The 53,018-nt window shown below is 74.3% G+C and carries 60 protein-coding genes (2 of these 60 running past the window's edge); 22 read left to right on the top strand and 38 right to left on the bottom strand.

What is annotated here, in order from left to right; all coding sequences use genetic code 11:
- The 3 genes in view from Ae331Ps2_RS09000 to Ae331Ps2_RS08990 are tightly spaced (at most 20 nt apart) and all read right to left on the bottom strand, a layout consistent with a single transcriptional unit that may run on beyond the window.
- Positions 1-497 carry the 5' portion of a S9 family peptidase gene (locus tag Ae331Ps2_RS09000; protein ID WP_075309533.1) on the bottom strand. Its footprint begins 217 nt before the window's first position, so 497 of the gene's 714 nt are visible here — the first part of the coding sequence; the start codon lies at positions 495-497; the stop codon falls past the left edge of the window.
- Between the two features lie 20 nt (positions 498-517).
- Positions 518-3,046: a cation-transporting P-type ATPase gene (locus tag Ae331Ps2_RS08995; protein ID WP_083695375.1), complete on the bottom strand. Its 2,529-nt coding sequence runs from the start codon at positions 3,044-3,046 to the stop codon at positions 518-520.
- Between the two features lie 15 nt (positions 3,047-3,061).
- The gene (locus tag Ae331Ps2_RS08990; RefSeq protein WP_075309535.1) at positions 3,062-3,628 is read right to left on the bottom strand and encodes a Chromate resistance protein ChrB; all 567 of its coding nucleotides are present in this window, start codon (positions 3,626-3,628) and stop codon (positions 3,062-3,064) included.
- Between the two features lie 87 nt (positions 3,629-3,715).
- On the opposite strand from Ae331Ps2_RS08990, the gene Ae331Ps2_RS08985 reads away from it, so the two are divergent.
- Complete coding sequence (locus tag Ae331Ps2_RS08985; RefSeq protein WP_075309537.1) at positions 3,716-4,690, top strand: aldo/keto reductase; 975 nt, start codon at positions 3,716-3,718, stop codon at positions 4,688-4,690.
- Positions 4,691-4,797: 107 nt separating this feature from the next.
- Positions 4,798-5,688, top strand: a complete 891-nt coding sequence (locus Ae331Ps2_RS08980) for a hypothetical protein (protein ID WP_020627436.1) — start codon at positions 4,798-4,800, stop codon at positions 5,686-5,688.
- A 65-nt stretch (positions 5,689-5,753) separates the two neighbouring features.
- Here Ae331Ps2_RS08980 and Ae331Ps2_RS08975 read toward each other — a convergent pair whose 3' ends face one another.
- The 11 genes from Ae331Ps2_RS08975 to Ae331Ps2_RS08925 form a co-directional block, all read right to left on the bottom strand.
- The gene (locus Ae331Ps2_RS08975; RefSeq protein WP_075309539.1) at positions 5,754-6,353 is read right to left on the bottom strand and encodes a hypothetical protein; all 600 of its coding nucleotides are present in this window, start codon (positions 6,351-6,353) and stop codon (positions 5,754-5,756) included.
- Positions 6,353-6,898: a DUF6286 domain-containing protein gene (locus Ae331Ps2_RS08970; RefSeq protein ID WP_075309541.1), complete on the bottom strand. Its 546-nt coding sequence runs from the start codon at positions 6,896-6,898 to the stop codon at positions 6,353-6,355. Before Ae331Ps2_RS08970 ends, Ae331Ps2_RS08975 begins: the two co-directional genes overlap by 1 nt.
- Positions 6,895-7,404 carry an Asp23/Gls24 family envelope stress response protein gene (locus Ae331Ps2_RS08965; protein WP_233147679.1) on the bottom strand — a complete coding sequence of 170 codons (510 nt, stop codon included), beginning with the start codon at positions 7,402-7,404 and terminating at the stop codon, positions 6,895-6,897. The genes Ae331Ps2_RS08970 and Ae331Ps2_RS08965 overlap by 4 nt, the downstream gene beginning before the upstream one ends.
- Positions 7,405-7,409: 5 nt before the next feature.
- A complete protein-coding gene (locus Ae331Ps2_RS08960) occupies positions 7,410-7,622 on the bottom strand; it encodes a hypothetical protein (RefSeq protein WP_020627432.1) in 213 nt (70 codons plus the stop codon).
- A 67-nt stretch (positions 7,623-7,689) separates the two neighbouring features.
- Positions 7,690-8,091 (bottom strand): hypothetical protein, encoded by a 402-nt coding sequence (locus tag Ae331Ps2_RS08955; protein ID WP_075309543.1) that lies wholly within the window; start codon positions 8,089-8,091, stop codon positions 7,690-7,692.
- A complete protein-coding gene (locus Ae331Ps2_RS08950) occupies positions 8,088-8,561 on the bottom strand; it encodes an Asp23/Gls24 family envelope stress response protein (protein ID WP_020627430.1) in 474 nt (157 codons plus the stop codon). Before Ae331Ps2_RS08950 ends, Ae331Ps2_RS08955 begins: the two co-directional genes overlap by 4 nt.
- Positions 8,562-8,839: 278 nt before the next feature.
- The gene (locus Ae331Ps2_RS08945) at positions 8,840-9,313 is read right to left on the bottom strand and encodes a hypothetical protein (protein WP_075309545.1); all 474 of its coding nucleotides are present in this window, start codon (positions 9,311-9,313) and stop codon (positions 8,840-8,842) included.
- Between the two features lie 109 nt (positions 9,314-9,422).
- Complete coding sequence (locus tag Ae331Ps2_RS08940; RefSeq protein ID WP_075309547.1) at positions 9,423-10,238, bottom strand: trans-aconitate 2-methyltransferase; 816 nt, start codon at positions 10,236-10,238, stop codon at positions 9,423-9,425.
- Positions 10,239-10,347: 109 nt separating this feature from the next.
- On the bottom strand, positions 10,348-10,890 hold the full coding sequence (locus Ae331Ps2_RS08935) for a L,D-transpeptidase (RefSeq protein WP_020627427.1): 543 nt from the start codon (positions 10,888-10,890) through the stop codon (positions 10,348-10,350).
- 314 nt (positions 10,891-11,204) lie between these two features.
- The gene (locus tag Ae331Ps2_RS08930) at positions 11,205-11,531 is read right to left on the bottom strand and encodes a putative quinol monooxygenase (protein WP_075309549.1); all 327 of its coding nucleotides are present in this window, start codon (positions 11,529-11,531) and stop codon (positions 11,205-11,207) included.
- Positions 11,532-11,633: 102 nt separating this feature from the next.
- Entirely contained in the window at positions 11,634-12,659 is a 1,026-nt protein-coding gene (locus tag Ae331Ps2_RS08925; protein WP_075312663.1) for an NAD(P)-dependent alcohol dehydrogenase, read from the bottom strand.
- Between the two features lie 260 nt (positions 12,660-12,919).
- On the opposite strand from Ae331Ps2_RS08925, the gene Ae331Ps2_RS08920 reads away from it, so the two are divergent.
- The 7 genes from Ae331Ps2_RS08920 (at position 12,920) to Ae331Ps2_RS08890 (ending at position 17,319) form a co-directional block, all read left to right on the top strand.
- On the top strand, positions 12,920-14,032 hold the full coding sequence (locus Ae331Ps2_RS08920) for a hypothetical protein (RefSeq protein WP_139318896.1): 1,113 nt from the start codon (positions 12,920-12,922) through the stop codon (positions 14,030-14,032).
- A 17-nt stretch (positions 14,033-14,049) separates the two neighbouring features.
- Positions 14,050-14,577 carry a PadR family transcriptional regulator gene (locus Ae331Ps2_RS08915; RefSeq protein WP_075309553.1) on the top strand — a complete coding sequence of 176 codons (528 nt, stop codon included), beginning with the start codon at positions 14,050-14,052 and terminating at the stop codon, positions 14,575-14,577.
- A 59-nt stretch (positions 14,578-14,636) separates the two neighbouring features.
- Positions 14,637-15,083 (top strand): DUF1707 domain-containing protein, encoded by a 447-nt coding sequence (locus Ae331Ps2_RS08910; RefSeq protein ID WP_083696225.1) that lies wholly within the window; start codon positions 14,637-14,639, stop codon positions 15,081-15,083.
- Positions 15,070-15,477, top strand: coding sequence for a hypothetical protein (locus Ae331Ps2_RS08905; RefSeq protein ID WP_020627421.1), 408 nt, complete (start codon positions 15,070-15,072; stop codon positions 15,475-15,477). Before Ae331Ps2_RS08910 ends, Ae331Ps2_RS08905 begins: the two co-directional genes overlap by 14 nt.
- A 31-nt stretch (positions 15,478-15,508) precedes the next feature.
- Positions 15,509-16,141: a class I SAM-dependent methyltransferase gene (locus Ae331Ps2_RS08900; protein WP_020627420.1), complete on the top strand. Its 633-nt coding sequence runs from the start codon at positions 15,509-15,511 to the stop codon at positions 16,139-16,141.
- Positions 16,142-16,155: 14 nt separating this feature from the next.
- Positions 16,156-16,539 carry a hypothetical protein gene (locus Ae331Ps2_RS08895; protein ID WP_020627419.1) on the top strand — a complete coding sequence of 128 codons (384 nt, stop codon included), beginning with the start codon at positions 16,156-16,158 and terminating at the stop codon, positions 16,537-16,539.
- Positions 16,540-16,914: 375 nt separating this feature from the next.
- A complete protein-coding gene (locus Ae331Ps2_RS08890) occupies positions 16,915-17,319 on the top strand; it encodes a transglycosylase family protein (RefSeq protein ID WP_283160294.1) in 405 nt (134 codons plus the stop codon).
- Positions 17,320-17,378: 59 nt separating this feature from the next.
- Here the strand turns inward: Ae331Ps2_RS08890 and Ae331Ps2_RS08885 are convergent, their stop codons facing one another.
- From Ae331Ps2_RS08885 to Ae331Ps2_RS08875, 3 genes are all read right to left on the bottom strand, one after another.
- Positions 17,379-18,389: a TIGR03617 family F420-dependent LLM class oxidoreductase gene (locus Ae331Ps2_RS08885; RefSeq protein ID WP_075309557.1), complete on the bottom strand. Its 1,011-nt coding sequence runs from the start codon at positions 18,387-18,389 to the stop codon at positions 17,379-17,381.
- 1 nt (position 18,390) lies between these two features.
- Positions 18,391-19,278, bottom strand: coding sequence for an alpha/beta fold hydrolase (locus Ae331Ps2_RS08880; protein ID WP_075309559.1), 888 nt, complete (start codon positions 19,276-19,278; stop codon positions 18,391-18,393).
- Between the two features lie 65 nt (positions 19,279-19,343).
- A complete protein-coding gene (locus Ae331Ps2_RS08875; protein ID WP_075309561.1) occupies positions 19,344-19,808 on the bottom strand; it encodes a MarR family winged helix-turn-helix transcriptional regulator in 465 nt (154 codons plus the stop codon).
- A 57-nt stretch (positions 19,809-19,865) separates the two neighbouring features.
- Here Ae331Ps2_RS08875 and Ae331Ps2_RS08870 point away from each other — a divergent pair, with 57 nt between their 5' ends.
- On the top strand, positions 19,866-20,714 hold the full coding sequence (locus tag Ae331Ps2_RS08870; protein WP_075309563.1) for an alpha/beta fold hydrolase: 849 nt from the start codon (positions 19,866-19,868) through the stop codon (positions 20,712-20,714).
- A 63-nt stretch (positions 20,715-20,777) separates the two neighbouring features.
- Here the strand turns inward: Ae331Ps2_RS08870 and Ae331Ps2_RS08865 are convergent, their stop codons facing one another.
- The 3 genes from Ae331Ps2_RS08865 to Ae331Ps2_RS08855 form a co-directional block, all read right to left on the bottom strand.
- Complete coding sequence (locus tag Ae331Ps2_RS08865; RefSeq protein WP_075312665.1) at positions 20,778-21,695, bottom strand: alpha/beta hydrolase; 918 nt, start codon at positions 21,693-21,695, stop codon at positions 20,778-20,780.
- Between the two features lie 105 nt (positions 21,696-21,800).
- A complete protein-coding gene (locus tag Ae331Ps2_RS08860; protein ID WP_083695373.1) occupies positions 21,801-23,963 on the bottom strand; it encodes a chorismate-binding protein in 2,163 nt (720 codons plus the stop codon).
- Positions 23,964-24,021: 58 nt separating this feature from the next.
- A complete protein-coding gene (locus Ae331Ps2_RS08855) occupies positions 24,022-24,678 on the bottom strand; it encodes a nuclease-related domain-containing protein (protein WP_075309565.1) in 657 nt (218 codons plus the stop codon).
- A 73-nt stretch (positions 24,679-24,751) separates the two neighbouring features.
- Here Ae331Ps2_RS08855 and Ae331Ps2_RS08850 point away from each other — a divergent pair, with 73 nt between their 5' ends.
- The gene (locus tag Ae331Ps2_RS08850) at positions 24,752-25,252 is read left to right on the top strand and encodes a DUF1992 domain-containing protein (RefSeq protein ID WP_075309567.1); all 501 of its coding nucleotides are present in this window, start codon (positions 24,752-24,754) and stop codon (positions 25,250-25,252) included.
- 96 nt (positions 25,253-25,348) lie between these two features.
- On the opposite strand, the gene Ae331Ps2_RS34185 is transcribed toward Ae331Ps2_RS08850, so the two are convergent.
- From Ae331Ps2_RS34185 to Ae331Ps2_RS08835, 3 genes are all read right to left on the bottom strand, one after another.
- Entirely contained in the window at positions 25,349-25,834 is a 486-nt protein-coding gene (locus Ae331Ps2_RS34185) for an SRPBCC family protein (protein WP_075309569.1), read from the bottom strand.
- Positions 25,827-26,150, bottom strand: a complete 324-nt coding sequence (locus tag Ae331Ps2_RS34180) for a helix-turn-helix transcriptional regulator (RefSeq protein ID WP_075309571.1) — start codon at positions 26,148-26,150, stop codon at positions 25,827-25,829. The genes Ae331Ps2_RS34185 and Ae331Ps2_RS34180 overlap by 8 nt, the downstream gene beginning before the upstream one ends.
- A gap of 102 nt (positions 26,151-26,252) precedes the next feature.
- The gene (locus tag Ae331Ps2_RS08835) at positions 26,253-26,765 is read right to left on the bottom strand and encodes a DUF1707 domain-containing protein (RefSeq protein ID WP_083695370.1); all 513 of its coding nucleotides are present in this window, start codon (positions 26,763-26,765) and stop codon (positions 26,253-26,255) included.
- Between the two features lie 167 nt (positions 26,766-26,932).
- Here Ae331Ps2_RS08835 and Ae331Ps2_RS08830 point away from each other — a divergent pair, with 167 nt between their 5' ends.
- The 3 genes from Ae331Ps2_RS08830 to aroQ are packed head-to-tail and all read left to right on the top strand — an operon-like array spanning position 26,933 to position 29,278.
- Positions 26,933-28,135 carry a sensor histidine kinase gene (locus Ae331Ps2_RS08830; protein WP_170918306.1) on the top strand — a complete coding sequence of 401 codons (1,203 nt, stop codon included), beginning with the start codon at positions 26,933-26,935 and terminating at the stop codon, positions 28,133-28,135.
- Positions 28,132-28,800: a response regulator transcription factor gene (locus Ae331Ps2_RS08825; protein WP_075309575.1), complete on the top strand. Its 669-nt coding sequence runs from the start codon at positions 28,132-28,134 to the stop codon at positions 28,798-28,800. The genes Ae331Ps2_RS08830 and Ae331Ps2_RS08825 overlap by 4 nt, the downstream gene beginning before the upstream one ends.
- A 4-nt stretch (positions 28,801-28,804) precedes the next feature.
- Positions 28,805-29,278, top strand: a complete 474-nt coding sequence (gene aroQ / locus Ae331Ps2_RS08820) for a type II 3-dehydroquinate dehydratase (RefSeq protein ID WP_198932352.1) — start codon at positions 28,805-28,807, stop codon at positions 29,276-29,278.
- 55 nt (positions 29,279-29,333) lie between these two features.
- Here the strand turns inward: aroQ and Ae331Ps2_RS08815 are convergent, their stop codons facing one another.
- Positions 29,334-29,744, bottom strand: coding sequence for a VOC family protein (locus tag Ae331Ps2_RS08815; RefSeq protein ID WP_020622320.1), 411 nt, complete (start codon positions 29,742-29,744; stop codon positions 29,334-29,336).
- Between the two features lie 128 nt (positions 29,745-29,872).
- Between Ae331Ps2_RS08815 and Ae331Ps2_RS08810 the strand changes: the two genes are divergently transcribed.
- Both Ae331Ps2_RS08810 and Ae331Ps2_RS08805 read left to right on the top strand, forming a co-directional pair.
- Positions 29,873-30,862, top strand: a complete 990-nt coding sequence (locus Ae331Ps2_RS08810) for a Gfo/Idh/MocA family protein (RefSeq protein WP_075309577.1) — start codon at positions 29,873-29,875, stop codon at positions 30,860-30,862.
- A gap of 72 nt (positions 30,863-30,934) precedes the next feature.
- Positions 30,935-32,398: a peptide MFS transporter gene (locus tag Ae331Ps2_RS08805; protein ID WP_020622318.1), complete on the top strand. Its 1,464-nt coding sequence runs from the start codon at positions 30,935-30,937 to the stop codon at positions 32,396-32,398.
- 66 nt (positions 32,399-32,464) lie between these two features.
- Here Ae331Ps2_RS08805 and Ae331Ps2_RS08800 read toward each other — a convergent pair whose 3' ends face one another.
- From Ae331Ps2_RS08800 to Ae331Ps2_RS08790, 3 genes are read right to left on the bottom strand one after another with little or no spacing between them, the layout of a single operon-like run.
- Complete coding sequence (locus Ae331Ps2_RS08800) at positions 32,465-32,872, bottom strand: hypothetical protein (protein ID WP_060713987.1); 408 nt, start codon at positions 32,870-32,872, stop codon at positions 32,465-32,467.
- Between the two features lie 9 nt (positions 32,873-32,881).
- Positions 32,882-33,301, bottom strand: coding sequence for a DUF1772 domain-containing protein (locus tag Ae331Ps2_RS08795; protein WP_075312671.1), 420 nt, complete (start codon positions 33,299-33,301; stop codon positions 32,882-32,884).
- Complete coding sequence (locus Ae331Ps2_RS08790) at positions 33,298-34,161, bottom strand: NmrA family NAD(P)-binding protein (RefSeq protein WP_075309579.1); 864 nt, start codon at positions 34,159-34,161, stop codon at positions 33,298-33,300. Before Ae331Ps2_RS08790 ends, Ae331Ps2_RS08795 begins: the two co-directional genes overlap by 4 nt.
- A gap of 134 nt (positions 34,162-34,295) precedes the next feature.
- Between Ae331Ps2_RS08790 and Ae331Ps2_RS08785 the strand changes: the two genes are divergently transcribed.
- From Ae331Ps2_RS08785 to Ae331Ps2_RS08775, 3 genes are all read left to right on the top strand, one after another.
- Entirely contained in the window at positions 34,296-35,309 is a 1,014-nt protein-coding gene (locus Ae331Ps2_RS08785) for a cupin domain-containing protein (protein ID WP_083696222.1), read from the top strand.
- A 414-nt stretch (positions 35,310-35,723) separates the two neighbouring features.
- Positions 35,724-36,461, top strand: coding sequence for an SDR family oxidoreductase (locus Ae331Ps2_RS08780; RefSeq protein WP_075309583.1), 738 nt, complete (start codon positions 35,724-35,726; stop codon positions 36,459-36,461).
- A 55-nt stretch (positions 36,462-36,516) separates the two neighbouring features.
- Positions 36,517-37,056, top strand: coding sequence for a bifunctional nuclease family protein (locus Ae331Ps2_RS08775; RefSeq protein WP_083695369.1), 540 nt, complete (start codon positions 36,517-36,519; stop codon positions 37,054-37,056).
- Positions 37,057-37,115: 59 nt separating this feature from the next.
- Here Ae331Ps2_RS08775 and Ae331Ps2_RS08770 read toward each other — a convergent pair whose 3' ends face one another.
- The 4 genes from Ae331Ps2_RS08770 to Ae331Ps2_RS08755 are packed head-to-tail and all read right to left on the bottom strand — an operon-like array spanning position 37,116 to position 42,098.
- A complete protein-coding gene (locus Ae331Ps2_RS08770; RefSeq protein ID WP_075312675.1) occupies positions 37,116-38,243 on the bottom strand; it encodes a GDSL-type esterase/lipase family protein in 1,128 nt (375 codons plus the stop codon).
- Positions 38,240-39,517 carry a Gfo/Idh/MocA family protein gene (locus Ae331Ps2_RS08765; protein ID WP_075309585.1) on the bottom strand — a complete coding sequence of 426 codons (1,278 nt, stop codon included), beginning with the start codon at positions 39,515-39,517 and terminating at the stop codon, positions 38,240-38,242. The genes Ae331Ps2_RS08770 and Ae331Ps2_RS08765 overlap by 4 nt, the downstream gene beginning before the upstream one ends.
- Positions 39,518-39,550: 33 nt before the next feature.
- On the bottom strand, positions 39,551-41,125 hold the full coding sequence (locus Ae331Ps2_RS08760) for a GMC oxidoreductase (protein WP_075309587.1): 1,575 nt from the start codon (positions 41,123-41,125) through the stop codon (positions 39,551-39,553).
- A gap of 40 nt (positions 41,126-41,165) precedes the next feature.
- Positions 41,166-42,098, bottom strand: a complete 933-nt coding sequence (locus Ae331Ps2_RS08755) for a sugar phosphate isomerase/epimerase (protein ID WP_075309589.1) — start codon at positions 42,096-42,098, stop codon at positions 41,166-41,168.
- Between the two features lie 170 nt (positions 42,099-42,268).
- Between Ae331Ps2_RS08755 and Ae331Ps2_RS31870 the strand changes: the two genes are divergently transcribed.
- Positions 42,269-42,910 carry a TetR/AcrR family transcriptional regulator gene (locus Ae331Ps2_RS31870; RefSeq protein ID WP_020622308.1) on the top strand — a complete coding sequence of 214 codons (642 nt, stop codon included), beginning with the start codon at positions 42,269-42,271 and terminating at the stop codon, positions 42,908-42,910.
- Between the two features lie 100 nt (positions 42,911-43,010).
- Here the strand turns inward: Ae331Ps2_RS31870 and Ae331Ps2_RS08745 are convergent, their stop codons facing one another.
- The 5 genes from Ae331Ps2_RS08745 to Ae331Ps2_RS08725 all read right to left on the bottom strand — a co-directional run bounded on the left by Ae331Ps2_RS08745 (position 43,011) and on the right by Ae331Ps2_RS08725 (position 49,705).
- Entirely contained in the window at positions 43,011-44,876 is a 1,866-nt protein-coding gene (locus Ae331Ps2_RS08745; protein WP_075309591.1) for an ABC transporter ATP-binding protein, read from the bottom strand.
- Positions 44,877-44,925: 49 nt separating this feature from the next.
- Positions 44,926-46,161: a multidrug effflux MFS transporter gene (locus Ae331Ps2_RS08740; protein WP_075309593.1), complete on the bottom strand. Its 1,236-nt coding sequence runs from the start codon at positions 46,159-46,161 to the stop codon at positions 44,926-44,928.
- Positions 46,162-46,262: 101 nt separating this feature from the next.
- Positions 46,263-48,584 carry an FdhF/YdeP family oxidoreductase gene (locus Ae331Ps2_RS08735; protein ID WP_020622305.1) on the bottom strand — a complete coding sequence of 774 codons (2,322 nt, stop codon included), beginning with the start codon at positions 48,582-48,584 and terminating at the stop codon, positions 46,263-46,265.
- Between the two features lie 126 nt (positions 48,585-48,710).
- A complete protein-coding gene (locus Ae331Ps2_RS08730) occupies positions 48,711-49,193 on the bottom strand; it encodes a carboxymuconolactone decarboxylase family protein (RefSeq protein WP_043276520.1) in 483 nt (160 codons plus the stop codon).
- A 41-nt stretch (positions 49,194-49,234) separates the two neighbouring features.
- Entirely contained in the window at positions 49,235-49,705 is a 471-nt protein-coding gene (locus Ae331Ps2_RS08725; protein WP_075309595.1) for an Rrf2 family transcriptional regulator, read from the bottom strand.
- Positions 49,706-49,902: 197 nt separating this feature from the next.
- Between Ae331Ps2_RS08725 and Ae331Ps2_RS08720 the strand changes: the two genes are divergently transcribed.
- The gene (locus Ae331Ps2_RS08720) at positions 49,903-50,088 is read left to right on the top strand and encodes a hypothetical protein (RefSeq protein WP_020622302.1); all 186 of its coding nucleotides are present in this window, start codon (positions 49,903-49,905) and stop codon (positions 50,086-50,088) included.
- A gap of 72 nt (positions 50,089-50,160) precedes the next feature.
- Here the strand turns inward: Ae331Ps2_RS08720 and Ae331Ps2_RS08715 are convergent, their stop codons facing one another.
- Both Ae331Ps2_RS08715 and Ae331Ps2_RS08710 read right to left on the bottom strand, forming a co-directional pair.
- Complete coding sequence (locus Ae331Ps2_RS08715) at positions 50,161-52,152, bottom strand: acyl-CoA dehydrogenase (protein WP_075309597.1); 1,992 nt, start codon at positions 52,150-52,152, stop codon at positions 50,161-50,163.
- Entirely contained in the window at positions 52,149-52,853 is a 705-nt protein-coding gene (locus Ae331Ps2_RS08710) for a TetR family transcriptional regulator (RefSeq protein WP_075309599.1), read from the bottom strand. The genes Ae331Ps2_RS08715 and Ae331Ps2_RS08710 overlap by 4 nt, the downstream gene beginning before the upstream one ends.
- 138 nt (positions 52,854-52,991) lie before the next feature.
- Here Ae331Ps2_RS08710 and Ae331Ps2_RS08705 point away from each other — a divergent pair, with 138 nt between their 5' ends.
- Positions 52,992-53,018, top strand: partial view of an acetyl-CoA C-acetyltransferase gene (locus tag Ae331Ps2_RS08705; protein ID WP_075309601.1) — the start only. 1,275 nt of this gene lie beyond the right edge of the window; only the first 27 of its 1,302 coding nucleotides appear in the window; the start codon lies at positions 52,992-52,994; the stop codon falls past the right edge of the window.

Below are 53,018 nucleotides of genomic sequence, written 5' to 3'. Positions count from 1 at the left end.
AGGTCGGTGCGCCCGGCCGCGGGGCCGCCGAGATAGGCGCGGACCGCGCCGTCGCCGAGGTTCTCCGCGTCGGCCAGCGCCAGGTCCGCGACCGGGGCGAGCGACACCGTCGCCCTGATCAGCGACGGCTCGACGGCCGCGGCGTGCAGCACGAGGTGCCCGCCCGCCGAGTGCCCCACCGCGACGACCGGTCCGGCGATCGCGTGGGCGGCCCGCAGTCCGGCGAGCACGTCGGCGACGGTCGCGTCCGGGTCGCCGGGCGCCCGGCGGTACTCCAGGGACGCGACGGGCAGCCCCAGCGCGTTCACCGCACCCGCCGTCGACCGCAGGTGCACCCGGTCGAACCGGGGCCGCCAGAACCCGCCGTGCACCAGCACGACCAGCGGGCGGCCTGGCCCGCCGTCCGGCCACAGGTCCATGACCTGGTCGGGGTCGTCGCCGACGGCGACGACACGGGGCGGCTCGGGGGCCGGGCGGGAGAGGACCGATCCGTTCACGACCGGTGGTCTAGCACGGATCACCCCGCCGGGCGTGCCGTGGCGGCCCGCCGCCGGCCGGCCTTGCGCAGCTCCAGCACCGCGACCGCGGCCACCGGCACGAGCACCGCCGCGATCCACTGCGGACCGGTCAGCGGGGTCAGCCGCAGCGTCTCCCGCAGCGCCGGCACCGTCGTGGCCACCCACACGGCCGCGGCGGTCACCACCGTCCACCAGGGCAGGAACCGGTTCGCGAACAGACCCGACCGCAGCACCGGTGTCCGCTCGGTCCGCATCACCCAGGCCAGCGCCAGGTGCCCGGACAGCCACGCCACGAACGCCACCGTCTGCGAGGCGGTCACCAGGTACAGCCCGCCGACGGCGACGAACAGCGCCACGGCCCCCGCGGCGAGGTCGCCGAGCAGGGCCCGGTCCAGGAAGCGTGCGCCCGGGTCGCGTGGCGGGCGGGTCATGGCGTCGCGCTCGGCGGGTTCCGCGGCGAAGGTCGCGCTGCCCGCGATGTCCATGAACATCTCCAGCACCACGATCTGGATCGGGGTGAACGGCACGGCCATCCCGGTGAGCACCCCGGCGGCGACGGTCGCGACCAGCCCGGCCTTGCAGGCCAGGTAGTAGGCGACGCCCTTGCGCAGGTTCCCGTGCAGCGTGCGGCCCTCGTGCAGGGCACGGGTGAGGGTGGAGACGTCGTCGTCGGCCAGCACGAGCCCGGCCGCCTCGCGGGCCACGTCGGTGCCCGACGAGCCCATGGCCACCCCGACGTCGGCCCGGGCCAGCGCGGGGGCGTCGTTCACGCCGTCCCCGGTCACCGCCACCACCTCCCCGCCGGCCTGCAGCGCCGTGACCAGGCGCAGCTTGTGCGCGGGCGTGACCCGGGCGAACACCGGCGTCGACGCGACGGCGGCGGCCAGCGTCGCGTCGTCGAGACCGTCGAGGTCGCGGCCGGTCAGCACCGGGTCGGGGTCGATGCCGACCTCGGCGGCGACGGCCCGGGCACATGCGGGGTGGTCCCCGGTCAGCATCACCACCCGCACCCCGGCCCGTCGTGCGGCGGCGACGGCCTCGGCGGCACCCGGGCGCGGCGGGTCGGACAGCGCCACGAGCCCGGCGAGGACGAGGTCGCGCTCGGCGGCGCCGACCGTCGCCGGGACCTGCGGCGCGGGCCTGCTCGCCACCGCGATCACGCGCAGGCCGCGGGCGGCGAGCACCGCGACCCGGCCCGCGGTCTCCGGCGACGGCGCCGCGCACCGGGCCAGCACCGACTCCGGCGAGCCGGTGGTCACCACGGTGGCGGTGCCGGAGGCGCCGGCGGGCAGGACGACGGTCATCGTCTCCCGGCCGGGGTCGAACGGGAACCGGGCGACCGGCTCGGCGGGCGTGGGCAGGCCACGGTCGCGGGCGGCGACCAGGAACGCGACGTCGGTCGGGTCGCCGGACCAGCCGCCGTCGGGCTCGGGGGCGGTCTCGGTGCAGGCCGCGCCGAGGGCGACCACGGTGTCGCCGTCCGTGCCCGGAGCCGGTTCGACCCGCGCGACGGCCATCCGGTTGCGGGTGAGCGTGCCGGTCTTGTCGGTGGCCAGCACCGTCACCAGTCCGAGCGCCTCCGCCGCGCGCAGCCGCCGGACCAGCCCGCGTCGCCGGGACAGCCGGTGCGCGCCGAGCCCGAGCACCAGACTGACGATGATCGGCAGCTCCTCCGGGACCGTCGCGAAGGCCAGGGTGAGCCCGGTCAGCACCATCTCCCGCCACGGCCGACCGGTCAGCACCCCGATCAGTGGGACGAGCACGCTGAACGCGATCGCCAGCGTCGCGAGGCTGCCCGCGAGCTCGCGCATGGCCTGCTGCAGCGCGGTCCGGGGCGGTCGCGCGGCGACGACGAGCCCGGTCAGCGTGCCGAGCTCGGTGGCCGTCCCCGTCGCGACGACGACACCGCGGGCCCGCCCGGCGACGACCGTCGTCCCCGCGAACACCAGGTTCGTCCGCTCGGCCAGCGCGGCGTCGCCGGGCAGCACCCTGGCGGCGTCCTTGGGGGCGGCGACGGGCTCCCCGGTGAGGGTCGACTCGTCGACGCGCAGACCCCAGGACTCGACCAGGCGCAGGTCGGCGGGCACCCGCGAGCCCGCGGCCAGCGGCACGAGGTCGCCGGGCACGACGTCGGTGACATCGACCGAGACGGTGCTCCCGTCGCGCACCACCGGCGTCGTCGGGGCGGTGAGCTCGCCCAGCGAGGCGATGACCGACTTCGCCCGGAACTCGGCGAACACCTCGACCCCGACGACCGCCGCGATGATCACGACGACGGCGACGGTGTCGTCGAACCTGCCCCAGACGCCGTAGAGCACCGCGATCGCCGCGAGGAGCAGCATCATCGGCTCGGTGACCTCGTCGGCCATTACCCGCAGGAAGGTGACCCGGCGCGGGACCACCCACCGGTTGGGGCCGTGCCGCCGGTGACGGGCTGTGGCCTCGGCGTCGGTCAGACCCCGCACGGCGTCCGTGCCGAGGTCGTCCACCACCGCCGCGCCGGTCGCGGCGTGCGCCCCGGTGCTCACCGGCTGCCCACGGCCTCAGTCCGTACGCGGTGGCAGGTCGGGGGCCACGCCCTCGGCGCGGTACACGGCGGCGGTGAACGCGTCGAGTGCGTGCCGGCAGCGGTCGAGCAGGGCCTCGGCGTCCTTGCCGCGCTCGTCGGGGAAGAAGTCCCGCGACGAGATCGTCGCCAGCCAGCGGGTGAGCCGCTCCAGGTCCTGCTCGTTCTCCTCCAGCTCGGCGAAGGAGTAGTTGTCCCGGGAGGACTCCTTCGCCAGCTCCGCCAGCAGCGCCTCGCCGCGCTCGGTGAACTCGGCGAACTCCTTGCCGTGCTCGGCGCGGATCCGGGCGACGATGCCCTCGTCGCTGCTCCCGGCGGCGACGTCGAGGGCGAACGCGGTGCCGCCGGCCTCGCGGACGTAGGTCGCGAGCCCCTCCAGGAACGTGCGGTGCTCGTCGGTCGCGGGCAGCACCCACGCGCCGTTCTGGAGGCCCACCGCGCCCGCGGCGCGGGCCCGGCGCCACAGCGTGACCCGTGGGCTCGAGGGCGCGGCGGGCAGCTGCGCGAGCAGCAGGACCCAGCCGGCTGACGGCGCGTCGGTCATGCCGGGTGACGGTACCGGGCCGCCACCGGCGTGCAACAGGTGTTTCGTCGGGTGGGGCGCCGGCGTCGGGTGGGGCAGGCTGGGGGCATGCCCGCCCCCGCCCACCGTCTCGGTCTCGGCCTGGCCGCGATCGCCCGCCCCGCCTACATCACCTCCGGCCGCGCCGCCGAGCTCGGCGACGCCCGCGACGTCGCCGACCTGCGCGACCGTTCCCGTGCCCTGCTCGACGCCGCGTACGCCGCGGGCGTCCGCTACGTCGACGTCGCCCGCTCCTACGGCCGCGCCGAGGAGTTCCTCGCCGGCTGGCTCGCCGACCGGCCCGGGGTGACCGGCGGCGAGGACCCCGTCGAGATCGGCTCGAAGTGGGGCTACCGCTACGTGGGCGGGTGGCGGACCGACGCCGACACCCACGAGATCAAGGACCACTCGCTCGACGCCTTCACCGAGCAGTACGCGATGAGCCACCAGCTGCTCGGCGACCACCTCGGGATCTACCACGTGCACTCCGCGACGCTCGACACCGGCGTCCTCGACGACGAGCGCGTCCACCGCGCGATGGCCCACCTGCGCGACCGGGGGATCCGGGTCGGGATCTCCACCTCCGGCCCCGCCCAGGCCGACGCGGTGCGCCGGGCGCTGGAGGTCCGGGTGGACGGCGAGCCGCTGTTCACCTCGTTCCAGAGCACCTGGAACCCGCTCGAACCCTCGGTGGGTCCGGCGCTGGCCGAGGCCGCCGACGCCGGGGCCCGGGTGATCCTGAAGGAGGTCTTCGCCAACGGCAGGCTCGCCCCGGGCGGTGAGGACGGCACCGAGGGCGCCCGTGCGGCCGCGGCGCTGGCCGCGCGGACCGGGATCGGGCTGGACCGGATCGCCGTCGCCGCGGCGCTGGCGAACCCGTGGGCGTGGCGGGTGCTGCTCGGCCCGGTCGGGACCGACCAGCTCGCGTCGAACCTCGCGGGCGCGGAGCTCACGCTGCCGGCGGACGTGGCCGAGGAGCTCGCCGCGCTGGCCGAACCGGCCGAGAGCTACTGGCGCACCCGCTCCGCGCGCCCCTGGAGCTGACCCGGCGTTTCCCGGTGGTCATACGCTCGTTTACCTTCCAGCCACCTTGCGGTCGGAGTCGACGTCGCCTGCTGATGCCGCCCGGCCGCCGGTGAAGAGGAGGGGACATGACCGCCCAGGACCATCTCGCCCGGGGCCGCGGCGCCCAGGGCGGCGGCGCGCACAGCGCCGACGACGACCCGGCCACGGTCGTCATCCCGCGCGTCACCGAGGACGCCGGGGCCGGTCCGCGGCCCGCGGGGGCCTCCGGGGCCGCGAGCCCGGCCCCCGCGGAGCCGTCACCGCAGGCTCAGGCCGCCGCGCCCGGCGCACCGCACCTGGCGCTGGTGCGTCGCGGGCCGGTCGTCGGCACCGCCGCCGCGATCGTCGCCGTGCTGGCGCTGGCCCACTACGGCGCCGCCGTCTACGGCATCGGGCGGCCCGGCTTCGAGATCCCGGCCCCGATCCGGCTGGGCACCGAGCTGAACATCTCGACCTGGTTCAGCTCGGCGCTGCACCTGACCAACGCGGCGCTGCTCGCGCTGATCGCGGCGAACTCGGTGCGCCGCGAGCGGTGGCGCTGGATCCTGCTCAGCCTGTCCTGCGCGGTCGTCGCGATGGACGAGACCGCCGCGAACCACGAGCAGGTCGGCTGGATCATCCACACCACGTTCGGCACCAGCGGCTTCCTGACCTACGCCTGGATCATCCCGGCCGTGGCGCTCGTCGCGGTGGTCGCGGTGCTGTGCCTGCCGATGGTGCTGCGCCGGCCGGGGGCCTGGCTCGTCGTCGCCGGGGCGGCGGTGTTCCTGCTCGGCGCGGTCGGGCTGGAGTCGGCCGGTGGGGCGCTGTTCGAGCAGACCGGCGACGTGCAGTCCTTCACCTACAACGTCCTGGCCGGCACCGAGGAGACCCTCGAGATGGTCGGTCTGGTCATCGCCATGGCCGGGCTGCTCCGCATGGCGGGCGGCAGCGGCCTGCGGATCGCCGGCGCCGGGTTCGTCGACCGGTCCCGCTGACCCGCCCGCACACGACGACGGGGCCCCGGTGATCCGGGGCCCCGTCGTCGTCGGTGTGCGGTCGCTCAGCCCACCCGCGAGTGCGCCTTCTCCTCGGCCAGGCGCAGCACCAGGTCGGCGCGACCGGACTCGATGTCCAGTGCGGACCGCAGCCGCGGCAGCGCGTGGTCGGTGATCCGGGTGCGCAGCGCGGCGAGGTCGGCACCGTCGTCCGCGGTCACGTCCAGGTGGATCTCCGGACGACGGCGGTCGCCCACGAGTGCGGCGGCGGCGCGCTGGACGCCGTCGTAGCTCTCGATGTCGGCGGCCAGGGCGTCCGCGGCGTGGTCGGAGTGGATCCGGGTCGTCCCGGCGTCCCGGCCCGCGACCTGCGCCGACGGTAGCGTCCATGCCGAGGTGCGGGGCGTGCGACGAGCCTGGGCGAGCAGCCAGCGCAGGGCCAGCAGCCCGACCACGACCGCGACGGCGAGGGTCACCCACGGCGCCCACGCGGGCAGCGTGAGACCGGCGGGCAGCAGCGGGACCGAGGGGTCGATCCCGGGAAGCACCTGGCGCAGGACGCCGGTGCCGAACAGCAGCCCGAACACCCCCGCGGCGAGCAGGACGAGCCCGATCAGGAACAGCAGGGTCCGGTTGAGCCGGGACGGTGGGGTCGCGCTGGCCATCACGCCTCCTGCTGCTTCGTGCCGGTCACGGACACCGTGATCTTCGGGCTGCGGGCCGGTCCGACGGCGTCGAGCCGCTGCGCGACCGCGCTGCGGACCCGGTCGCGCAGGTCCCTGGGGTCGCCGAACGCGGCGTGCGCGGTGACGGCGGCGCGGCGGCCGGTGTTCTTCACCGATGCCTTGGTGATGCCGTCGACGTCGGTGGCGGCGTCGGCCAGCGCCCGGTTCAGGCTGCGCCGGGTGATGCCGGAGTCGAGCTTCTCGGCCCCGTCCGCGGAGGCCAGCGGGAACACGGTCGGCGTGCCCGGCCGCAGCGCGACCACGACGAGCACCAACCCGACCAGCGCGACGACGCCGGACGCGACGAGCACGGGCACGTCGGCGCCGGTGTACCCGGCGACGGTGGAGCCCAGCAGGCCGAAGTCGAGGATCGGCTGCTGCCCGAGGAGCAGCTGCACGACCGCGACGGCGACGACGACGCAGAGCGCGAGCAGGACCAGCGCCACGATGCCCGCGGCGAGGGACTTGCGGGGGCGGCGGATCATTCGAGCTCCCTCCCGGCCGGGCGGGCGGCGCCCGGGATGGTGAGCGCGGTGACGACGACGTCGACCCGCGTGACGGACAGCCCGGTCAGCGCCTCGACCTGCCGCACGACGTGCGCGCGGGCGCGGTCGCAGACCGCGGCGACCGGGGACGGGTAGGCGACGGAGATCCGCGCGTCGATCCGGGCCCACTGCCCGGAGACGGTCGCCTCGACGCGCGGGTGGCCGTCGGCGTCGTCGCGGCCGAGCATCCGCCCGACCGTGCCGGTGCTCCCGCCGACGCCCTCGGTCTCCTCCAGGGCGCCGAGCGCGATCTTCTGCACGACCTGGTCGGCGACGTCGACCCGGCCCCGGTCCTCCGGGGCCGTCCCGGCGGAGGCGTCCGCGGAGCCCGTGCCGGTGTCGATCGAGCGGGTCGGGGTGTCGTCCGGCGGGGGCGGGGGGAGACGGGTGGCCCGGATCGTCTCCGGGTCCCCGGTCGCCGTCCCCGTCGGCTCGACGGTGCTCACCGGGTTCACCGGACCTTGTCGCGGCCGCGTCCGGACAGCCCCGACCGCTCGGAGAGCTCGGACAGGTCGAGGTCGCCGTCGAGCCAGCGGCCGACGCCGAGCCCGATCGCGCCGAGGATCAGGGCGAGGACGAACCCGCCGAAGCCGCCGACGATGCCGGCGATGGCCAGGAGGAGACCGGCGATCAGGCCGATCTGGGTGTTGGTGGACAGGGACATCACAGTCACGTCCTTCGAGACGAGGAGGTACCGGACGTCCGGGGATGTGGACGGGCGTCCGGGCGGGTCAGGGGGTGGCCGCGGGAGGGACCGGGAGCTCGCCGGTGGCGGGTGCCGAGTCCGACTGCCGGACGGGCGTCGGCTCGGTGGGACCGGCGTAGTCGCCGACCACCACGTCCACCCGCGCGCCCCCGACGACCGGGAGCAGCGCGGTGCGGACCTGGTGGTCGATCTCGGCCACGGAGGCCGGGTAGCGACCGACCACGTGCACCTCGACGGCCGGGGCCGTGGGGTCCACGCGGATGCCGCTCACCCGGCGTCCGGGCAGGTAGGTGGCGACCTCACCGAACCGGCCGCCGTGCAGCTGCGCGACGCCGGGGCAGCCCAGCACCGCGTCGGCGATCCGGTCGGTGTCGATCGCACCCGTGGCGACGATCCCGTCGCCACCCGCGGCGGTACGGGCGCTCACGCCACCCGCGAGGTGGACTCGATCTTCTTCGGCTCCTCGTCCTTGCCGTCGTCCTCGGACGGCAGGTGGACGTCGTCGACCGAGATGTTGACCTCGACGACCTCGAGCCCGGTCATCCGCTCCAGGGCGGAGATGACGTTGCGGCGCACGGCCTTCGCCAGGTCGGCGATGGAGACGCCGTACTCGACGACGACGTTGATGTCGACGGCGGCCTGCTTCTCGCCGACCTCGACCGACACGCCCTGCGAGGCGTTGGTGGTGCCGCCCGGGATGCGCTCGCGCAACGCGCCGAACGCGCGGGCCGCGCCGCCGCCGAGGGCGTAGATGCCACTGACCTCGCGGGCGGCCAGCCCGGCGATCTTCGAGACGACGGTCTCGGCGATGCGGGTGCTGCCGTGCTCGGACTGCAGGGCCGACGGGGTGCCGGTGACAGCCGGGGCCTTGGTCGCCTTGGTCTCGGTGGTGCTCATGTGTGCCTCCAGGTCATGGCCCGGTATCGGGCCTCACAGTGGCCGGATCGGGGGCCGGTTCGCACCGGTGGTGCCCTGTCGATCCGCTCGACACACATGGGAGTCCCGGGGGTGGCGCATCCTCACGGACCAATTTGGGTGGTCGTCGTCACACCTGCGCTCCGCCGATGGGTCGCTGACCTGGGCAGAGAGCGTCCGACCTGCGAAGGGAGGCTGTGGCGGGGCCCGGATCCTGCGGGTTTGCGATCACGTGTTCGGGTGTTCATCGGACGTGGTGGTCAGGCGGGCGGCAGGCCGATCGTCCAGCCGGTGACGTCGCGCAGTGCCACCTGCCAGCAGGCGGGTTCGCCGTAGTTCGGCCCGCCCGCCGCGGTCGGGACCACGAGCGCGTCGGTGAAGTAGATCCAGTGGATGTCCTTCGTCGGGACGTCCGGGCCGGGGCGCTCGTCGCCGCGACCGCCGGCCATCTCGTCGAACATGTCGGCCATCGACGCCGCGGACTCGTTGCCCGGATCGTCGGCGGTGAGCCGGCGCAGCTGGTCCCCCAGTCCGCGCAGCCAGGCCGAGGGGTGCACGGCGTTGCCGAACACCAGCCCGGCCGGGGTGGCGACGGTGAGCGGGACGCTGTTGCGCTCGTCGCGGTAGGCGATCGACAGCACCGCCTGCAGGTAGCTCGGTGCGCTCAGCTCGGGGATGGTGACCACGCGCTGTGCGTCGGCCATCCCGGCGGGTCCGTCGGCGTCGACCGTCATGGCTCCGGACGGTAACCAGGAACCGCCCGGTCACGACAGGTCCACGTCGACCTGACGAGAACGCCCGGACGGTCCAGCGACCGCACCGCCACCCGGCCCAGTCGACCCCTCAGGATCGACGTGCGCGGACTGCGACGCCCGGCTCCGGGCGGCGCGGGGACGGCACCGCGACCTCGGGGTGGACGACGACGGCGAAGCGGGCCCCGGCGCCGTCGGGACCGACACCGTCGACGGTCTCGTGCGCCCGGACCGTCAGTCCGCGGGCGGTCGCGGCGGCGACGAGCGTCTCGTGCACCCGGTCGGCCGTCCCGGCCTGACCGAACGCCCCGCGGTAGTGGTAGGCCAGCAGCATCCCGCCCGGCCGCAGGCGGTCCAGCAGGGCGGTCAGGCCGACCCGCAGCGTGACCGTTTCCCAGTAGTAGAGGACGTCGGAGCAGACGATCAGGGCGAAGTCGCCCTCGGGCATCTCGTGCGGGAGCGTGCGACGGACGAAGGTCCCCGACGGCACCCGGGCGGCGGCCCGCTCGACCGCGGCCGAGCAGATGTCCACCCCGAGCAGAGCCGCGGTGTGCCCGGCGAGACGGACCGACAGGTCGCCCTCGCCGCAGCCGACCTCCAGCACCCGGTCGAAACGGCGGCCGGCGAGCGCGTCCATGACGGTGCCGTACTTCTGCTGCTCGTAGGCCGACAGCCCGATCGAGTACGGGTCAGGGCTGCGGTAGGGCCGGTCGTGCGTGCGGCGCCCCCAGCCCGGCTGCCAGAGCCAGGTCTGGCCGGTCCAGCGGGGGTCGTGGGCGTCGCGGCCGAGCCGGGCCAGGCCGCGCACCGGGACCGCGGCGGCCCGCGCGCCGCCGCTGAGGGAGAGCCGGGCGACCCGCCGGGCGTGGTCGATCGGCGTGCGACGGACGGGTCGGCTCTCGGCCATCGGGCGCTCCGGGGGACGTGCGGGTGATACGTCCGGTGTGTCGCGGCACGACCGTCTCCGCGTTACGCCGGACGTCCCAGCAGCCCCCGATGCGGTGACTCCCCGCGAGCTAGCCCTTACGGGCCGCTGTCTCCTCGGATGCCTTCACGACCTGCACCTGGTCGCCGATCTGCAGGTAGTCGAAGTACGCCTTGGCGTCGGCCGGCGGGACGTGGATGCAGCCCGCGGAGGAGCGGTTCGGGTCGCCGCTGTGGAAGGCGATGCCGCCGTCGTTGAAGAAGACCGACCACGGCATCGGAGCGGGGTCGCCGTTGGGCAGGCGCGACTCCTCGCTCTTGTGCTCGGCGTCCTTGCGGTAGACGCGCAGCGAGTGGCCGACCGGGGTCTCCTGGCCGTTGCCGCCGGAGGAGATGCCGATCGGGCCGCGGATGACCTTGCCGTCCTGGATGAGCCAGGACCGCTGCGAGTCCAGGTCGACGCACGCCTTGGCGGTGATCGAGCAGGGGGTGCCGGGGACGAGCGGCTGCGCGCGGGCCTGCTCGGCCGCGGGGGAGGCGGCCAGGGCGGTCCCGGCGACGGCGACACCCGCGATGGTGGCCAGTCCGAGGCCCAGTGCGACGAGGCGGCGGGGCCGCTGCCGGACGGTGTCCATGGGGTGCTCCTGTTCGTCCGCGTCGCCCGGGGCGGCGACGCCACGTGATCGTTCCGTCACTGTGGGAGACGCGTGGGGAACGCCCAGGTTGCGTGACGAAAGGTTCGGCCGTGCCGGGTCAGTCTGCACCCCGTTCCCGACCGGCCCGGACGCGGTGCGCTCCCGTCCCGATCACCCGGAAGGACCGTCTCGGTTCCGATGTCCGGTCCGCCCGGGTTCCTCCGTCCGGTGCGGTCGGGCCACCTGCCCGCTCCGCTCCCGACACGACGATGCCGGCGACCCGTGGGGCCGCCGGCATCGTCGGGAGGGTCGGGTCAGTGCGGGGTGACCTCGCCCATCTCGACCCAGGCGTCCTTGCCGTCCTCGCTCTGGAAGTTGATGAGCGGCTTCTCCGGCACGACCGAGCCCATGAAGTCGAAGAACTTCTGCGCGTGGTCGGTCTTCACGTGGGCGTCGCCGGCCGCGCTGTTCTTGAAGACCTCCACGATCACGAACTCGTTCGGCTTCTCGAAGTTCTCGTAGTAGTCGAAGGAGATGTTGCCCGGCTCGGAGTTCACGTCCTTCGTGTACTGCGCGATGCCGGTCAGCCACTCCTCGCGCTTGTCCGGGCGGATCTGTGCCTTGAGCACGATGAGGATCATGTGAGCCTCCGGTCACGGTCGTCGGGAACGTCGCGGGGATCGTTCCACGGATCGGTGGCGTGCGGGCGTCTCAATCAGGGACGCCCACCGGGTTGACAGCGCTCAGGAGAACGTCGCGGTGTCGATCACGAAGCGGTAGCGCACGTCGCCCCGCACGACCCGCTCCCAGGCCTCGTCGACCTGGTCGCAGGAGATCGTCTCGATGTCGGCGCCCAGGCCGTGCTCGGCACAGAAGTCGAGCATCTCCTGGGTCTCGCGGATGCCACCGATCTTCGAACCGGCCAGGCTCCTGCGGCTCGCGACGAGGGAGAAGCCGTGGTACGAGAGCGGGCCCTCCGGCACGCCGACGTTGACCATCGTCCCGTCGAGCTTGAGCAGTCCGAGGTAGGCGTCGACCGGGATCTGCGCGGCGACGGTGTTGACGATCAGGTCGAAACGGCCCGCCAGCTCGCTGAACGTGCTCTCGTCCTCGGTGGCGAAGTAGTGGTCCGCGCCGAGCCGCTTCCCGTCCTCCTGCTTGGACAGCGTGCGGGACAGGACGGTCACCTCGGCGCCCATCGCGGCGGCGATCTTCACGCCCATGTGGCCGAGGCCGCCCATGCCGACGATCGCGACCTGCTTGCCGGGGCCGGCGTTCCAGTGGTGCAGCGGCGAGTACAGGGTGATGCCGGCGCACAGCAGCGGAGCGGCGACGTCGAGCTCCACGCCGTCCGGGATGTGCAGCACGTAGTTCTCGTCGACCACGATCTGCGTCGAGTAGCCGCCGTAGGTCGGCTCGCCGTCGTACTGCCGGCCGTTGTAGGTCTGCACCTCGCCCTTGAGGCAGTACTGCTCCTCACCGGCGAGGCAGTTCTCGCACTCGCGACAGGAGTCCACGAAGCAGCCGACGCCGACGCGGTCGCCCACCGCGTAGCGCGAGACCTGGTCGCCGACGGCGGAGACGACTCCGGCGATCTCGTGGCCGGGGACCATCGGGTAGATGCCCTCGCCCCACTCGTCGCGGGCCTGGTGGATGTCGGAGTGGCAGATCCCGGCGTACGCGATGTCGATGACGACGTCGTGCGGCCGCGGGTCGCGGCGCTCGATGGTGCCGCGCTCGAACGGCTTGTTCGGACCTGCGGTCTTCATGGCGGACACGGTCGTGGGCACGGTTCCTCCTCGTGGCGTCGCTACCGACGCCGTGGTTCGGGTGTGGCCGGGCGCCGATGCCACGGCGGGATGCGCGGCCGGTCGTACGGCCGCATCGCCATGTGTCTACCCATTGATCGTTGTGTGCGATGCATCGACGGGCTGTGCGTCACGTCTCCCACCCGCGGAGGAGTGCCGGGCGCAGAGGATCGGTCGGACGAGGGATCCGCGACCGTGCCGTGGCGCCCTACCGTCGGCCCATGACCGGGACGAGGGGGGACGCCGCGGTGCGGCGGGAGGACGCTGTGGACGGCGCCGCGGTGGCCGGGGCGGCGGAGGCGGCGGCGCCGCGACCGTGGTGGAACCGGGTGGCGTGGGCGCTGCACGCGCTGCTGCGGTTCGTCCTGATCCTGCTCATGCAGCCCTACGTCTGGTCCAAGCTCACCTTGACCCAGATGGGCCGGGCCGACTACTCCGAGGCGCTCGTCATGACCGGCGAGAAGAGCCCGATGGGGCTGCTGTGGGGGTTCATGGCCTACTCCCCGGTGATCCAGTTCCTGGCCGGGTTCGCCGAGCTCGTCGTCGTGCTGCTGCTGGTGTTCCGGCGCCCGGCCTGGATCGGCGGCCTGCTCGGGACCGTCGCCCGCGGCACGGTCTTCCTGCTGAACATGACCTACGACGTGCCGGTCAAGCAGCTCGCACTCGCCCTGACGGTCGGGTTCGCGCTCGTCGCGGCCCCCGAGCTGCCACGGGTGGTCCGGTTCCTGGCCGGGCGTCCGACGGCGGCGACCGAGGGGTCCCCGCGGCTGCTGCCGTGGCCGCGGGTCCGCCGGGTGACCCGATGGCTGGTCCCGGTGCTCGGACTGGTGCTGATCGCCGCGCAGGGCGCGCTGTTCCAGCAGTTCCAGCCCCCGTTCCAGCGCTCCGACATCGCGCTCGCCGGGGTCTACCGGGTCGTGGAGGACCCGACGGCCCCCGCCGCCCGGCTCGCCGACGACCGGCGCTGGCAGCACGTGGCCGTGGGGCAGTGGACCTACGTCGGCCCGTCGCTCCCGGTACCCGGCTACCCGCAGACCGGCTCCGCCGGGATCTCGGTGCGGCTCGCCGACAGCACCGTCGTCCGCGGGACCTGGCGGCCCGTCGGGGACCGGACGATCCGGGTCGAGTGGAACGCGCCGCAGTCCGGCGCGACCTCACTGGTCGAGCCCGCCGTCCGGACCGCCGAGCTGATCTGGACGCCCCGGCCCGACGGCCGGGTCGAGCTGACCGGGGACGGCCAGCGGCTCGTGCTGGAGAGCGACCCCGAGCTGCGCTTCCTCTACGACCGCGGCTTCTCCTGGGATGCGGGGAACGAGGCGGCCGTCCACCGCTGAGGCCCTACGCTGGCCCGATGCTTCCACGGCTCGGGCTCGCCGAGTGGGTCGTGCTGGCCGTGGCCGGCGAGCGCCCGGTGCACGGTTTCGCCGTCGCCGCGCTCACCGCCGCCGACGGCGAGCTGGGCCGGGTCTGGCAGATCCCGCGCCCGGTCGTCTACCGGGCGATCGGCAGGCTGGTCGACGCCGGCCTGATCACCGCCGAGGCCGTCGAGACCAAGGGTGGCCCGCCCCGCACCCTCTACGCCGCCACCCCCGCCGGCCGCGGCCACGTCGACGCGTGGCTGGGCATCCCGGTGCCGCACGTGCGGGACCTGCGCTCGGAGTTCCTGCTCAAGCTGGCGGTGCTGCACCGGCACGGCCGGGACGCGACCGCGCTGGTCGAGGCCCAGCGCCGCGAGCTGGCCCCGATCGTCGCGGCGCTGCGGGCGGAACAGGACCGCGCCGCAGCGGCGGGGGACGGCGGCGACGAGTTCGACCGGATGCTGGCCGCCTGGCGGCGCACCTCGGCGGAGGCGGCGCTGGCCTTCCTCGACGAACTCTGACTTGCAGTCCCGAAACGGATAGTGGATAGTTCCGGTATCCGACTGGGAGGGTGGTCGTGGTGGACGTACGCATCGGTGACGCCGAGCGGGAGCGCGCACTGGAACGGCTCGGCAGGCACGTGGGGGACGGGCGGCTCGACCTCGCCGAGTTCTCCACCCGCAGCGAGCAGGTGGCCGCGGCGCGCACGGCGTCCGAGCTGGCCGCCGTCGAGGCGGACCTGCCCCGGCTGCCGCGTCCCGTCGACCCGGAGCGCGAGCGGCGGGTGCGCCGGGTCGTCCTGGCCGCGACCTGGGGGCCGTGGGCGCTGACCGCGGTGATCGTCCTGACGATCTGGGCCGCCGTCGCACTGGGCGGGGGCGGAGGGTACTTCTGGCCGATCTGGGTGATCGGGCCGTGGGGTGCCCTGCTCGCACTCGGCACGCTCACCGGCCGCTCGGTCGCCGGTCCGTGCGGGCGGGCGAGAACCGCCGCGGAACGGGTACACCGGGTGCATGCCCCGTCGTGACCTGACCTGGATCCCCCGCCTGCTGGGCGCCGCCACCGCCGCTTACGGTGCGGCCGTCGCCGCGAAGCCGGAGGTGCTGCTGTCGCCGACGAAGCTGTCCGGCGGCGGCCGGACCCCGTCCGCGGGCACCACGCTGCTCGCGCGGGCGGTCGGCGGGCGCGACCTCGCGTCCGGCCTGGCCATGGCCCTGGCCCCGGCCGGGACCCCGCTCAAGGCCGCGATCGCGGTGCGGGTCGGCGCCGACGTCGTCGACCTCGTGGTGCTGGGCTCGCAGCTCCCCGACCGCGACGCCAGGGAGAAGGCGACCATGGTCGCCGCCGGCTGGGGCGCGCTGTGCGCGCTCTCCCTGCTCGCCGCCGACCCGCCGCGCCGGGGGTTGCTCGGGCGCGCATGACAGCCCACGGACCGTCCATCATGATCGGGCGATGGCCACGAGCACCGGGGGCGACCCCCATCTGGAACGCGCCTACTCGCTGAGCGGCCCGGCCGACGCCCGGGCGCTCTACGACGAGTGGGCCCCCACCTACGACGCCGATCTCTCCGGCGAGGCCCAGGGCTACGTCGCGCCCGCGGTCACCGCGGACGCCGTCGTCGCGGCCGCGGGCCCCGGCGGCGAGATCCTCGACGCCGGCTGCGGCACCGGGCTCGTCGGCGTCGCCCTGCGCGAGCGCGGTGCGACCACCGTCGACGGGATCGACCTGTCGCCCGGGATGCTGGACCGGGCCCGCGCCACCGGGGCGTACCGGGACCTGCGCGAGGCCGACCTGACCGCCGCGCTGGCACTGCCCGACGACTCCTACGACGTCGTCGTCTGTGTCGGGACGCTCACCCACGCCCACGTCGGACCCTCGGCGCTCGCCGAGTTCACCCGGGTCGTGCGGCCGGGCGGGTACCTGGTCGCGACCGTCCTCGACGACGTCTGGGAGTCCGGTGGCTACCGTGCCGAGGTCGACCGGCTCGCCGCCGCCGACGTCTTCGAGGCCGTCTCGATCGAGGTCGCGCCCTACCGGTCAGGGCAGCAGGTCGACTGCCGCCTCCTGGTGCTGCGGGTGCGGTAGGCGAGGATGGCCCCATGAGCGACGACCGCGGCCTGGTGACCGGACGCCGGATCCTGACCGTGCTGCTGGTGCTCTCGGCGGCCGTGCACGTCCGGCTCGCGTTCGGCGCCACCGGGCCGGTCCTGGCCGGGCTCGACGGGCTCGTCGCCGCGGCCGCCGTCGTGTCGCTGCTCCTGCTGCTGCGCCGGACCGACGGTCCGGCGCTGCTCGCCTGTGCCGTCGCCGGCGGGCTCGGTGTCGCGCTGTTCCTCGTGCCCGGGCTCCTCGCCGTCGCGCAGGGGGCGAACTGGACCGCCTGGCTCGACGCGTGGTCGTTCGGCGGTCTGCTGCTCGACGCGATGGTCGTGCGGATCGCGGTGTTCACCCTGCGCCGGGCCGAGGGCGTACAGCGCCGTTGAGACCGGTGGAACATCTCCGGATCGAAAGTATCGATGCCTTTCCGGTCGGTTCCGTGATCGGCAGAAAGTGCCTCTGAGCTGCGATGACGTGCTGCGCCGTTATCGTCGTGTGATACGTCACCGGTCATCCGCTTGACCTGATCTCGGCCGGTCGGCGACCTTCGTGGTCGCTCCGGTCCGTTGGACCGGGCTGCACCGAAGCGCCGGAACCGCCCACGCCACCACGGCCCCGTCCCGCGGTCCCCGGCCAGTCGATCTGCACGGACCGGGACGGGGCCGCGGGCCGCGAGTCCCCTCGCGTCGACACCGGCACTGCGCTCCCCGCGCGACCGGCCCGCCCGGAAAGCCGTGGGTCCGGACCTCAGGTGATCAACAATGAGCAGCACTCGCATGTCCATCCGTGGGCGTTTCGTCGGAACTCTCGTCGCCGGTGTCCTGGCGTTCGGCGCTCCGCTCGCCCTGGCCGGGCCCGCGACGGCCGCCCCCGAGACCTCGGCCCAGGTCGCTCCCGCGGCGGTCGTGGCGCCGACGCAGTCCGTCTCCACCTCGACGTGGGACAAGCTCGCCGAGTGCGAGTCCAGCGGGAACTGGAACACCAACACCGGCAACGGCTTCTCCGGCGGCCTGCAGTTCACGCAGTCCACCTGGAAGGCCTTCGGTGGGTCGGGCAAGGCGCACAACGCCAGCAAGTCCGAGCAGATCCGCGTCGCCGAGAACGTCCTGGAGGCCCAGGGCTGGAAGGCGTGGCCGGCCTGCTCCAAGAAGCTGGGCCTGCGGTAGTACGCAGCACGACCGGCGGCCGGTGACCCGACTGGGTCACCGGCCGCCGTCGTGCGTGCTCAGGCCGCCCGCAGCCGGGTGACGACGTCGAGCACCAGGGCGGGGTCGGCGTCGTAGGGGGTGTTGAGCGACACCCGGTCGACGAGGTCCCGGTAGCGGTCCGCGATCCCGGAGACGACCGTGGCCGGGTCCCCGGAGACGGCGAACAGGCCCAGCAGGTCGTCGTCGACGAGGCCGGCCATCTCGTCCCAGGCCTGCCGGCGCGACAGCCCGTTGAGCTCGTCGGCGAGCGCCCCGCGGCCGTGGTGCTCCAGCACCGGGCGGTACGGCGGGGTGGAGGCGTAGAAGGCGATCTGACGGCGCACCCCGGCCTCGGCCACGGCCCGGGCGTCGGCATCGGCGCCCAGGACGGTGAAGACCGGCAGGCAGACGTCGAAGCCGGTGAGGTCGTCCCGGCCCCGCCCGCGGCGCAGCGCGGGCAGCGTCACCTCCGCCAGGTACGACGGCGAGGTCAGCGAGTGCGCCAGCAGACCGTCGGTCACTCGGCCCGCGACCTCGGTCATCCGCTCGCCCACCGCGGCCAGCATCACCGGCGGCATCCCGTGCGGGTTCGGCCCCGGCGAGAAGAACTCGGTCATCAGGGTGTGGGAGTAGAACTCGCCGCGGTGGTGCAGCCGGTCGCCGGTGGCCCAGGCGTGGAAGATCGCCCGCAGCGCGGAGACGAAGTCCTCCATCCGGGCGGCGGGCCGGCTCCACGGCATCCCGAACCGGCGCTCGATGTGCGGGCGGACCTGCGAGCCCAGCCCGAGATCGACCCGGCCGCCGGAGAGCAGCTGCACGTCGTTGGCCTGGTAGGCCAGCGTCATCGGAGTGCGGGCGAAGGCCACCGCGATCGCGGACTGCAGCCGGATCCGGCTGGTGGCCCGGGCGGCCAGCGCCAGCGACACGAACGCGTCGTGCGCGGTCTCGGGGACCGACAGGGCGTCGTAGCCCGCGGCCTCCGCGGCGACCGCGGCCGCCTCGGTCTCGAGCGGGGAGGCGGAGAAACCGCCGGTGGTGTCGACGCGCACCTCAGGCGTCCCGCTTCCCGGGGACGACGCGGTCGAGCCAGGACAGCAGGTCCGCGACGACCTCGTCGCGGTTGGTCTCGTTGAACACCTCGTGCCGGGCGCCCGGCCACACCTTCAGCGTGACGTCGTGCAGCCCGGCCTCGGCGTAGCGCTCGACCAACGGCCGCACCAGGGCCAGCCCGGCGTTGACCGGGTCCTCGTCCCCGACGACGACGTAGACCGGCAACCCGCCCGGGATCCGCTTCAGGGTGGCGACGTCGCCGAGCGGCCGGCCCGCGGCGAACATCGCCTGCGTGCCGGGCAGGTCGATGCCGAAGCCGCAGCGGGCGTCGGCCACGTAGGCGTCGACCTGCGCGGGGTCGCGGCTGAGCCACTCGAAGCCGGTGCGCTGCTCGAACGGCGCGTTGAACGACGAGAGGTCCAGCGGCGCCGACAGGTCCAGCCCCTGCTCCATGAGGTCGAGCAGCGCGGTGCCGGACAGCACCACCGCGTCCGGCGGGGTCCCGTCCGCGACCAGGAACTGCTGCACGGCGAACGAGCCCATGCTGTGGCCGAGCAGCACCAGCGGGGCGCCGGGGTGCTCGGTGCGGGCGTGCGCGGACAGCAGCCCGATGTCGGTGACGAGCTGGGCCCAGCCGTCGTCGCCGAGGAGGCCGAAGTTCTCGGGCCCGCCCGCGGTGGCGCCGTGGCCGCGGTGGTCCTGGGCGTAGACGGCGAAGCCGCGCGCGGTCAGCGCCTCGGCCAGGGGGAGGTAGCGCAGGGCGTGCTCACCCATGCCGTGGGTGATCTGGACGATCCCGCGCACCGGGTCGCCCGCCTCGCCGGGGAGCCAGCGGTAGGCGGTGACGGCGGTGCCGTCGCGGCCGGAGAAGGTGAACGTGTCGGACATGCGTGGGCACCGCCAGTGGTGAGGGGTCGATCTCGGTCGGATCGTGCGTCACGGGGCCGAGGGGGTCAATGCCCGCCGCCGGGTTCGACCTCGGCGAGGTCGGCGACCATCGTCGCGAGGACGCGCAGGGTGGCGTCGACGTCGGCGGCCGGGAGGCGCTCCGCGACCGCCCGCAGTCGGGCGTGCTCGCGCCCGACGACGTCGTCGATCACCGCACGGCCGGCCGCGGTCGTGGCGACGAGCTTGGATCTGCGGTGCCGCGGGTTGTCGATCCGCTCGACCAGCCCCGCGGCGAGGGCCTCGTCCACCATGCGCTGCACGAACTGGCGGCTCAGCGACTGCGACCGACCGATCTCGGGCACGGTCATCGGGCCGTGCCGCCGGAGCTGGTCGAGGACCGCCCGCACCCCGGCGGACACCCGGTTCTCCGGCGCCATCCCCTCCACCTCGTGCAGCACCCGCCGGTAGAGCGGGCCCACCAGGACGTACACCTCGGCGAGCTTCTCGGCGGTCCGGTCGATGTCGGTCACCCGGCAAGTATGACACCTTAGTTGTCAATCCGGCCGAATCATGACACCTTAGGTGTCATGACCCTCGCTCTCGCCCGGAGTACCGTCCCGGGGTTCCTGCCCGTACCGGGCGGTCGCATCGCCTACCGCGACACCGGTCCGCATCCCGACGGGCGGCCGCCGCTGGTCCTGCTGCACGGCGGAGCGCTCGACGGCCGCATGTGGGCCCGGCAGGGCGAAGCGCTGTCGGCCCGGCACCGGGTCGTCGTCCCGGACGCGCGCGGGCACGGCGCCTCGTCGGACCCGGGACCCGACGGGTACCGCCCGCACGACGACGTCGTCGCGCTGGTGGAGCACCTCGGTACCGGTCCGGTGGTGCTGGTCGGGCTCTCGATGGGCGCGCGGACCGCCTTCGACACCGCGCTGGAGCGGCCCGACCTCGTCGACCGGGTCGTGCTCAGCGGCGCCGGTGCCGGTGCGCCCACCTGGACCGGCCCCTGGATGCTCGACAGGCTGGCCCGCTGGGAGCAGGCCCGCCTCGACCTCGACGCCGAGCGCTGGATCTCGGTCTTCCTGGAGTTCGTGCCCGGACCGCACCGGACGGCGGCCGAGGTCGACCCGGAGGTGCTCGCCGAGGTCCGGCTGATGGCCGTCGACATGCTCGCCCACCACCTGCCCACGGACCCGGCCGCGCCGCCGCCGATCGGCTTCCTCGACGACGCCCTGGACCGGGCCCCGGCCCTGGCCGTGCCGCTGCTCGGCGTCGTCGGCGAGCTGGACTCCGACGACCACCTGCGGATCGTCACCGACACCGTCGAACGGGTCCCCGACGGGCGGCTCGTGACGGTGCCGGGCACCGCCCACTACCCGAACATGGAGCGTCCTGCGGAGTTCGCCCGGGCGCTGGGCGAGTTCCTCGGCCGGTAGGCGTCTGGTCCCGCGGAACCGGTCCGCGAGCCGGTCGCGCTGCTGCCGGACCTGGCCGGGTGGTCAGCCGCCGAGCGCGCCACGCAGCCAGGCGACCGAGCGCGCCGTGAAGTCGTCGGCGATCGCGATGCCCTTGCCCCAGCCGTCGAAGCCGTGCGGGGCGCCGGGGACGACGTCGAGCTCGACCGGCACCCCGGCCTCGCGCAGCCGTCGCGCGTAGGTGACGTCCTCGTCGTGGAACAGGTCGACGTCGCCGACGCCGATCCAACCGGGCGGCAGCCCCGACAGGTCGGGGCGACGGGCGGGCACCGCGTACGGGGCGGGCTCGCCGGTCCCGGGTGGGCGCCCCAGGTAGGCGTGCCAGCCGACCTCGTTGTTGCGGTTGTTCCACACCCGGTGCGGGGGCCGGTCGAGCTCGCGGCGGGCGGCGGTGCGATCGTCGAGCATCGGGTAGACCAGCCACTGCGCGACCGGCTGCGGGCCGCCCTCGTCGTGCAGGCGCTGGACCAGCGCGGCGGCCAGGCAGCCCCCGGCGCTCGCCCCGCCGACGGCGATCCGCGCCGGGTCGATCCCCAGCCGGCCGGCGGCGTCGCGCAACCAGGTCCAGCCGGCGTGGCAGTCGTCGAGCGCGGCCGGGAACGGGTCACCGGGGGCGAGCCGGTAGTCCACCGAGACGACGACGATCCCCAGCTCCGCGGCGAGCTCGCCGCACCGCTCGTCGTCGATCATGGGGGAGCCCAGCACGAGGCCGCCGCCGTGGAACCACAGCAGCGCCGCGGGCGTCGTGCGGTGGTCGGGGACGTGCACGCGCAGCAGCGGCGGGCCCGGATGCGTGGTCGACCGGACCCCGTCGACGGCGGCGGGCCTGCCGCGCCGGGACAGTCGCTGCAGCAGGCGCAGGAACCGGGGGCGGTGCAGCGGGAGCGGCGGGACCCAGCGCAGGGGGCGGCGCAGCTCGGTGGCGATCCGGTCGGTGCTCACGACCCGATCCTGCCGGTGCGGGCCGGCCTCGCACACCTCGTGGTGACTCGCACGGTCCGCGGGGCTACGAGGTGTCCGGAACGCGTGCGAGGTCGGGCGGGGCGGTCAGCCCGGCAGGGCCTCGGCGAGGCGGCGGGTCAGCGGGTCCGGGCCGTCCCAGCGCGCGACGGTGCGGCCGTCGCCGTCGACCCGGCGCACCCACTGCACCCCGCGCAGCGCGTTGACCAGCAGGAACCCGTCGGCCTCGGCGAGCGCGGCCAGGGGCAGCCGCGCGATGCGCACGGCGTCGGGGCCCACCAGGTCGAGCAACGCGCGTCGGCCGGTGCCCGGGAGGATGCGGCCGTCGAGCGGGGGGACCCACAGCCGCCCCCGGTGTACGGCGGCGACGGCGGACCGCGTCGTCTCCAGCACCAGCCCCGTCGGGTCGCACAGCAGCGGCGTGCCGTCCCCACCCGCCGTCGTGGCCTCGTGGGCGTCGAGCCACCGCCGGTCGGCGAACTTGTGGGACTCGCCGTCGGCGCTGCGCCCGACGACGGCGACCACACCGCCCTGCGCGTCGAGCGGGACCGGCCCGGGCCAGGGGACCGCGCGCACCGTGACCCGCGACGGGTCGTCCGGCGCCGCCTCGACCCGGACCCGGTGGTGCCCGGCAGCCCCCGCGACGGCCGCGGCGACCTCGGCCTCGACCCGCGCGTCGAGGGGGCGGCCGGTGACCGCGAGGTAGGAGCGACGCAGCCGGGCCGCGTGCTCGCCGACCCGGTGGGCCCGGCCGTCGACGCAGGCCAGCGTCTCGAACAGGCCCGCGGCCCGGTCGGCGGGCCGTCCGACGTGCGGCCGGACCGGCCGTGGCGGGCCGTCGAGCGCGGCCAGGACCGGGGCGGCCTTGGTCAGGACCTCGCCGAACTCCTCCGCCGGGTCGGAGTCGACGGTGATGCCCCCACCGACCCCGAGCCGGCCGGTGCGGCTGCCGTCGGGCCCGGCGGGGCCGAGGTCGAGGGTGCGGATCGCGACGTTCAGCTCCAGTCCGGCCAGCGGGCTCACCCCGCCGACGGCGCCGGTGAACAGTCCGCGGTCGCCGTCCTCGCAGTCGGCGATCACCTCGCAGGCCCGGATCTTCGGCGCCCCGGTGACCGAACCCGGCGGGAACGTGGCGGTGAGCAGGTCGGCGTCGGTGACGTCCTCGCGCAGGGTCGCGTGCACCCGCGACACCAGGTGCCACACCCCCGGGTGCGGTTCGACGGCGAGCAGCCGCCCCGGCCGCACCCCGCCGGGCCGCGCCACCCGGGCGAGGTCGTTGCGCATCAGGTCGACGATCATGACGTTCTCCGCCGCGTCCTTCACCGAGGCGCCGAGCCGGGCACGTTCGGCGTCGTCGGCGTCGCCGCCGGTGCGCGGTCGGGTGCCCTTGATCGGTGCGGTGGTGACCCGGCCGCGGGCACGGCGCAGGAACAGCTCCGGGCTCGCGCCCACCGCCGCCCGCTCCGGCGTCACGACGAGCGCGGCGCGGGCGGGCGCGACCGGCTCGACGAGCCGGGCCCACGCCTCGTGCGGGTCGCCGTCGAGCCGGACCTCCAGCCGGGTCGCGATGTTGGCCTGGAAGATCTCGCCGCGCCGGATCTCGGTGACGCACCGCTCGACCGCGGCCAGGTGCGCGTCCCGGTCGGGCCACCGGGTGACCGCGATCCGGGCCGTCCGTTCCGGCGCCGGTCGGGCGAGGTCGGCGCACAGCCGCGCGTACCGGCGCTCGGCCGAGCAGGTGTCGGGGTGCACCGCGCGCGGGTGGTCGGGCAGGCCCGGCAGCGGGGCGCCGCAGGCGACCAGCGCCTCGAACCACCAGCGCTCGCCGTCGTGGCGCAGCACGTCGCGGTACCAGGACAGCGCCGCCGTCGGTCGCACGCCGGGCGGGGCATGGTCCACCAGCCCGAACCAGCCGCCCCCGACAGCCGTGTCGATGCTTGCGTCGATCCCTGCGTCGGTCCCGGTGCCGGTTCCGGTGTCCGCCCCCGCGTCCCGGGGCGCGCCCGGGGTCGCCTGCGGACTCGCGGACCGCGGCGGCGCGTCGAGCACGGCGAACGGGTCGGCCCCGGCCGGCGCGGTGAGCACGGGGTCGGTGGCGACGAGCGCCCCCCAGGACCAGCTCCCGCCGAAGGCCACCAGCCGCGGCCGGTGGGCGAGCCGGCGCACCGCCGCCGCCACCCCGGACGGCGCGACGTCCGCCGGGATCGGGACACGGTGCAGCCCGGTCCGGGCCGGTGCGGTCGAGGTCACCGGGAGAGCATGCTGATCCGCCCCCGCGCGGGGAAGGTGCCGTGACCCGGCGCACGCCTCACCCCCAGCTCTCCGGGCGCCGTGCCACGGCGTGGATCCGGTCCACCTCCCACGGGTCGAGGACCGGTGTCAGCCCGCGCAGGGCGTGCACCAGCGCGCCCTCGGTGGCGACCACGACGTCGTCGGGCCAGCGGCGCACCCGGATCGGCGCCCCGACCAGCGCGACCACCGGGCGGACCGGCGTCGAGGCGGCGGCAGGCCCGAGACGGGGGAGCAGCAGCTCACGGACCCGCTGCGCCTCGGCCCGGGCCCGCGGGACGGCGTCCGTGGCCGTCCCGGCGACGACCAGCCGCTCGCCGTCGAGCAGCAGGGAGCGGCCCCGGTGGTGGCGGGTGTCGATGACGCAGATGCCGGGCGGTCCGATCAGGACGTGGTCGAGATCGGCGGCGCCGCCGTCGAGCGGGACCGAGTGCAGGACCTGCCACGCCGCGGGCCTGCCGAGCAGCCGGTCCCGTCGGGTCCGCCCGGTCAGCGCGGTCAGCAGGTGCGCGGTGCGCTGCTCCCCGTCGGCTCCGAGGCGCCAGTTGCGGTCGGGGAACCCCGCGCTCCGCTGCTGCGCCGCGACGTGCCCGGCCCGCCGGCCGGGGTAGTGGCGCGCCAGGTCGAGGGCGCGGGAACGATCGGTGGTGGGTGTCGTCGAGGAGGTCGTCGTCATGGCCGGGAGTGTGCACCCGGGCACCGACAGGAATTGGTGCCCGCCGGTACCGTCGCGGTGGGGTGGTGCAGCCATGAACGGTGTGGACCCGCGGTTCGAGTCGCCGGTCGACCGGGCGATCCGGGAGGCCGTCGAGCGGGGCGACTTCGACGACCTGCCCGGCAAGGGCAAGCCGTTGCCCGGCGCGGGACGGATCGGCCCGGTCGACGAGAACTGGTGGATCCGCGGCTACCTGGAGCGGGAGGGCGTCCCGGGTGACGCGCTGCTCCCGCCGTCGCTCCAGCTGCGCAAGGAGCTGGACCGGATCGACGAGACCGTCACCCGCTTCGTCGACGAGCGCCGCGTGCGCGAGCACGTCGAGGAGGTCAACTCCCGGGTCGTCGACCACATGCGCCACCCGATGGGCCCGCGCGTCCCGATCCGCAGGCTCGACGCCGACGAGGTCGTCGCGCGGTGGCACGCGGCCCGGGAGCGCCGCCGCGCCGCCGCCCGGCCCGCCACGGTGGGGCCCGGCACCGGGTCGGAGCCCGGAAGACGGTCCCGCGGCTGGTGGGCCCGCCTGTTCGGCCGCTGAGACCGTCGCTCACGGCGCCCGTCGGCCACCGGGACCGGGCCGTCGCCGGGCCCGGTCGGCGGTCCGGGCCGACGGTGAGCAGGTCCGGGCGCGGCCTCACCGGGCAGGCGCCGCCGGTGTCCGTGGTGCGAAGTGGCCGGGGGAGGCCAGCGGACGGCCGGTCTCCAGCAGCGTCTTGAGCGCGGACAGGATCGCGGGCCAGCCCTCGCCGACGTCGCGGGCGTCCCGTGCGCCCTGCTCGTCGTCGGTGAAACCGGTGTGGACGACCTGCAGCTTCACCGCCTCGTCGCCGAACGGGGAGAGCGCGAACTCGACGACGGTCGGCGGCCGCCCCGCGGCCCGTTCGGCGCGGCCGGTGAAGGTGTAGGACAGCCGGTGCGGCGGCTCGACGGCGAGGATCTCGCCGATGAAGTCGTCGTGGTCGGGGTGGACCGCCTCCAGCGGGCTCCCGACGCGCCAGTCCGAGGTCAGCTCCGCGCCGCCCCAGTACTGCATGGTGAACTCCGGCGTGGTCAGCGCCCGGAACACCTGCTCGGCGGTGCTGCGGATGTAGGTCGTGTAGACGTAGCGACGCTCACTCATCGTTCTCCTCCAGCGCCGCGCGCAGGGCGGTGACCGCCTGCACCCGGCTGCGCTCGAACTTCCCGATCCACCGGTCGTGGATCTCCTGGATGGGGACCGGGTCGAGGTGGTGGAGCTTCTCCCGGCCGCGCCGCAGGGTCGTCACCAGTCCGGCGGCCTCCAGCTGCGCGAGGTGCTTGGACACGGCCTGCCGGCTCATGTCCAACCCCTCGCACAGCGCGCCGAGCGTCGACTCACCCTGCTCGTGCAACCGGTCGAGGATGCGCCGTCGCGTCGGGTCCGCGAGTGCGCGGAAGACGGCGTCCAGGTCGGCCACGCGACCAATTATGCAACTATTTGGTTGCCTGTCAATCGTCGTCGGTCCAGGCGACCGCGAGCAGTACGTGCACCGCCCGCCCGGCCTGCTCGGCGACGGCGGTCACCGCAGTTCCTCGGGCAGCTCCTCGTCCGGTGAGACCTCCCGCTCGGCCCGCCGGGAGTGCACGAACAGGATCAGTCCCAGCCAGAACGCCGGCCCGATCGGCGCGAACAGCGGCGCCGGCCCGAGCACCGCGCCCAGGACCAGCAGGAGCAGCACGACGACGGTCACCCCGGCGTGGATTCGCAGGTTGCGCCGTGCGCGGGGGGTGAGCGGACCACGCCGGGGGTGCCGCGGCCGCGGCGGGCGGGGCAGCCCGGCGAGCAGCGGGACGAGCTCGTCGCGGGTGCGGGCGGCGTAGGCGGCGGCCTGCCGCTCGTCGGACTCGGCGAGGGTCAGCCGCCCCTCGGCGGCGGCGGTCCGCAGCCGGGCGGTGACGTGCTCGCGCTCGGAGTCGGAGGCGAGCACGGCGTCCGACCGGAGCGGAGTCGCCGGGCCCTGCGTGGCCGGTGTGGCCGGTGCCGGGGTGGTGTCCGGTCCGGGTGCGGGACGGGTGTCCGGAGTCGCTGTCATGACGGCCAGCGTCGCCGTGCCGGGGGGCGCGCGCGTCCCCCCGCGGTCGCCGATCCCGCTGCCCCCACAGGGGGAGGAGCGCCCCTCCGCGTACTCCCTCGGGGGTAGGGCACCGGTCATCGTCCGGACGACGCCCGCTGTCGGTTCCCCGGTCTACGGTGTCCCGCGTGCCCGCCGACCGACGTCCGAGGTGGGGTCCGATCGCGCGGGTCCTCGTCCCTGCCCTGGTCGTCGGCCTGCTCACCGCGGGCGGGACGGCGTTCACCGTCGCCCGCAACGCGCGGTACCCGGACCCGGGCACGACGGCGCTCCCGCTCGACGTGCTCGCCGTCGTGCTCCTCGCGGCGGGGCCGGTCGCGCTGCTGTTGCGGCACCTGGACCGGGTCGTGGCGCTCGCGGTGTGCGCGGCCGCCGTCGTCGTCTACCTGGGTCTGGGGTACCCGCTGATCGGGCCGCTGGGGTTCGCGTTCGCCGTGGCGCTGGTGTCCGCGGTCGCCGCGGGGCACCACCATCGGGCCCTCGCGGTGGTGGTCGTCGCGGCGGCGGTGCTGGCCGGGTGGCTGCTCGTGACCGGGCGGCCGATCCCGTGGCCGGCGACCGCCCCGGTGCTGGCCTGGCTGGCGGCGCTCGTCGCGGCCGGTGCCCTGTGGCGGGTGCGGCGCGAGCGCACGGCGCAGGCCCGGCGGGCCGCCGAGGCCGAACGTCGGCGCAACGCCGACGCCGAACGGCTGCGCATCGCCCAGGAGCTGCACGACGTGCTGGGCCACCACGTCTCCCTGATCAACGTGCAGGCCGGGGTCGCGCTCTACCTGATGGACGACGATCCGGAGCAGGCCCGCACCGCGCTCACCGAGATCAAGCGGGCCAGCCGCGACCTGCTGCGCGAGATGCGCTCCACCCTCGGGGTGCTGCGTGGGGTCGACGAGCAGGCCCCGCGTGCGCCCACCCCCGGTCTGGACCGGCTCGACGCGCTGCTCGACGAGGTGCGTGCCGCGGGGCTGCCGGTGCGGCGCGCCACCGAGGGGACCCCGCGGCCGTTGCCCACGGGGGTCGACCTGGCCGCGTACCGGATCGTGCAGGAGTCGCTGACCAACACGCGTCGGCACGCGGGGGCGGGCACCGCGGTGGTCACGCTGCGGTTCGGCGACGACGCGCTGGACCTGACCGTCGACGACGACGGTGCCGGCCCCGCCCCCGGCGCAGTGGACGGCACGGGGCTGACCGGCATGCGCGAGCGTGCGCGTTCGGTCGGCGGGGCGTCGGCGGCGGGGCCGGGCCCGGAGCAGGGGTTCCGGGTGCACGCCCACCTGCCCGCACCCCCGGCCGGCCCCGCCGCCGACCACCCCACGACCCCGGGAGCCGACAGGTGATCCGTGTCCTGCTCGCCGACGACCAGGCGCTCGTCCGCTCCGGGTTCCGCGCGCTGCTCGGCTCCCAGCCCGATCTGGACGTGGTCGCCGAGGCCGCCGACGGCGCGCAGGCCGTCGCCGCGGTCCGCGACCACCACCCGGACGTCGTGCTCATGGACATCCGGATGCCCGGCACCGACGGCATCACCGCGACCCGGGAGATCACCGGCGACCCGGACCTCGCCGGCACCCGGGTCGTCGTCCTGACCACGTTCACCGACGACTCCTACGTCTTCGACGCGATCCGCGGCGGTGCCAGCGGCTTCCTGGTCAAGGACTCCGAACCGGCCGACCTCATCCACGCCATCCGGGTCGTCCACAGCGGGGATGCCCTGCTCGCCCCGGCGGTCACCCGCACCCTGATCGCCGAGTTCGCGGCGCGCTCGCGGGGCGGCCCCGACGGCACCGTCCGGCTCGACGAGCTCACCGACCGCGAGCGGGAGGTCCTCGCCGAGGTCGCGGCCGGGCTGTCCAACGACGAGATCGCCGCCCGCCTGCACATGAGTCCGACGACGGCGAAGACCCACGTCAGCCGCACGATGACCAAGCTGGGTGCGCGGGACCGCGCGCAGCTGGTCGTCCTGGCCTACGAGTCGGGCCTGGTCCGCCCCGGCTGGCGCGGCTGAGAGGATCACGGGTGTGACCACCGTCTTCGTGTTCAACGGCCCGAACCTCAACCTGCTCGGGACCCGCAAGCCGGAGGTGTACGGGACGACCGTGCTCACCGACGTCGAGGCGCTGTGCCGGGAGTCGGCCGCCGCGCACCACCTCGAGCTGGACTTCCGCCAGACCAACCACGAGGGCGTCCTCGTCGACTGGATCCACGAGGCCGGTACCGCGGTGAAGCGCGGCGACGCGATCGGCCTGGTCCTCAACGCCGCCGCCTACACCCACACCTCGGTCGCGCTGCACGACGCGATCGAGGGCGCCGAGCTCCCCACGGTCGAGGTGCACATCTCCAACGTGCACGGTCGTGAGACCTTCCGGCACCACTCGTTCGTCTCGCCGGTGGCGGCCGGGATCGTCGTCGGGTTCGGCATCGACGGCTACGCGCTCGCGATCGACGGACTCGTCCGCAAGGTGCGCCCGCTGCGCGCGGTCTGACTCGTGCTGGTCGGTCTGCCGCCGCACCCCGCGCGCGGCGGAGGACCGACCGGGCTCACTCCCCGGCGACGGCCGACGGGTCCATCCACACGAACTCGAGGTGGTGGCCGTCCGGGTCGTCGATGCCGCGGCCGTACATGAAGCCGTGGTCCTCGGTCTTGCCGGACAGGGTGCCGCCGGCGGCCAGACCGGCCTCGATCAGCCGGTCGACCTCGTCGCGGCTGTCCACGCCGAAGGCGTTGATGACCTCACGGGCGGTCCGCGGGTCGGCGACGCCGGGCTGCTCGGTGAACTCCCGGAACCGGTCCTGGGTCATCACCATCACGACGATGGCGTCGCTGACGACGAACGAGGCGGTGCGCTCGTCGGAGAACTGCTCGTTCAGCCCGAAACCGAGCGCGGAGTAGAAGGCCTTCGCCGCGGCGAGGTCGGCGACCGGCAGGTTGACGAAGATCATGTTCGGCATCGCGGGCTCCTGTGTGGATCTGGCTCCGGGGGTTCCGGTGCCGTTCGAAGGGGTGGACCGCGCGCGGTGACCGGACTCATCGGTCGGCCGCCGGGAACTTCCCGCCGGGGCCGGGCAGGATCGGGGCCATGAGCGTGAAGTGGGGAATCATCGGTCCGGGCCGCATCGCCGACGCCGTCGCGCCGGACTTCGCGCACGTGCCCGGCGCCGAGCTCGTCGCCGTCGCGTCACGTTCCGCGGAACGCGGCGCGGAGTTCGCCCGCCGGCACGGGATCGAGCGGGTGCACACCGGGTACCGGGCGATCCTCGACGACCCGGACGTCGACGTCCTCTACGTCGCGACCCCGCACCCGCAGCACCGGGCGATCGCCCTGGCCGCGATCGAGGCGGGCAAGGCGCTGATGGTGGAGAAGGCGTTCACCGTCAGCTCCGTCGCGACCCGCGAGATCGCCGCGGCCGCCCGCAACCGGGGGGTGTTCGTGATGGAGGCGATGTGGACGCGGTTCTTCCCCGCCGTCGTCCGGCTGCGTGAGCTCGTCGCCGAGGGCGCGATCGGTGAGGTCCGCTCCGTGCAGGCCGACCTCGGGGTGCGCAACCGCACCGCCGACGACGACCGCTTCTTCTCCCCGGAGCTGGGCGGCGGTGCCCTGTTCGACCTCGGCGTCTACGTGGTCTCCTTCGCCCAGATGATGCTCGGCAGCCCGAGCACGGTCGCCGCGAGCGGCGCGCTCACCCCGTCCGGTGTGGACCTGGAGGAGTCGATCCTGCTCGGCTGGCCCGACGGCCGCAGCGCCGCGCTGCAGGTCAGCCTGCAGTGCGCGATGCCCGGCTCGGCCCGGGTGATCGGCACCGAGGGCTGGATCGAGGTGCCGCCGCGGTTCCACCACCCGGACCGGATCGTGGTGCACCGGCACGGCGCCGAGCCGGAGGAGCTCGTGCTGCCGGCCACCGGGCGTGGCTACAGCCACGAGATCGAGGAGGTGACCCGGCGGGTCGCGGCGGGGGAGACGGAGAGCCCGGTCATGCCGCTGGCGGACACCGTCGCCGTCCAGGACGTCATGGCCGCCGTGGCGGACCGGATCGGGATGATCCCGGAAGAGGGGCCGGCGTCCCTCTGACGGGTCGCGATGCGGTGACGGTCACCGGTCACGCGCTTTACGATCGTTGCGCCGCGGAGTAGACCGAACGGCGTGTCCGACACCACGACCACCCCCCAGCGCCGGGAGAGGACCTTTCTCGGCCACCCCGTCCAGCTCGCGACGCTCTTCGGCGTCGAGATGTTCGAGCGGTTCTCCTTCTACGGCATGCAGGGGATCCTGCTCATCTACATGTACTACTCGGCCACCCAGGGCGGCCTGGGGCTGGACGAAGGGGTGGCGGCGGGCATCGTCGGCGCCTACGGCGGCACCGTCTACCTCTCGACGATCCTCGCGGCCTGGTCCGCCGACCGGCTCTTCGGGCCCGAGCGGGTGCTGTTCGGCAGCGCCGTCTCGGTGATGGCGGGACACATCGCGCTGGCCCTGGTCCCCGGTGCGGCCGGGCTCGCGGTCGGCCTGGTGCTGGTCGCGTTCGGCAGCGGCGGGATCAAGGCGAACGCCTCGACGATCCTGGCCTCGCTCTACGGCCCGGGCGACGACCGTCGCGACGCCGGGTTCTCGATCTTCTACCTGGGCGTCAACATCGGCGCCTTCAGCGGGCCGCTGCTCACCGGCGTGCTGCAGTCGACGTGGGGCTTCCACATCGGCTTCGGCGCCGCCGCGATCGGCATGGCGATCGGACTGGTCCAGTACTGGTTCACCCGGCGCGCGCTCCCGGCGTCGGGCTGGGTCGTCCCGAACCCGCTCCCGGCCGCCACCCGGACCCGGGCCGGGATCGGCGCGGTCGTGCTGCTGGTCGTCATCGGTGTCCTGATCGCCACCGACGTGATCACCGCCGACCGGCTGAAGTGGATCGTGTTCGGAATCGTCCTGGTCGCGACCGTCTCCTACTTCACGTTGATGCTGACCAGTCCCAAGGTGGACCGCGTCGAGCGCCGCAGGGTGCTGGCGTTCGTGCCGATGTGGCTCGCCTCGGTGATGTTCTGGGCGATCTTCCAGCAGATCTTCACCGTGCTCACCATCTACGCCGACAAGCGTCTGGACCGCACGATCCTCGGCTGGGAGATGCCGGTGACCTGGGCCCAGTCGATCGAGCCGGTCTTCGTGATCCTGCTCGCCGGTGTCTACGCGACGGTGTGGACCGTGCTCGGGCCGCGCCAGCCGTCGTCGCCGATGAAGATGGCGATCGGCACCGTCGTCATCGGCTTCGCGGTCCTGCTGTTCGTGCCGTTCGCGGGCACCGGGGCGAACGGCACGCCGCTGCTCGCGCTCGTCGGGATCCTGCTGGTGTTCTGTCTGGCGGAGCTGTTCACCTCCCCGGTCGGGCAGTCGCTGTCGACCAAGCTGGCGCCGCAGGCGTTCCAGACCCAGATGGTGGCGCTGTTCTTCCTGTCGGTCTCGATGGGCACGGTGCTCTCCGGCCTGCTGGCCGAGCTCTACAGCGAGGCCGCCGAGGCGGCCTACTTCGGCATCACCGGCGTGACGGCGATCGTGGTCGGCCTCGTCGTCGTCGCGCTCGTGCCGAAGCTGAAGGTGCTGATGGAGGGCGTCCGCTAGGTCCTGATCGAACACCGGTTCGATCCGTCCCCAGCTGTGCACAGCCCTGTGGACAACTCCGGTGGGTCACCGACGACGGGTGCGCCGGACCGTCGGTGAGTCCATCGTGTCGCCGGCCATCTCCCGGGCGATCCGCACGACGTGCGCGCGGATGTCCGGGGGCTGGTCGGCGATCCGCAGCGCCAGCATCTCCAGCACCGAGGCCAGCCCGAACGCGATCTCGGGACGGCTGAGCCCGGCGTAGTGCGCCTGCACGGCCTCGTGTCGCAGGGCCGCCGCGGCGGCGAGCACCGTCTCGCGGTCGGTGCGCAGGGCGGCCAGTCGCTGTCGTTCGTGGATGTTCATGCTCCCCCGGTCGTCGTCGCGGAGCCGTCGCGGACGACGGCCGGTCCGCACCCGGGGGAGCGGGCGCGGCGACCAGCGTGCCCCGCCCTCCCCGGCCGGCGCCAGGCGGGTCCCCGAGATGTCGCACACACGTTCGACTCAGAGCAGCAGCAGGGCCACGCCGAGTGTCGAGACCGCTCCCCGGAGGTGGTTCGCGGCGCTCCAGCGCGGGGCGAAGGCGGCCCAGTCGCCGTCGCGCTCCAGGGCGTTGTTGAGCGGGATGTTCACCGCGGCGGTCACGACGAAGCCGGCCAGCACCGCGACCCCGCCGGCGATCCGCAGCGGCTGCCCGCCGAGCACCCCGGCCACCGTCACCGCGCAGGCGAGCAGCGCTGTGCCGGCGAACAGTGTCCCGAACAGCGGATTCACGATCGCCCGGTTCACCCCGCGCATCACCGCGACCGCCTCCGCCGCGGGACGACGGCGCAGGGCGGGCAGCACCGCGACCGAGAACGCCAGGTAGATCCCGCCGAGCAGACCCGCCCCGGTGGCGGCGGCGCCGTCGAGGAACCCGGTCATCCCGCCACCCCCGCCGCCCACTGCTCGACGGTCAGCACGTCGTCGACGGCGCCCCGCGGCTCGTGCGCGCGGATCTCCCCGCGGTTGAACGCCCGGTTCATCGCGACGTGCAGCCGCGCCCCGTCCGCCGGCATCCCGGCCCCGCGCAGCAGCTGCTCCATCTCCTCGTCCGGGACGCGCACGTAGGTCAGGTCGGGCAGGCCCAGCGCGGGCCCGAGCGCGGCGACGACCTCGGGCACCGTCCGGTCCGCCGCGCCCTGCACTTCGACGACCTCCGGTGCGTCCGGGGCGAGCAGCGCCGCGGCGGTGGCCCGTCCGACGTCGCGGGTGGCGACCATCGGCAGCGCGACGTCGGGGTCCACGGAGTCCGCGTGCACCCCGTGCGCCCGCATGGCGGCGAGCGACCACAGGAACGACTCCAGGAACAGGCCCGGCCGGACCCGGGTGACGTGGGCGTCGAGCGTCGCCACCCGGGCCTCCTGGTCGTGCAGGCTGCCCAGGTAGCCGGTCACGGCGAGGTCCGGGCCGCCCGGGACCTCCGCCCCGAGCGAGCTCAGCGCGACGACCCGGGGCACGGCCGCGTCGCGCAGCGCGGCGACGACGGACTCCCCGAGCCGGGCCTGGTGGGCGGCGTGGTCGGGCGCGGTGACCTCGAAGGGCAGCAGCACGAAGGCGGCGGCCGCTCCGTCGAACGCCCGGCGCAGGAACGCCCGGTCGCCGAGGTCGCCCGGCCACGGCCGCACCCCCGGCGCGGCGACGGCCGGGCGGCGGGCGACGGCACGGACGTCCACCCCGGCCGCGGTCAGCTCCCGGACGACCTGTGCTCCCACGTTCCCGGTCGCCCCCAGCACGGTGATCATGTCGAACTCCTCTCGTCGGTGTCCGTCCACGATTACCGCCGACGAGCGGACGCAGAATGGCTGTGTGTCCACAGATGATGCTCATCCGTCCACAGCTGGGGATGAGCTGTGGACGAACTGTCATGCTGTGCACCGTGTCCACCGCGCCGCCGTTCCCGGCCGCCGACCCGCTCGGGGAGGCGCTGCACGTGCTGCGCATGGACGGCGTCTTCTACTGCCGCTCCGAGCTCGGCGAACCGTGGGGGATGACGCTGCCGGCGACGCCGGGCTGTCTCTGGTTCCACGTCGTCACCTCCGGCGGATGCCGGCTGACCGTCGACGGCGCTGCCGACGGCGCTGCCGGCGGGACGGCGGGCGGGACCGACCGCGAGCTGCGGCCCGGTGAGCTCGTCGTCGTGCCGCGGGGGACCGGGCACGCGCTGCGCAGCGCGCCCGGCGTGCTCGCTCCGGACATCCGGTCGATCCCGCACCCGATGCTCGACGGGCGCTACGCCCTGCTCCGGCACGGCGGCGACGGTCCGGTGACCCGGATGGTGTGCGGCGCGGTCCGGTTCTCCCACCCCGCCGCGGGCGACCTCGTCGCGAGCCTGCCCGACCTCGTCCGGGTCGAGCCGTCGCCGATCGGGGACCGGGTGCAGGACACGCTGCGGCTGCTGGCCGCGGAGGTCGAGCACGGTGGCCCCGGCAGCGACGCGGTGATCACCCGGCTGGCCGACGTCCTGGTCCTGCAGGCGGTGCGCGGCCGGCTGCAGGCCGACGCGGCCACCCGCACCGGCTGGCTCGGGGCGCTCGCCGACGACCGGATCGGTCGCGCGCTCGCCGCGGTGCACCGCGAGCCGGAGCGGGACTGGACCGTCGCCGCGCTCGCCGCGACGGCGGCCATGTCGCGCTCGGCGTTCTCCGCCCGGTTCACCGAGCTCGTCGGCGAGCCCGCGATGAGCTACGTGACCCGGTGGCGGATGCACGCGGCCGCCGAATTCCTGTCAGGGGGGAGTGGGACGGTGGCGCAGGCGGCCCACCGGTTCGGCTACCGCTCCGAGGCGGCGTTCGCGCGGGCCTTCGCCCGCGTCGTGGGGGAACCCGCCGGACGGGTGCGCCGACACGGGCTCGCAGGCACGGCCGATGCCCTGGCCGCTTTCCGAACCTGACCCCGGACCCTCGCACACACGTTCGACACAGGCCTGCTACGCTGCGACGACGCCGCCAGGAGAGGAGCAGTGCATCGAGTCGATCGTCTCGTATCCGGATCTCTCGCGACCGTCCTAGACGGCGGTATGCGGTGGCATGTGCGCGTGTCGATGCCGCCGTATGGGGCTGTCTAGCTCATGGACGAGAGAGCGGTACAGAGTTGGATCGACGGTCGATGTGCTCGTCTGCGCTTCTCTCGGACTGATCCGAGACAGGGCTAGAGGGCGCTACGTGTGCCCGCGCGCTCGGGTCGTCTGCGGCTCTCTAGTGCGGGCGCGAGACGACCGGAGAGAGCCCGAGGTGCCGTCGACCGAGCCGGCCGCGTGACGATCTGCGTCCGGGGGCACCGGCCGGGGCCGTGGCAGGGTGGGCCCATGAGCGGTGTGGCGGTGGTGACCGGGGCCGGGTCGGGCATCGGCAAGGCGGTGACCCGCGGTCTGCTCGACGCCGGCTGGCGGGTCGCGCTGGCCGGTCGTCGGCGCGAGGCACTGACCGAGGTCGCGGCGGGCCGCGACGGGACGCTCGTCGTCCCCACCGACGTCACCGACCCCCGGTCGGTCGAGGCCCTGTTCGCGGCGGTGCACGAGCGCTGGGGTCGGGTCGACCTGCTGGTCAACAACGCCGGCACGTTCGGCGCGGGCGGCACCGTCGACGAGATCTCCGTCGACGACTGGAACGCGGCCGTCGCGGTCAACCTCACCGGCTCGTTCCTCTGCGCCCGGGCGGCGTTCGGGGCGATGCGCGGACAGGACCCGCAGGGCGGCCGGATCATCAACAACGGCTCGATCTCCGCGCACGTCCCCCGGCCGGGCAGCGCGCCCTACACCGCCACCAAGCACGCGATCACCGGGCTGACCAAGTCGCTCTCCCTCGACGGCCGTCCGTTCGGCATCGCCTGCGGGCAGATCGACATCGGCAACGCGGCCACCGAGATGACCGCGGGCATCGCCACCGGCGCGAAGCAGGCCGACGGCTCGGTCCGGCCCGAGCCCACCTTCGACGTCCGGCACGTCGCCGACGCCGTGGTCTCCATGGCCGGCCTCCCCCTGGAGGCGAACGTGCAGTTCCTGACGATCGCCGCGACGACGATGCCCTGGCTCGCCCGCGGCTGAGGATCGTCTCGTTCTGAGACTTCCGTCACCCCGTGTCGCGGGGGACACTGGGCAGATGACCCGGACGATGCACGTCCTGCGCCTGATCGTGCACGCCAGATCACGCCAGCCGGTGCTGCTGCTCGGCGAGGCCGACGGCGACCGCTGCGTGCCGGTGTTCCTGCGGCCGCCGCAGGCCGAGGTCATCGCCGTCGGTCCGCGGGACGACGAGGGCACCCCCCTCACCCAGGACGTGCTGCTCCCGGCCGTCGAGGCGCTCGGGCGCACCCTGGAACGGGTGGAGATCTCCGACCTCGTCGACGGCGTCTACACCGCCGAGCTGGTCTTCGACGGCGACACCAGGCTGGTGGTGCGCCCCTCGGACGCGTTGGCGCTGGCCGTGCGCGAGGGGCTGCCGATCGGGATGGCCGAGCACGTCCTCGACGAGGTCGGCCAGGCCGTCGACGACGTCCTGCCCCCCGACGGCGACGACACCACCGGCGCCGCCGCACAGGCCCGCGCCGCCACCGCCGGTCCGGCGGACGCCCCACCGGAGCAGCAGATGCAGGAGTTCCGGGAGTTCATCGACGAGGTGTCTCCGGAGGACTTCCGCTAGGGCGCGTCACCGCGCGCGTGGTCGGGTGACGATGCGGCGCGACACCTGCGGGGCGGGCGTCACACGAGCCGGCCGAGTACCTCGGCCGCGGCCACCGCCATACGGTCCAGGCCCTCGTCGCCGGGGTGCAGGTGGTCCCCGCTGTCGAAGCGCGGGTCGAGCGCGACCGAACCCGGCCCGGCGCTCAGTGCGGCGTCGAAGTCGACCACGGTGCGCCCGCTGCCGGGGCCACGGATCCACGCGTTCACCTCGGCACGGCACAGCTCACGCCGGCGGTCGAAACCCTCGGCGCCGTCGAACGGCGTCAGTGTCGCCAGCACCACCGGCAGGCCCGCGTCGTCGGCGCGGCTCGCGATCCCGTCCAGCGCCCGGATCAGCTGCCCGGCGGTCGGCAGCTGGTCCGCGGGGGCCATCGTCCCCGGATGGCCGAGATCGTTGACCCCGAGTGCGACGACGAGGTGGGTCCGGCCGGCGGTCGCGAGCACGTCCCGGTCGAACCGGGTCCGGCCGGCCGCCCCGAAGAGCGGCCCGAAGGGACCGGCCCCGTCGAGCCGGAGCCGGTTCCCGGCGATGCCCCGGTTGACGACCGCGACCTGCCGGTCCCGCAGCCGTCGTGCCGTGCGCTCGGGCCATCCCGCGGCGGTGATCGAGTCCCCCAGACAGACCACGACCGGTGCGGGGACGGTGCGGAGCACGTCGACGCCGCGCAGCAACGGCGCGGGCAGGTCCATCTCGGAACCGTCGGGCAGCGCCAGCACCGGGGTGTCCCGGCCGGGGAACTCGTCGGCCCCCGCGTGGTTGCCGGGCGCGGACGGACGCCACGTCGCGGTGGACACGTTCGCGGTCGCGTACCGCCAGGTGTCCGGCAGGTACAGGTCCACCTCGACCGTGTCGCCGGCGAGGACCGCGAGATCCACGGGATCGCAGGTGAGGTCCTCCCCGGCGGGGACCTCCACCGCGGGCTGCCCGCCGAAACGCATCGGGCCGGCGCGCCCGGCCACCCGCACCGCGGCCCGGCCGATGTGCAGGGGGGCCGTCCCGAAGCGGTTGCTCAGGCTCACCCGAAGCCGGTCACCACCGACGCCCGCCTCCACCACGATCCGCACCGTCACGTCGCGGAGCTCGAGGTCGGCCACCCCCACGTCGGTGACGGCCTGCGTCCAGCTCGCGGTCCAGGCCGGGCTCACGATCCCGCGTCCCGGGACGCGGCGGCCCGCGGGTTCCATGCCCCGCGGGCGACGGCGGGGACGAAGTCCGCGAGGTCGTCCTCCAGCGAGACGGTGCGGCCCTGTTCGGCCGAGGCGTAGGCCGCCATCAGCAGTCGCACGACCTCCAGTCCGTTGGCGAGGGACTCCGGGGGCTGCTCGCCGCGCAGGAACGCCGTCGCGAAGGTCGCGTTCTCCGCGGTGTAGCCGTAGCTCGCCGACTCGTCGGGGACGATCGGCATGAGACCCTGCTCAGCGTTCTGCTTCTCCAGCAGGTCCTCGCCGCGGTCCTGCTCCAGCCTGCGGGACAGGAAGACCTTGGCCTCGGTGTCGAGGGTGTCGGCGGACATCGAGTACTCGGGGCCGAGCATCTCGAACGACAGCCGCAGCCCCGCGCCGACGTAGCTCCACGAGGTGGTGGCCTCGACGACCACGGGCTCGCCGTCACCGTTGCGGAACTCGAAGACGGCGTGCGCGTAGTCCTCCGACGGCGTATGCCGGTAGTCGGGGACGCCCGGGTACCGCTCCAGCAGCTCGGTGGCGTAGCGGGCGCGGCCCCACTTGAGGGAGGCGATCGAGGCCGACACCGAGACCGGGGTGAGCCATGTCGCCGGGTCGGTCCCGGGCGGGGTGAGCAGGTAGCGGCCGGCCTCGACGGAGTGGCACATCATGTCGCTGAGCACGCCGCCCCCCTCCTGCTCGCCGTTCCAGAACCAGGTGCTGTGCGGGCCGGAGTGCTCCTCGGCCGCGCGTGCCAGGTAGGGCGTCCCCGCCGCCGGGACCGCCCGGCCCCAGACCAGCGCGTGCGAGCGGACGATGGCCGGTGCGAACACCTGGTTCTCCAGGTAGCCGTGCAGCAGACCGGCGCCGGTCACGAGCGCCAGCACCTCGGCTGCCTCGGCCACCGTGCGCCCGAGCGGCTTCTCGATCGCGATCCCACGCAGCTGCGCCCGCCCCGCGCTCACCTCCTCGCAGATCGCGCGGACGACCTCGAGCCGGGCGTGGTTGGGTACCAGCACCCAGACTGCGTCGACCCGGGGGTCCCGGACGAGTGCGGCGACGTCGTCGTAGGCGGTGACGGCGGACCCGACGCCGAGCACCTCGGCCTCCCGGGCGAGCGCCTCGGCCGAGGTGAGGCTGCGTGAGGCGGTGGCGACGACGTCGCCGTCGCGGACGCCCTGCCACGACCGGACGTGGAAGCGGCCGATGAATCCGGCGCCGACGATGCCGACGCCCAGTGTCGTACGGGTGGCCATGACGTGCTCCTTCGTGGTTCGGGGTCGCCCGGTCTACGCCGTGGCCGCGGGGGTGGCGCTGCGGGTCGAGGTCAGGCTCCGGGCGATCGCGGTCGCGGCCCGCCACGCCAGCGCCACCGTCGTCAGCGTCGGGTTGGACGCGGTCGAGGTGGGGATGACGCCGTTGCCGCCGACGTGGAGGTTGTCGACGCCCCAGACCCGCAGCCACGGGTCGCAGACCGACGAGCCGTCGTCGGCCTCGCCCATCCGGACGGTCCCCTGGTAGTGCAGTGAGGACCCGCCGGCGGCGAGCGCCGGGGGTTCGTGCAGCGTGCCGATCCGGCGTGCCGCGCGGACCGAGTTGGTCGTCATCTGCTCGATCGTCGCCCGGTCCCGGTCGGTGTGGGAGTAGCGGATCCGCATCCGCGGCATGCCGTAGAAGTCGGTCTCGGTGTCGCTGAACTCGACGGTGTCGGTGGCGCGGAGGTCCTTCGCCCCGTACCAGGCCAGGACCGCGAGCCGGGCGGAGGCGCCGGCGCCGTCGGTCGGGTCGCCGCCGCCCAGGCTCATCCGGTAGGCGGAGTTCGCGAGCAGCATCACCCCGCCCTGCATGGGGCGGGCGTCGGAGAACGGCGTCAGCACCGAGCGGACGTTGCGGGGCTCGGGCGGGAACAGCGCCGGGTCGAACTCGTCGGCCAGGGACACGAACGAGGTCACCTGGAAGTGCTCGTTGAGGTAGCGCCCGAGGGCGGCCGGGCGGATGCCCGAGGCGTACAGGACCTGCGGCGTGCGCAGCCCGTCGGCACACACGACGACGTGCCGGGCCCGGACCTCGTAGGTCCGTCCCGACCGTCGGTCCTCCAGCACCGCGCCCACCGCGGTGCCGTTCTCCACGAGCACCCGCCGAGCCAGGGTCTCGGTCCGCAGCTCGAAGCCGGGCACCGTGGCCTCGAGGTCGCCCAGGATGCTGCCGGTCCCGCTGAACCGCAGCGTGTCGCCCTCCCAATGGGTGGCGGTCGGCATGAACCCGGTCGGGGTCAGCCCTGGCCCGTCGAACTCCTCGGCCAGCGCCGACCGGACCGCTTCGGGCAGCCCGTGGCCCGGCGTCGGCGGGGTCGTGGCGCCCAGCAGCCGCTCGGCGTGGTCGAGGGCGGCGTCCATCTCGGCGGCGGGCACGAACGGGATGCGTTCGGACTGCTGCGGGCGGGGGCTCGAGGTGCCCCAGTGGATCCCCATCCCCCCGACCCCGCTGGCCATGCTGGCCGCGGGCAGCCCGACCTCGCCCGGGGCGGGGGACGGCCGTGGGTCGGCGAAGAACAGGCCCGGCAGGATGGTGTGCCGGAACTCCAGGCTGGGGTCGATGCCGTCGGCGACGTCGGACAACGCCGCCGCCCGCTCGACGCCGGTGTCCGGGCCCTGGGTGAGCAGCTGGGCCGCGGCCCGGTCGTCGTCGGACATGTTCTGGGTGTGGTCGCCGCGGGCGCCGGGGACGGCCGGTCCGACCTCGACCATCAGGATCCGAGCCGTGGGGACGGCGTCCCCGATGGTCCGGGCGTAGGTGGAGCCGGCAGGGCCGCTCCCGATCACGAGCACGTCGACCCGGGGGTCGTCGGCGTCGATGGAGGTCATCTCGGTCCTCTGCGAGGTCGGTGGGGTGGGCCGGTGCGGGTCAGCGGGTGGTGGCGAACGCCGCGGCGGTCAGGTCGAGCACCTGCCGGGTCCTGGCCCACGGGTCGCCGCCGGTGCCCTCGTACTCGACCGTCAACGGGCCCCGGTAGCCGTGCCGGGCGAGGATCGCGAACGCCCGCGGGAGGTCGACGAGCCCGACGGACCCGTCGTCGTCGACGGCGTGGGCCTTGACGTGGACGAGCTCGGCACGCCCGGCGAGCGCCTCGATCCCCCGGTACACGGGTTCGAGCGCGGCGCTCCCGCGCAGCGGCAGCGGCGGGCTGTCCGGGTCACCGGTGAGCGCGGCCGTCATCGGCCCCGTGATCACGTCGAAGTTCCCCAGGTCGAGCAGCAGGCCCAGGTTCTCCTGCCCGACGGCGTCGAGCAGCCGGGTCATCCAGACGGCGTTGCTGGACGGTCCGCCGTGGTTCTCCACGAGCAGCCGCACGCCCCGGTCACGGGCGTGGGCGCCGAGCACGGACAGCGCGTCGACCAGGTGCTCCGGCGGGGTGATCCCGTGGTTCGGGCTCAGCGGCGAGCCGGGGTTCACCCGGACGAAGGTCGAGCCCAGTGCCGCGCACCGGTCGATCCAGGTCGTCAGGGTCGCGACGTCGTCGGCACGCCGGACGGGGTCCTCGGTGAGCAGGTCGCCGACGTCGACGGCCACGTTGAGCAACCGCGTGCCGGCGGCCGCCGCCTCCGCGGCGAACCGGTCGAGCCGGGGGTCCTCCGGGCCGGTGAACTGGAACGCCACCGTCTCCACCCCCGCGACGCCGAACCGGGCGGCCGCCAGACGGGGGAACTCGGCGATGTCGAACAGCGCCGGGAAGTCGGTGCTGAACCGGATCTCGCGCCCCTCGGGAGCGACGACGGTGAGGTCGATCGGTCCGAGCTGCTCACGCAGGCTGAAGGACGACACGGACAGGATGCTCATCGGGTTTCCTCTCGTGGGGGCCCGTCATGCCGGCCTGCTCGCTGCAGGCGAGTCCCCGTGCAGAGCCGAGCTATGAGTAGTGAGAACTGATTGGTGGTAACTACCATATTGTGGTGACACCCTGTCAGGTGTCAAGCCCGATCGGAAGTCGAACCGGGTACGATCGCACCATGGGTCTGCGGGAGATCAAGGCGGCGCGCGCCCGGCAGCGGATGATCGACGTCGCCGTGGAGCTGTTCCTCGAACAGGGCTACGACGACACGACGATGGAACAGATCGCCGAGCGTGCCGAGGTCGGCACCACGACGCTCTACCGGTACTTCCCGACCAAGGACCTGCTGCTGCTCGACCGGGTCGTGCGCGGCATGGACCTCGGGGAGCGCCTGCGGGAACGGCCCCCCGGCGAGCCGGTCGGCGAGGCGTTGACCGCGGTGCTGCGCGAGGCCGCGGCCGACTTCGATGCGCCGGACCTGCGTATACCGGAGATCCGGCAGCTGGTGGACGTGGCCCCGGTTCCCCGGGCGCGGCTCTGGGACTTCCAGCTGAGCGCGCGGACACAGCTGGAGGCCGCCCTGGCGACCCGGATGGGGCGTCCCGCGAGCGACCTCTCGGTGCGGCTCACGGCGGCGTTCGCGCTGGAGGTGCTCGTCATCAGCGACGATCTGCGCCGGTCGCGCGGCTACGCGCCGTCCGCCTCGGACTCGCTCGAAGAGGTGCTCGCCGGCCTCGCCGGGACCGAGATCGTGCTGCCCGCCATCCCGTCCGCGGTCGGGTCGGCGGCTGCGGGGGGCTCGCCTCCCCGCACCGGGTGAGCTGCTCGGTCCGGGGCGGGACGAACCACGACCGCCTCCGCCGCCCGACCCACCTGCCGTCACCGGGACGGCCACGGTCCGGGTGGTCCAACCCCGGCCATCACACCTGGACGGCCGATGCCGGCGCCCCGGCCCACAGCTCGGCGTAGCGCCCGCCCCGGGCCAGCAGCGCGGTGTGGCCCCCGCGCTCGACGATCCGGCCCTGTTCGAGCACGAGGATCTCGTCGGCGTCGCGGACGGTGGACAGCCGGTGCGCGATGACGAGCGCGGTCCGCCCGTCCAGCGCCTCGGCCAGCGCCGCCTGCACCGCGGCCTCCGACGTCGTGTCCAGGCTCGCCGTGGCCTCGTCCAGCACCACGATCCGCGGGCGTGCCAGCAGCACCCGGGCGATCGTCATCCGCTGGCGCTCCCCGCCGGAGAGCCGGTACCCCCGCTCCCCGACGACCGTCGCGAGCCCGTCGGGCAGCGACGCGACCAGGCCGTCGAGCCGGGCCCGGCGCAGCGCCGCCCACAGCTCGGCGTCCGTCGCCTCCGGTGCCCCGATCCGCAGGTTCGCCGCCACCGTGTCGTGCAGCAGGTGCCCGTCCTGGGTCACGAACCCGACCGCGCGGTGCACCGACGCCGCGGTCAGCTCCCGCACGTCGACGCCGCCGATCCGGACCGCCCCGGAGGTGACGTCGTAGAGCCGGGCGAGCAGCTGGGCGACGGTGGACTTCCCGGCCCCCGACGACCCGACGACCGCCACCATCGCCCCGGGTGCCGCGGTGAACGACACGTCGTGCAGCACCTGCTCACCGCCGCGGGTGTCGAGCGTCGCGACCTCCTCCAGCGACGCCAGCGACACCTGGTCGGCCCTCGGGTAGGCGAACGACACCCGGTCGAACTCGACGCCGACCGGCCCGTCGGGCACCGGGCGCGCGCCCGGCGCGTCGGTGATCATCGGCTCCAGGTCGAGGACCTCGAGCACCCGCTCGAAGCTCACGAGCACCGTCATGATCTCCATCCGGGCCCCGGCCAGCGCGGTCAGCGGCTGGTAGAGCCGGGTCAGCAGCAGCGCGAGCGCCACGACGTTCCCCGCGGACAGCGCCCCGGCCAGCGCGAACCCGCCCCCGACGCCGTAGACGACGGCCACGGCCAGCGACGACGCGAGCGTCAGCGCCGTCACGAACGTCCACTGCAGCATCGCCGAGCGCACCCCGATCGCGCGGACCCGGTCGGCCCGCTCGGCGAACTCCGCGGACTCCTGCTCCGGGCGGCCGAACAACGTGATCAGGGTGGCGCCGGGCGCGGAGAACCGCTCGGTCATCCGGGTGCTCATCGCCGCGTTGTGGTCCGCGGCCGCCCGTTCCAGCGCGGCCAGCCGCCGTCCCATCAGCCGGGCCGGGACCAGGAACGCCGGCAGCAGCAGCGTCACCAGCAGGGTCACCGGCCAGGAGATCACCAGCATCGCGGCGAGCGTCAGCGCCAGCACGACGACGTTGGACACCACCCCGGCGAGGGTGTCGGAGAACGCCCGCTGCGCCCCGAGGACGTCGGAGTTCAGCCGGGCCACCAGGGCGCCGGTGCGGGTGCGGGTGAAGAACGCGACCGGCATCCGTTGCACGTGGTCGAACACGGTGGTCCGCAGCTGGTGGATCAGGCTCTCGCCGAGGTTCGCCGAGTACCAGCGGGTCAGCATCGACAGCGCCGCCTCGACCAGCGCGACGGCCGCCATCAGACCGGCCAGCAGCGCGAGCACCGACAGCGGCTCGCCGCGGGTCACCGCGTCGGTGGCCCGCCCGGCGAGCAGCGGCACCGCCACCGTCAGCACCGCGGCGGCGGTGCTCACGGCGAGGAACGCCGCGATCCGCCGCCGGTGCGGCCGGGCGAAGTCCAGGATCCGGCGGGCCGTCTCCCCCGCAGGGCGGGTGCGCCTGCCAGGTTCGGTGCTCGCGGTGCGCAGGGCCGTCCAGGTGCTCGCGTCCATGGTGCGGGACGCTATGATCTGAAGCTGACTTCAGGCCAAGAGTCGGCCGTCAGGCGGTCGCGAGCTCGGGCTCCTCGTTCAGGTCCGGCAGCGTCCACGGCCGCGCGACGGCGACCAGCGCGATCCCGGCGAGCGCGATCGCGCCGAACATCGCGGTGCCCATCGCGGCCGCGTCGTTGCCGAGCAGCCCGACGACCGGGGACGTCGCCGCGCCGATCCCGAACTGCAGCGACCCCAGCAGTGCCGACGCCGTCCCGGCGGACTCGCCGTGCCGGGCCAGCGCCAGCGCGGGCGCGTTCGGCAGGACGAAGCCGCAGGCCAGCAGCAGTGCCCACACGCCGGCGAGCACGGCGGGCAGCCCGCCGGTGCCGGTCGCGGTGAGCACGGCCAGCACGAGCCCGACGAGCACCCCGGCGGCGACGGCGATCGACATCACCCGGCGGGGCTCGACCCGGCGCAGCACCACCGGGTTGAGCTGGGTGCCGACGACCAGCCAGATCGCACCGGCGCCGAAGGCGATGCCGAACGTCTGCTGGTCCATCCCGAACTGCTGCTGGTAGACGTACGCGGCGCCGGAGACGTAGCTGAACAGCGCGCCCATCGCGAGCCCGGCGACGAGCACCAGCCCGACGAAGGTCCGGTCGCGCAGCAGCCCGCCGTAGGTCGCCACGGTGGCGCCGAACCGGGCCGACCGGCGTCGGGAGACGGGGAGGGTCTCGGGCAGCCCCGAGGTGACCACGGCCAGCATGACCAGGCCGTAGCCGGCCAGGAACAGGAACACCCCGCGCCAGGAGACCCAGTTGAGCAGGGCCGCGCCGAGGGTCGGGGCGAGCACCGGGAAGGCGCCCATCACCAGGATCAGCCGCGAGAGCATGGTCGCCGCGGCCCGGCCGGTGAACAGGTCGCGCACCACGGCGAGGCCGATCACCGCGCCGGCCGAGGCGCCGACGCCCTGCAGGACCCGCAGCACCGCCAGCACCTCGATGCTCGGGGCGAGGGCGACCAGCGCCGAGGCCAGCACGTGCACGGCGGTGCCGGCAAGCAGGAGCCTGCGGCGGCCGTAGGCGTCGGACAGCGGGCCGATCACCAGCTGGCCGAGCGCCAGCCCGGCGAGCGTGCCGGTCAGCGTCAGCTGCACGACCGGCTCGGACGCGACGAGGTCGCGCCCGACGTCGGGCAGTGCGGGCAGGTAGGTGTCGATCGTGAGCGGGCCGAGTGCGATCAACGCACCCAGGATCAGCGCGATCCGTAACCGGCTCGGCGCCGTGACTGCGGTCGTGGTCACCGGTGTGTCCCCCCTCGTGTGGCCGCACGGTGCAACCTCGCGAGGGGTGACGCCGATTCCGCCCGGGCGTCACCGGGCGGGTGAGCGCGCTCACACGTCGATCACCGGGTGGCGGGCTCCAGCCGGACCTGGACCCACTTCGACGTCGGGCACCGCGACGACTCCGCGTAGGACTCCAGCGGGATCAGCGGGTTCGTCTCCGGGTAGTACGCGGCGATGCAGCCCTTCGGCGTCGAGTAGGACACCAGCCGGAAGTCGTCCGCGCGCCGCTCGCTGCCGTCGGTCCACTCGCTGACCAGGTTCACCCGGTCACCGTCGGCGAAGCCCAGCTCGCGCAGGTCGGCGTCGGAGATGAACACGACCCGGCGACCGGAGTGGATGCCGCGGTAGCGGTCGTCCAGGCCGTAGATCGTGGTGTTGAACTGGTCGTGGCTGCGCAGGCTCTGCAGGACCAGGCGGCCCTCGGGCAGGGTCACCACCTCCAGCGGGCTGACGGTGAACTCCGCCTTGCCCGACGCCGTCGGGAAGGTGCGGCTGTCCCGGGGCGGGTGGGGGAGGGTGAACCCGCCGGAGCGGGCGACCTTCTCGGTGTAGGCCTCGCAGCCCGGGACGACCCGGCCGATCCGGTCGCGGATGCGGTCGTAGTCGGCGGCGAAGTCGGCCCACGGGACGAGGTGGTCCGCGCCGAGGGTGGCCCGCGCGATCCCGCACAGGATGTCGACCTCGGACCGCAGCAGCTCACCGGCTGGCTCCGAGCGGCCGTGCGAGGCGTGCACCGCCGACATCGAGTCCTCGACGGTGACCCGCTGCGCCCGGCCGCCGGTCAGGTCCTTCTCGGTGCGGCCGAGGGTGGGCAGGATCAGCGCGTCGGTCCCGGCGACGACGTGCGACCGGTTCAGCTTGGTGGAGATCTGCACGGTCAGCGCGCAGCGCTCCAGCGCGGGCTCGGTGACGCCGGTGTCCGACATCGCCTGGGAGAAGTTGCCGCCCAGCCCGACGAAGACGCTCGCCCGCCCGTCCGCCATCGCCTGCACCGCGGCGACCGAGTCGTAGCCGTGCTCGCGGGGCGGCTCGAAGCCGAACTCGTCGCGGATCGCGTCGAGGAAGCTGTCCGCGACCCGTTCCCAGATGCCCATCGTGCGGTCGCCCTGCACGTTGGAGTGGCCGCGGACCGGGCACAGGCCCGCGCCCGGCTTGCCGATCATGCCCTGGAGCAGGGCGACGTTCACCAACTCCTTGATGGTGGCCACGGCGTTGCGGTGCTGGGTGATGCCCATGGCCCAGCAGTTCACGATCCGCTTCGAGGTCGCGAGCATCTCCGCGGCCTTCTCGATCTCGCCCCAGGTGAGCCCGGTCGCGGCGACGACGGCGTCGCGGTCCAGGTCCTTCACGTGCGCGGCGTAGGCCTCGAAGCCGTGGGTGTGGCGCTCGATGAAGTCGCGGTCCAGCACGCTGCCCGGGTTGCGGTCCTCGGCGGCGAGGAGCAGGTGCCCGAACGCCTGCCACAGCGCGAGGTCGCCGCCCGAGCGGATCTGCAGGAACTCGTCGGCCAGGTGGGTGCCGATGCCGCTCATGCCCCGCACGGTCTGCGGGTTGTCGAACTTGAACAGCCCGGCCTCGGGCAGCGGGTTGACGGCGAGGATCCGCGCGCCGTTCTTCTTGGCGATCTCCAGTGCCGAGAGCATGCGCGGGTGGTTGGTGCCCGGGTTCTGCCCGGAGATGACGATCAGGTCGGCGTCGTGCAGGTCCTGCAGCGAGACCGAGCCCTTCCCGATGCCGATCGCCTCGGCCAGCCCGACCGAGGTCGACTCGTGGCACATGTTCGAGCAGTCGGGCAGGTTGTTCGTGCCGTAGGCACGGGCGAACAGCTGGTAGACGAACGCGGCCTCGTTCGAGGCCCGGCCGGAGGTGTAGAACAGCGCCTCGTCCGGGCTCGACAGGCCGCGCAGGTGCGTCCCCACCAGGTCGAACGCGTCGTCCCACGAGATGGGCTCGTAGTGCGTGCCGCCGGCCCGGCGGACCATCGGATGGGTCAGCCTGCCCTGGCTCTCCAGCCAGTGCGCGCTGCGCTCCCGCAGGTCGGCGATGGAGTGCTCGGCGAAGAACTCCGGGGTGACGCGACGGTTGTCGCCCTCCCAGGCCACGGCCTTCGCGCCGTTCTCGCAGAACTCGGCGGTGTGCCGCTCGCCGGGAGCCGGGTCCGGCCAGGCGCAGCTCATGCAGTCGAAGCCGTCGACCTGGTTCATCGTGAGCAGGTTCTTGGCGGACTTCACGACGCCCTGTTCGGCGAGGGAGCGCTTCATGGAGATGGCAACGGCCTTCGCCCCGGCGGCGGAGGTCTTCCGCTCCGAGACGCGCAGATCGGACTCCTCGGTGTCGACCGGGGGGTGGATCGGGGCGCTGTTGACCGGGGTGGGGGACACGGGCACCTCATCTGGAACACAACGACGGCGGAACGGGCCAGATTACCCACGGAGGCGGGGCAGGGAAACGATGCTGCCCCGCCGTGGGACGTGACGACCAGCCGGTCCGCGGATGCGCGGGAAAGGTCAGGGCCGCGCCGCGGCCGCGGCGCGGCGGTGGCTCCCCGCCACCTGCCGGGTGGCGACGCTGATCCGGTTCCAGGCGTTGATGGTCGCGACGGAGAGGACCAGCTGGGTCAGGGCCTTCTCGTCGAAGACGGCGGCGGCCTCGTCCCACACCGGGTCCGGCACGGCGTCGGTGCGGTCGGCGAGCCGGGTGAGCTCCTCGGTCAGGGCGAGCGCGGCGCGCTCGGCCCTGCTGAACCACGGGGCCTCCCGCCAGGCGGCGACGGAGAGCAGGCGCTCCACGCTCTCCCCGGCGTCGAGCGCGTCGTGGGAGTGCATGTCCACGCAGAACCCGCAGCCGTTGACCTGCGAGGCGCGCAGCCGCACGAGCTCCTGCAGGGCGCGGGGGAGGACGGTGTCGTCGCGGGTGGAGGACTCCAGCGCGAGCAGCGCGCGGTAGCCGTCCGGGACGTGGCGGTAGGGCCGGGTGATGCGCGGTTCCATGAGGGTCTCCTCCGGGTGGGTGGTGGCCGTGGCCGGTGCGGTCACGGTGCGAGTGCGGCCCGGACGCGCTGCGGCGCCTCCGGGGTGGTGCGGACGCCGTCCGCGGCGACGTCGGCGAGCGAGCGGCCGGCCAGCTCCCGGCGCCAGGCCAGCTCGGCCGAGCGCATGGACAGCGAGATCGCGCAGTGGCCGGAGTAGTCGAGCGCCGGGTCGCCGCCCGGTGCCGCTCCGAGGATCGAGGTGCAGCGGAACGCGTCCTCCGGTCCCTCGACCGCGACGACGACGTCGAGCAGTGACACCTGCTCCGTCGGTCGGGCGAGCCGGAAGCCGCCGCGCGGGCCCGGGACGGACTCGCAGATCCCGGCCCGGACCAGCGTCTGCAGCTGCTTGTTCAGGTACGCGGCCGGGAGGTCGTAGAACCCGGCGAGCCGGGCGCCGGGCACCGCGTCGCCGACCCAGGCCAGGTTCAGGCAGCAGTGCAGCGCCCATTCGACGCCCTGTCCCATCCGCATGATCTGGACACTACACATCCTGGATATGAGATGTCCAGGAATCGACGTGATCATGGTCTCGGCGAGTGTGTCCGACAGATGACGGCAAACGCATCGATGTAAGCGGTCAGTTACAGGTACCGCCCGAACCTGGAAATCGGGTGCACCGGTCTTTCACTGTCGGTCCGTACGAAAGCCCCCCGAAGGAAGGAACCACCATGGACAAGCGTCGTATCGCCGGTCTGGCCGCTGCTGCCGTCGCCGCCCCGCTGCTGATGCTGGGTCTCACCGGCACCGCCAGCGCGGCCGAGATCACCCCGATCGCCGAGGTCGTCGACAGCACCGTCGCCGACCTGTCGTCGACCCTCGGCGCGGTCCTCGACGCCCTGGGCCTCGCGGCCTGACCCAGGCCCGACGACGGACGGCCGGCCCCGGGTCACCGGGGCCGGCCGTCGTCGTGTCGGGTCGGGGGCGGGTCAGCCCGCCTCGACCTGCTCGGTCAGCGGCTCGGCCGGTCGCCCGGGGGCCGGGGCCCAGGCCTCGTCGTCCAGCATCGGGCAGGCCAGCCACTCGTCCGGGATGCCGAAGCCGTCGACCAGCGTGCGGGCGTACGGCCGCAGCTCCTGGCACAGGCCGTTGACCAGCGGCCGGATCGAGCGCGACTCGGCGGCGGTGAGCCGCCCGGTCTCCAGGTACCAGGCGCGCTCGCGGTCGATCACGCTCAGCACGTGCAGGTCGTAGACCCGCTCCAGCAGCGCCCGCACCGCCGGGTCGTCGATCGTGGCGAGCTTGTCGGCGAAGGAGCGCTCGACGAGGGTGTCCACGTGCGCCCGCGCGGCGACGAGCAGCAGGTCCTGCGCGGAGTTGAAGACGGTGAACTCGTCGTTGCCCTTGCGCATCGCGGGGGCGAGGTTGCGGATCGCGGCGGCCAGGGTGTCCGCGCGGCGGATCTCCAACAGCTCCCGGCGGCGCCTGCGGTCGGTCAGGTCGATCCCGCGGAACGGGATCCGCCGGGTCAGCGACGCGGCGCCGGTCCGCTCGGCGAGCACCCCGGCGAGCTGACGCCCGAGCAGCGGCGCGATCTCGAGAGGGTTGCCCTTCTTGATCGTGCGGCCGTAGTCCGACAGCAGCTCCTTGGCCAGCAGCTGCAGCAGGACCGTGTTGTCGCCCTCGAAGGTGGTGAACACGTCGGTGTCCGCCTTGAGCGCGGGCAGCAGGTTCTCCTCCAGGTAGCCCGCGCCGCCGCAGGCCTCGCGGCAGGTCTGGATGGTGTGCGTGGCGTGCCAGGTGGCGATCGCCTTGATGCCCGCCGCGGACTGCTCCAGGGTGCGCTGCTCGCGCGCGCCGACCGGGCCCGCACCGGGTGCCTGGATGTCGTGCATCCGCTTCACCAGGTCGTCCTGGGTGAAGTGCAGCGCGTACGTGGTCGCCAGCGCGGGCAGCAGCTTCTGCTGGTGGGCCAGGTAGTCGAGGACGGCGATCTCCTCGCCGGTCGCCGGGTCGGCGAACTGGCGGCGGCGCTCGCCGAAGCGCACGGCCAGGGCGAGCGCCTTCTGCGCGGCCCCGCCGGCACCGCCGGCGACCGAGATCCGGCCGCGGACCAGCGTGCCGAGCATGGTGAAGAAGCGGGCGGTCTCGTTCTCGATCGACGACGAGTACGTCCCGTCCGGGGCGACGTCGGCGAAGCGGTTGAGCAGGTTCTCGCGCGGGATGCGCACGTGGTCGAAGGTCAGCCGCCCGTTGTCGACGCCGTTCAGGCCGGCCTTGCGCCCGTCGTCGCCGATGGTCACGCCGGGCAGGGCGTTGCCGTCGGAGTCGCGCAGCGGCACGAGGAAGGCGTGCACGCCGGGCTTCTCGTCGCCGGTGACCAGCTGGGCGAACACCACGGCCATCCGGCCGTCGCGCGCGGCGTTGCCGATGTACTCCTTGCGTGCCTGCGGGTACGGGGTGTGGACGACGAACTCGCCCGCCGCGGCGTCGTAGGTGGCCGTGGTGTGCAGGTGCTGCACGTCCGAGCCGTGGCCGGACTCGGTCATCGCGAAGCAGCCGAGCAGCTCCCCGTCGATGATCTTGCGGAGGTACTGCTCGTGGTGGCGCTCGGTGCCGAGTACCTGGACCGCGCCGCCGAACAGTCCCCACTGGACACCGGCCTTGACCAGCAGCGACAGGTCGCCGTAGGCCAGCATGGCGAACGCGGTGACCACGCCGCCGACGTCGCCCTCGCCGCCGACGGACGGGTCGAAGCCGGTGTGTGGGCGGCCGGAGGAGGTCAGGAACTTGAGCGAGTCGGTGATGCGCCCGCGGTAGTCGGCCGAGGACAGGTCGGGGTCCGCGCGCATGTCGGCGTTGGCCGCGAGCTGCTCGCGGGTCTGCTGCCGGACGTGCGCCCACCGTCCGTCGACGACCGTGCGGAGGGTCTCCGCGGGGATCCGGTCGGGCGTGGGCAGGGTGCTGGTCTGGGCGTTCACGGGTGAACCTCCTGCACGTGCGATGCCAGGCCGGAGAGTCCGGACCAGGCCAGGTCGGTGAGATGGGTGGCGAGCTGCTCGCGCGGGGTGCCGTCGGGGCGGGCGAGCCAGTCGTCGGCGGCGCCGCGCACCAGTCCGACGATCGCGTGGCCCCAGATGCGGGCCGCGGCCCGCCGGTCGGTCTCCCCGGGGGCCGGGTCGCCGAGGTGGCCGGCGATGACCGCGGCCACCTCGTCCCCGATCACGGTCACGAGGTCGTTGACCGGGTCGTGCCCGCCGTCGGTGGCGGGGCTGCGGCGTGCGGTTCCCTGGGTGAGCAGCGGGCGCTGTACCACGAACCGGTACAGCTCCGGGTCGATCTCGATGAGTCTCAGGTAGGCGTCGATGCCGGCGGCGACGGCGGCGCGCGGCCCACGGCCGGAGTCGGCCAGGGCCGCGGCGGTGGCCCGGCGGACCTCGGCGAGCAGGACCCCGGCCACCGACTCGCAGATCGCGGTGTAGAGGCCGGTCCGGTCGCCGAAGTGCCGGTAGATCACGGTCTTGCTGGTGGCGGCGGACGCGGCGATCTCGTCCATCCCGATGCCGGCGCCGTGCCGGCGGATGGCACCGATCGCAGAGCCCACGAGTGCGGCCCGCCGCTGCTCGCGGTGGGCGTCCCATCGGCTGTCGCGCTTGTCCCGTCCGGCCTTCACGAAACCCATAGTACCGTGTACCTTGAGTACCGGCTACCCCGTGGTAACGACGAACCACGACCCGATGCTCCGCCCACCGGGGCCCGCGCGCAGCGTGGTCACCCCGATCGGGTGGGGCGGGACCCGAACCCAGGAGGGACGATCCCCATGCCAGCCAGCACCCGGCGCGCCGCC

It is taken from the genome of Pseudonocardia sp. Ae331_Ps2 (genome assembly GCF_001932405.1).
GTDB lineage: Bacteria > Actinomycetota > Actinomycetes > Mycobacteriales > Pseudonocardiaceae > Pseudonocardia.
This window is presented reverse-complemented; position numbering and strand designations above follow the sequence as displayed.

Excerpts from the sequence above, each read along its gene's own strand:
- Ae331Ps2_RS08990 (WP_075309535.1), bottom strand. The coding sequence starts at position 3,628 with ATGACCGACGCGCCGTCAGCCGGCTGGGTCCTGCTGCTCGCGCAGCTG.
- Ae331Ps2_RS08985 (WP_075309537.1), top strand. The coding sequence starts at position 3,716 with ATGCCCGCCCCCGCCCACCGTCTCGGTCTCGGCCTGGCCGCGATCGCC.
- Ae331Ps2_RS08980 (WP_020627436.1), top strand. The coding sequence starts at position 4,798 with ATGACCGCCCAGGACCATCTCGCCCGGGGCCGCGGCGCCCAGGGCGGC.
- Ae331Ps2_RS08975 (WP_075309539.1), bottom strand. The coding sequence starts at position 6,353 with ATGGCCAGCGCGACCCCACCGTCCCGGCTCAACCGGACCCTGCTGTTC.
- Ae331Ps2_RS08970 (WP_075309541.1), bottom strand. The coding sequence starts at position 6,898 with ATGATCCGCCGCCCCCGCAAGTCCCTCGCCGCGGGCATCGTGGCGCTG.
- Ae331Ps2_RS08960 (WP_020627432.1), bottom strand. The coding sequence starts at position 7,622 with ATGTCCCTGTCCACCAACACCCAGATCGGCCTGATCGCCGGTCTCCTC.
- Ae331Ps2_RS08950 (WP_020627430.1), bottom strand. The coding sequence starts at position 8,561 with ATGAGCACCACCGAGACCAAGGCGACCAAGGCCCCGGCTGTCACCGGC.
- Ae331Ps2_RS08945 (WP_075309545.1), bottom strand. The coding sequence starts at position 9,313 with ATGACGGTCGACGCCGACGGACCCGCCGGGATGGCCGACGCACAGCGC.
- Ae331Ps2_RS08940 (WP_075309547.1), bottom strand. The coding sequence starts at position 10,238 with ATGGCCGAGAGCCGACCCGTCCGTCGCACGCCGATCGACCACGCCCGG.
- Ae331Ps2_RS08935 (WP_020627427.1), bottom strand. The coding sequence starts at position 10,890 with ATGGACACCGTCCGGCAGCGGCCCCGCCGCCTCGTCGCACTGGGCCTC.
- Ae331Ps2_RS08930 (WP_075309549.1), bottom strand. The coding sequence starts at position 11,531 with ATGATCCTCATCGTGCTCAAGGCACAGATCCGCCCGGACAAGCGCGAG.
- Ae331Ps2_RS08925 (WP_075312663.1), bottom strand. The coding sequence starts at position 12,659 with ATGAAGACCGCAGGTCCGAACAAGCCGTTCGAGCGCGGCACCATCGAG.
- Ae331Ps2_RS08920 (WP_139318896.1), top strand. The coding sequence starts at position 12,920 with ATGACCGGGACGAGGGGGGACGCCGCGGTGCGGCGGGAGGACGCTGTG.
- Ae331Ps2_RS08915 (WP_075309553.1), top strand. The coding sequence starts at position 14,050 with ATGCTTCCACGGCTCGGGCTCGCCGAGTGGGTCGTGCTGGCCGTGGCC.
- Ae331Ps2_RS08905 (WP_020627421.1), top strand. The coding sequence starts at position 15,070 with ATGCCCCGTCGTGACCTGACCTGGATCCCCCGCCTGCTGGGCGCCGCC.
- Ae331Ps2_RS08900 (WP_020627420.1), top strand. The coding sequence starts at position 15,509 with ATGGCCACGAGCACCGGGGGCGACCCCCATCTGGAACGCGCCTACTCG.
- Ae331Ps2_RS08895 (WP_020627419.1), top strand. The coding sequence starts at position 16,156 with ATGAGCGACGACCGCGGCCTGGTGACCGGACGCCGGATCCTGACCGTG.
- Ae331Ps2_RS08890 (WP_283160294.1), top strand. The coding sequence starts at position 16,915 with ATGAGCAGCACTCGCATGTCCATCCGTGGGCGTTTCGTCGGAACTCTC.
- Ae331Ps2_RS08880 (WP_075309559.1), bottom strand. The coding sequence starts at position 19,278 with ATGTCCGACACGTTCACCTTCTCCGGCCGCGACGGCACCGCCGTCACC.
- Ae331Ps2_RS08870 (WP_075309563.1), top strand. The coding sequence starts at position 19,866 with ATGACCCTCGCTCTCGCCCGGAGTACCGTCCCGGGGTTCCTGCCCGTA.
- Ae331Ps2_RS08855 (WP_075309565.1), bottom strand. The coding sequence starts at position 24,678 with ATGACGACGACCTCCTCGACGACACCCACCACCGATCGTTCCCGCGCC.
- Ae331Ps2_RS08850 (WP_075309567.1), top strand. The coding sequence starts at position 24,752 with ATGAACGGTGTGGACCCGCGGTTCGAGTCGCCGGTCGACCGGGCGATC.
- Ae331Ps2_RS34185 (WP_075309569.1), bottom strand. The coding sequence starts at position 25,834 with ATGAGTGAGCGTCGCTACGTCTACACGACCTACATCCGCAGCACCGCC.
- Ae331Ps2_RS08835 (WP_083695370.1), bottom strand. The coding sequence starts at position 26,765 with ATGACAGCGACTCCGGACACCCGTCCCGCACCCGGACCGGACACCACC.
- Ae331Ps2_RS08815 (WP_020622320.1), bottom strand. The coding sequence starts at position 29,744 with ATGCCGAACATGATCTTCGTCAACCTGCCGGTCGCCGACCTCGCCGCG.
- Ae331Ps2_RS08810 (WP_075309577.1), top strand. The coding sequence starts at position 29,873 with ATGAGCGTGAAGTGGGGAATCATCGGTCCGGGCCGCATCGCCGACGCC.
- Ae331Ps2_RS08795 (WP_075312671.1), bottom strand. The coding sequence starts at position 33,301 with ATGACCGGGTTCCTCGACGGCGCCGCCGCCACCGGGGCGGGTCTGCTC.
- Ae331Ps2_RS08790 (WP_075309579.1), bottom strand. The coding sequence starts at position 34,161 with ATGATCACCGTGCTGGGGGCGACCGGGAACGTGGGAGCACAGGTCGTC.
- Ae331Ps2_RS08780 (WP_075309583.1), top strand. The coding sequence starts at position 35,724 with ATGAGCGGTGTGGCGGTGGTGACCGGGGCCGGGTCGGGCATCGGCAAG.
- Ae331Ps2_RS08775 (WP_083695369.1), top strand. The coding sequence starts at position 36,517 with ATGACCCGGACGATGCACGTCCTGCGCCTGATCGTGCACGCCAGATCA.
- Ae331Ps2_RS08765 (WP_075309585.1), bottom strand. The coding sequence starts at position 39,517 with ATGGCCACCCGTACGACACTGGGCGTCGGCATCGTCGGCGCCGGATTC.
- Ae331Ps2_RS08760 (WP_075309587.1), bottom strand. The coding sequence starts at position 41,125 with ATGACCTCCATCGACGCCGACGACCCCCGGGTCGACGTGCTCGTGATC.
- Ae331Ps2_RS08755 (WP_075309589.1), bottom strand. The coding sequence starts at position 42,098 with ATGAGCATCCTGTCCGTGTCGTCCTTCAGCCTGCGTGAGCAGCTCGGA.
- Ae331Ps2_RS31870 (WP_020622308.1), top strand. The coding sequence starts at position 42,269 with ATGGGTCTGCGGGAGATCAAGGCGGCGCGCGCCCGGCAGCGGATGATC.
- Ae331Ps2_RS08745 (WP_075309591.1), bottom strand. The coding sequence starts at position 44,876 with ATGGACGCGAGCACCTGGACGGCCCTGCGCACCGCGAGCACCGAACCT.
- Ae331Ps2_RS08730 (WP_043276520.1), bottom strand. The coding sequence starts at position 49,193 with ATGGAACCGCGCATCACCCGGCCCTACCGCCACGTCCCGGACGGCTAC.
- Ae331Ps2_RS08725 (WP_075309595.1), bottom strand. The coding sequence starts at position 49,705 with ATGCGGATGGGACAGGGCGTCGAATGGGCGCTGCACTGCTGCCTGAAC.
- Ae331Ps2_RS08720 (WP_020622302.1), top strand. The coding sequence starts at position 49,903 with ATGGACAAGCGTCGTATCGCCGGTCTGGCCGCTGCTGCCGTCGCCGCC.
- Ae331Ps2_RS08710 (WP_075309599.1), bottom strand. The coding sequence starts at position 52,853 with ATGGGTTTCGTGAAGGCCGGACGGGACAAGCGCGACAGCCGATGGGAC.